The following is a 50,373-nucleotide window of genomic DNA, read 5'->3' as shown; positions in this document are numbered from 1 at the left end:
GGATCTAAAAAAGATGACTCCTGTTCAATACAGAAATCATCTTCTTAATGTAGCATAGGCTTTTTTAAATTGTCCTTGACAAAGGGTACATTTTATTATTTTATAGGAATATATAATATATATTCAGTTCTGTTTCTTTTGATACTACATCCTTACTAAATATTTTTATCCCTCAATAATGATTTCATTTAAATACTATCACTGCCTCTTTAAAATTTATTTGCACACATCAATCCATGTACCATTCGTTACTTCTTCTAATTTTTCAACAGTTATTTTTACAGCTGAATTAGGTGAGCCTCCCGCGGGGTAAACATGATCAAATGAATCTAGTGTTTTATCAAGATATATTTCTAGTTTATTTTTTAATCCAAAGGGACAAACCCCTCCTACTGGATGCCCAGTAATCTCTAATACCTCATGGGCCTTTAACATTTTTACCTTTGTTTTAAAATAATCTTTATATTTTCTATTGTCAATCCTAGCAGTTCCCTTTGAAATCACTAAAATATCTTTATCTGCTAATCTAAATGCCATCGTCTTTGCGATTCTATCGGGCTCTACCCCAATTGCATTCGCCGCAAGTGCTACTGTTGCACTGCTTTCATCTAATTCAGTAATTACTAAGTCTAAATTTTGTTCTTTGAATTGTCTTTTTACACTTTCAATACTCACTTTGAATCTCCCCTTGCTAACGATCTCTAGTTTTATGATTATTCGCCTAAAAACTTACAAATAAAACCTTTTACTTTTTTTCTCGAATTTTTGGGAAATATTTATATATGTAAATATTACTATATCATTCTTATTATGTAAAGTTTTAGAAGCAAGCTTCAATCACTTCTTAATATTTTATGGATGCGTAGATATATAAAAACATACCTATAAAGGTACGCTTTTACATATGCACGATTCTATGATCTTTTTTACTTTCTTAATTCAATACATCCTTTTTTCCATAATACATTTTTAATGAATCTTTTTAGATTTATTATATTCCTCCACATTTCTTAACGCTTCTCCAAACCGCTTAAAATGTACAATTTCTCTTTCTAGTAAAAATTTTAACGAATCTTTTAACAATGGATCATCTGTTAATTTCAACAAATTCTCATAGACAGCCTTTGCTTTCTTTTCAGCAGCCATATCGTTGTATAGATCTGCAACAGGATCTCCGGTTGATGAAATATAGCTTGCAGTCCAAGGGTTGCCTGTACTATCAGCAGGATATACAGCGGTATCTCTTATTGCATAGTAAGGCCCCATATCCGCCTCTTTTATTTCTTCTATACTTGCATCTTTCGTTAATTTCACAATCATAGTTTGAATCATTTCTACATGTGCTAATTCTTCTGTCCCTATATCTGTAAGAAGTGCCTTCGCCTTTTGTGTCGGCATTTTGTATCTTTGATTTAAATAAGTTAAAGCTGCCGATAATTCTCCATCAGGCCCTCCTAATTGTGTCATAACATATTGCGCCATTCTAGGATCTTTACAGCTTATTTTTACTGGATATTGTATTTTTTTTTCATAAATCCACATATATTTTCCCCCTCTAGTATTCTATTTCCCAAGGCCAAGGATCTTCTATCCATCTAAAAGGATATTGGCTCTGTGCATCTCCAAAGTTACTAAGTGGTCCATACATACACCCATACTGTTTTTTTAATTCCATCAGTTGGAAAGCCTGTGTATTGTATTGCATCAAAGCGTTTTGATCTGTAGGATACATATCAAGATATAGATTTAAATCTATACAAGAACACTCTAATTCCATAATCTTTCGTAACATATTTAATCTATCTTTATTCATATACGTTCCTCCTAATCAATAAACTTACTCAATATCATAATATACTTTGTTTTTTAAATATGTTCCAAAAACAAAAAAAAAGACACTTTTGTGTCTATTTTAATAAATCCTTTCGATTTTGTATATCTTCATAAGTCCTTCTTGATTCCTTTGTATATTCATTAAGTCTTCTTAAATTAATGATCCATAGATAAATAACAAAGGGAATAAAGAAAATCATCAATGTGGGGATTTTTGCCATTAAAATAAAATCAAATATACCATGCAGCATTACTGGTACAATCAATGCTCTTTTTAAATAACTTCTGCGCATTTTTTCATCATCTGCAAACTTTGATAAGGACAAATAATAACCCATTGTCACTCCAAATAACATATGGGCAGGTACAGATAAGATCCCTCTGTATAAACCTATATAAGGATTTGCTGCAAATCGAAATACCACATACATGACATTTTCTACAGTAGCAAAACCCAGCGCTGAAAAAACAGCATAAACAATGCCATCTAGCTTTTCATCAAAAGCACTATGCCTATAAGCCGTTTTCAGTACAACAGCTCTTTTAAAAAATTCTTCTGTGAATCCAGCAACAATAAAAGCTGTATAGGCTGCAGCTAACACGCCCCCAAATATATTAAAAGACACCAACATTCTTTCTACAAAAGCCGTCGGAATAACAGCTAATGCGCCTAAAAGGAATACCTTAATCAATAAGTCTACAGGTTCTCTGTCATATCGATCTGTCAAATAAATACCTAAGGCTAATGCGAGTCCTGGTGAAATAGCAATCACAAATAATCTTGTACTCATACGATACATCCTTTCTTCTCTTTATACACCTAAGAGATCATCGAAAATATTTTGTTCTTATCTCTTAGTATTTGTATAAATCTAAGTTTTTAGAAAGGATAATTTTTACAAAAAACAGCTTCATGCTAGGTTTTTTTCCCATTCTCTTTTTAATATAGCCATTTTTATAGTATCTGTAAATGCGCCATTGCTATAATAATCTTCTTTCAATACACCTTCTACCTTAAATCCACATTTTTCATAACATCTTATGGCTTTTTTATTATATGCTCTTACCTCTAGTTCTATTTTATTGAGTCCTAAACGATAAAATCCATATTGAAGTAGCAATTTTAATGCTTCTGTTCCATACCCTTTACTTTGATTTTCATCTCTTCCTACAATGATCCCTATTAAAGCTTTTCGATTTTTCCAATCTATTTTGACCATGTCTGTTTGCCCTATATATGTTTCTGTATCTTTAAGCGCAATAACAAAACCACATAGTTCTAAATCATCTGATTCTAGCATCATGTTTAAAAATTTTTCTGTTTTCTTTTTCGTATGCGGAAACATAAAAATATTTGAAAGCATATCTGTAATCTGTTCATTATTTACCCATTCTTGTATATAGGTTAAATCTTCTTCTCTATATTCCCTTAACATAATCCTTTCCCCATAAATCCTTGGCATCATTGATCACCCCCCATAGATATCTTTACTTGCTTTCATCAATTGCTTCTGCTAACTCATTTAAATAAGTCCACCGTTCTAGCTTTTCTTCCAATTCCTTTTCTAATTTTTCTTGAAGATCTACTAATTCCTGTAACGCTTCAAAATTACTTCCTGCTTGATTGATTTCTTCATTTGTTGTCTCAAGTTTTTCTTCGATCTGTGCAATCTGTTCATCAATTTGTTCATATTCTCTTTGTTCTTTAAATGTAAATTTTAGTTTCTTGTCTTTTTTCTTTTCACTTTTATGCTTTTTTTCGTCACGCTTCTTATGAACAGGTTGTTCTTGATTTTTTATATACTTCTGACGAAATTCCTGATAATCTGCATAATTTCCTACATACGTTATAATCTTTCCATTTCCTTCAAAAGCAAATATTTTCTCCGCCATTTTATCAAGAAAATAACGATCATGTGAAATAGCAATCACGGCACCCATAAACCCTTCAAGATATTCTTCCAAAATAGTTAAGGTTTGAATATCTAAATCATTAGTTGGCTCATCTAAAAATAATACATTTGGCATACCCATCAGTACACTGAGTAGATACAGTCTTCTTTTTTCTCCCCCTGAAAGCCTACCAATCTGTGTCCACTGCATGGTAGGTGAAAACAAAAATCTCTCTAACATCTGAGATGCACTTATTTTACTCCCATCAGCTGTGGTTATGAATTCTGCTTTATTTTTTATATACTCAATCACTTTTAGATTTCCATCCATTTCTATATTCTCTTGTAGAAAACACCCAATTTTCACGGTTTCTCCTTTTTCTATATGCCCATTGTCCATATCCAATCTACCTGTCATAATATTTAAAAGCGTAGATTTTCCAATGCCATTAGATCCAATAATACCAATTCGATCATTTTTGAGCACCGTGTAACTAAAATCATCAATACATTTATTTTTCCCAAAACTTTTATAGATATTTCTAAGTTCAATCACTTTTTTCCCTAAACGTCGACTTCCTACAGATATTTCTATTTTTTCTGAAGAAAGTTCTAACTTTTCTTCATCTAATTTTTCAAATCTTTCAATTCTAGCTTTTTGTTTTGTTGTTCTTGCCTTTGCACCTCTTTTAATCCATGCAAGCTCCCTACGAAATAGATTTTGTCTTTTCTGTTCAGATGCGTATCTTCGTTCTTCACGTTCTGACTTTTGTTCTAAAAACCGACTATAGTTTCCTGTATATTTGTAAAGTTCCCCTCCATCTAACTCTATAATCCGATTGGTTACCCGATCTAAAAAATAGCGATCATGGGTAATCATAAGTAGTGCCCCTTTACGTTTATTTAAATATTCTTCTAACCACCCAATGGTTTCATTGTCAATATGGTTTGTAGGTTCATCAAGAACCAATAAATCTGCAGTTTGGATCAATGCACTTGCTAGCGCAATTCTTTTTCTTTGCCCTCCTGAGAGAGTTTTGATTTTTGCATCAAAATTAGAAATACCTAGTTTTGTGAGTATCGTTTTTGCTTCACTTTCTAGCTGCCACACGCCCATCTCATCCATTTTCTGATTTAACATAATTAATTTTTCTTGTAAAGCATTGTTATTTAGATTATATTTCACTTGCTCTAGCATATGCTCATATTCTCTTAAAACTTCCATCTCAGGTGCATTTCCTTTAAACACTTGTTGGAGTACGGTTGCATCATAATCAAAATAAGGATTCTGTGATAAATATTCTATCTTCACATGATTTCCCGTAGTAACATTACCTGTATCTGGATATTCTGCCCCTACAAGTATTTTGAGGAGGGTTGATTTTCCTGTTCCATTGACACCAATAATCCCAATCTTATCTCCTTCTCCTATACCAAATGCACCAATATCAAATAATATTCTATCTCCATAACTTTTTGTAATATTTTCAACCGTTATTAAGTTCATTATGCTTCATTCCTTTTCTTTATTCTCTAAACTATTATATCTCAAATTCTATCTTCATACAGCTATTGATTATCCATAAATTAAAAAACCCCTCTTTTTAAGTTAAAAGTGGTTTTGCTTTTACTTTTATAAAACAAACCTAGCGCCTATAATAGATAAGCGCTAGGTCATTGAATCCTTTTAAATCATTTTATATTTTTTAATTATGCTACCTTGTCAGTATTCTTAGGATTTTTTGATGCAGCTTTCATTAAAGTTGCAGAAGTGTAGAAAATAACTACGATTACTAACCATTTTAATATGTTAAGTGGTAATGACTTAACAATATATGCTGCTATCAAAACGCCAACAATCCCACCAATGATAATTCCCATTGAAGCCTTTCTATCATAAGCACCTTCTTTAACAAATTTTGCTGATGCAACTGGCATTAAGAATGCACATGAACCCATCATGATTGGGAATGCTACTATTGGAGACATACCAAGTAAATATACTAAAGCCATACAAGGCGCATAAAGACCAATACCTGCACACATTAAAGCTCCTAGTATAAAGTTAATGATTACACCAATTATCAACTTGCTACCGCTTATTCCAATTGGAACACCTAGCATAGTACCCTCAACATCCATTGTTTTATAGATCAATCCATTTTTCACGCCATCAAAAGCTTCGCTAAGCGGCGCACCTCCACCTGGCATCCATTTCATTTGACCCGCAAGCATTAGTAGTGCAGTAATAAACAATGCGATACCCATTACAGACTGAACCTTCTTTTCTGGAAGCTTAGAAACAACTCCAGCACCTACCCATGCACCTATTGTTGCAGCGGCAAGAAGAGAGACTAGTGTTGTGATATCCACTTGCACAACTGTTATAAATATGAATGCTTCCAAAATAACTGGCAATGTACATGATACATTTAATGTACCTGGTAATACTCTATCACTAACCTGTTTTGTTGCTCTTAATGCTGCTGTTAGTGGCGCAAATGAACCAATTCCTAAAGTATCAAAGAAATTTGTAAAGAATCCGATAATTCCTACTTTTGACCATGAGTTATCTTCTAGATTGTCCTTATGTTTCATAAAATCCATACCAAATACTGCTGCAAACCACAGTCCAAAACCACCCAATGCCGCTAATATACCTGTTACCATCTTTTTTCCCCCTTATATTTTTATTTTTTTATAAAAACACAAATTATTTCGTCCAGAATATTTTTATAATTGCTTGTAGTTGTTTCATTAGCTTAGTTTTCACCCACTCAAACTAAGAGCTTTATTTTATTCCTACTAATATCATACTCTATTTTATTGAATTTTCAAACAATTATTTTATGTTTAAAGTTTACTTAGTGGGTTCTCCCATAAATTGTTTAGCAATTTCAGGGCCTGTTTGTTCAGTGAAAACTTTAACGTCTCCACCACCACCCATAAATCCAAGGTTTACACGAGCAATGCTCCATGAGATACCATTAAGTCACCACTTTTATCTTCTAATCTTTCTTCTTATGCACCACATTCACAAGCACTCGCCCCAACCTTTCTTTACTTCATCACTCTTTAAATGATTACCCAATAATAATTTTCATGATGTGTCTTAAAAAGTCCATCTTATAGGGGTTTTAAGCATGGATTTTACAAAATAAAATATCAATAATTTGACATTTGTCAAATTATTGACATTTTATTTTATGCTGTTCAATTTTATAATATAACGTAGCTCTTGGTATATTTAATAATTTTGCTGCTTTCGCTTTCTTCCCATTCGCTAATTTTAAAGCTCGCTCAATCATATCTACTTCAAATTCTACAATAGACTTATTTAAATCAAGGGGATCTTCTCCTTTACGCTTTGTTTTTTTAATTTCTTCCAATATGTAATTAGGAATTAAATCTGTTGTAATCATATTTCCTTTGCATAAAACAATTAAGTACTCAATCGTATTTTTTAATTCCCTAATATTTCCTTTCCAATTATAATTTTGTAATATTTCTATGCTCCTTTGATCTATTTGTACAACCTCTTTATTGTTTTGCTTAGATAATTCCTTTAGAAAATAATCAATTAACAAAACAATATCTCTGCCTCTTTCTCTAAGGGGGGGCAGTTCTATTTGCACGACATCTAATCGATAATATAAATCCTCTCTAAATATACCTTCTTCTACCATTTTCTTTAAATCTTTATTGGTAGCTGAGAGAATTCTCACATTGATATTTGTATATTTCTCTCCTCCAACTCTTCTAACTACCTTATCTTGGAGTACTCTTAATAATTTTGCCTGCATGAACATAGGCAAATCTCCAATTTCATCTAAAAAGATCGTTCCATCATTGGCCATTTCAAATAATCCCATTTTTCCTTTTTTATTAGCACCTGTAAAAGCCCCTTGTTCATATCCAAATAATTCGCTTTCAAATAGTTCACTTGGAATCGCACTGCAATTAATAGGAACAAACAGCCCCTTCTGATCACTTGAATCATGTATGGCCCTTGCAAAAACTTCTTTTCCTGTTCCACTTTCTCCTGTAATTAGTATATTTACTTTGGCTTTAGCAACTTGTTTCGCAAGTTCAATTTTTTTTAATAATTTCATATTTTTCCCAATGACTTTTCCAAACCCATCGTTCGAAAATTTTTCTACTTCTCTTCTTAAAAATTCGACTGTGTCATTTGCTCTTTCTAATTCATTGGTTAACTTTTTAAATTCACTTACATCCCAATCCGTACTCACCACGCCTAAGAATTCACCATTTCCAAATATAGGTGCAGCACTAATGACAATATAACAATTTTCCTTTGGAGAATGATAAACATTTTCTACAGGTTTTTTTGTTTTAAAAACTTTTACATCCATTGCATCTGGAAAAAAATCTTCTAATGGTTTCCCTAATATATCTGATGCAGAAACATCATATAATTTTTCTGCACTCTTATTCCAAATAACCGTTCTTCCTTCTTCATCAATGACGCAAACTGCTTCATGAAGAGAATCTACTACATGATTTAATTTCATATCTGCCTTTTCTAATGCCATATAAAAAGAACTAATAATTTCTTCTTTTCTTATTACCCCAATGACCCTATCGTTTTGTAATACAGGTAATATGCCGATTTTATTTTGTTGCATAATATTTCTACATTCTAATAAACATGCGTTTTCTTTAACAGTTATTAAATTTTTTATCATACATTCTCTTAATAGTATTTCTTCATTTTTCTTTTTTTGCATGAGTCTTGATATGTCAGTTAATGTTATGATTCCTGTCAAATTATTTTCTTTGTCTGTAATAATTGCTTCTTGCATATTATTTTTTAACAATATTTTAATAGCATGCCCTAGTTTACAATCCTCTTTCAATATACTATATTCCTTACACGCTACATCCCTTGCTAAAACCTTTTCATAATCATAAAACACCCTTTTCCCCCCTCAACACCATGCATGATATTTTTTTATAATTCTTAGATGTATCCTAAAATAATGTCTCTCCTTATATTCCCTATTATATACAAATAATCACTTTACTTTCAATGTATTCTGTCAAAAACTGAAATATTTTGAATATTAGTTACGTAACATTAAAAAGAACAAGTGGAAAATATTTCTTTTGTTCTCCGCTTGCTCTTTTGGTTAAATTTTTATATAAGTTCATTTTGATATCCTTTGTTAAACACTGGCCTTTAAAAACTTTTCAATTTGTGTAGTAAGCATATTTAGTAATTCTTCATATGCTTTTACTTTATTTAATATTTTTATATTTTCTTCTTTTAATTTTTTGTTTTCTTCTAAAATTGTTTTATTCCATATCTCGGTTGTATCCTCATCCGTCACCAATGATCGTATTTTATCAAGTATTTTTAGTATATTTTCTCCATAATTATTACCTGGCACAGCCCATTTTCCATTTAAATCTGTCACATATTTACACGAACCTAACATGCTACTATTTGCTAATATTTCATATCTAGGATCTACAATTGGATTGATTAAAGGTTCTTTGCTTGCATATCCTTTTAGATGCTGAATATGTGCCTTCACCCCTATTTTGGGACTTGGAAAAGTTGCTGCTCTACCATTTTTCGTCGTATTTGTAGCCCCTAACCCTGCATAATTATTCTGATTAGAAAGCACAATACCACCAAATTTGAAAAAACCTGTCTCAAGTAATGCTTGTGCAAAAGCAATATCTCCCCTCACACCTTCTATCGCTCCTTCATTCAAGTAATAGGCTACAATTTCGTCTGGTGTACATTGAATCTTGGGCAATGGATTTATGATTAATAAATATCGTTTCATTTGTTCTTTTGTTGCCACAGACTTCCCTAAAAGGTTTACTTTATTTTCTATTTTTTCAAGAAACAACGCTTTATTTAAAGACGTACCTGGACAAGTTTTGTTTGAATACTCTCTATGAAATACTAGCCGTTCTGTATGGAATAGATCAAACAGCCCTTTTATAAGCTTTTTTACTGCATTTAATTGTACGCCATCTAATTTTTCTTGTTCTTTGTCGAAATTTCCAATCATCTCAATCGCAAAAGCATTCTTATTCTGTCCTGAAATACTTGCAGGTATAGTATTTAAATCTCTTCCATCCCAAATAAGTCCATCTGGCGAAACGGTAACATGCTGTCCAATATCTTTCCAATTAAGTGTTTTTGTATGATACCTCCACATACCATAAATGACTTTTTCTTTATCCGTTGCCAATGCATAAGTCTTTTTTGTTGGCTTCCAAGTGTGATGCAGATGTATATCTGTAATATTTCTAGTAAAATGAAATGTTTTTAAATATCCCAAATAGCTTTCTATTGTATAACTATGAAATCTTCTCATTTTTTCACCTCCTGCTAAATAGATATGCAAAAATTGAAAAAATGATTTATCTTTTTACTATTTTTTCCGTTTATTCTCTCCATGTCTTATATGCATTTTTGCATTTTCATGATTCATTGATTGCTTTAATTGTATTTTTGCTAACTCCATTTCCTTTTCTAATTCTTCCCTACAAGTAGGGCAATATTTATGATGGGCTGAAAGAAGCAAGCATCCACACCTTTTACATTCAAAATTTAAATATTCATTTGGCATCTCAATCAGTCTTCCATCTCTGACAAAATTATTAATAATATGATATGGCACACCTGTTTCTTGCTCAATCTCAAAAGCAGTAGCCCCTGGGTATTCTTTCAAATAGCTTTCGATTTTTTCAAAAACCTCCTCAATCTTTTTGAAGCATTCAGGACAATAGTCATATAATGATTTTTCATCAATTATTTTTTTGCATTTCTTGCAAGTTCTTGCCAATAGGCCTTTGTTTTTTACCATATTCCACCTCTACCTTATAATTTATTTCTCGTCTTTAATATATATGATCTTTTCACAACCACCACATTTCTCTTATCATATGTTTATACTTTCATATTTCCAAGGAAATGGTTTCTTGATTAATCTAAAATTTTTAAAGGTTTGAAATCTAAATAATCACAAGATGTCAGATAGTAATCTATCCCTTTGTATGCTCCCTTTACCCCCCCATCAAAGGAAGCTTTTCCATGAAGATGTCCATAAACGACTTTCTTTACATTATATTTTTCATATATTTCTGTAAATCCAGAAGGTTCTAATTGATCATTTGTAGGTGGATAGTGCATCATAACAATATGCTCTTTATAACCGTCTTTCATTGCATGATTTAATGATAATTGTAATCGATGCAACTCTCGTTCATAGATTTTTTGATCCTGCTGTGTAAATTTAGTTTCATTTGGACAAATCCATCCTCTTGTTCCACATATTGCAAAATTTTTATATGCAAAATAATTATTCTGCAAAAATTTCATTTTTTCAAAAAATGTATTCATTTTTGTTACTGAACTCCACCAATAATCATGGTTTCCCCTTAACAATATTTTTTTTCCTGCTAATTCATTGATCCACTCCAAATCGATCATTGCTTCGTTTATATTCATAGCCCAGGAAATATCGCCAGCAATCAATACTGTATCATCATTTTTAATAGATGTTATCCACTCTTTCTTAATTTTTTCATGGTGATTGATCCATTGTTCTCCAAACATATCCATTGGCTTATCTACGCCAAGGCTAAGATGCAAATCACTAATTACAAATAATCCCATTTATTCACCTGCTTTACTCGTATCTTATGTAAATATTATACCCTAAATCATAAATTATTTCTTCTTCCTTTTGAATTGAAGTAGCAATGGATATCATATATAATAGCAAATATAGTTTTAAAATATAAGGAGGTTTATCTATTGCATAATTTAGATTTTATCTACAAAAGACAAAGTGTAAGAAAGTTTGAAGACCAAGCAGTTCCTGTAGCAGATATAAAAAAAATTGTTAAAGCTGCTACCCATGCCCCTTCAGGTAAGAATGTTCAAAATTGGCATTTCGTAGCAGTTACAAACAAAGAAAAGATTGAAGCCATTGCAAAGATCGTAGAAAAAAAAAATGCTAAGCTTGCAAGCTTAATTGAAAGCGAAGAACTAAAAAAAGGATTTACAAAGTTTTTAAGATTTGGCACATTTTTTAGGAATGCACCTGCATTGATTCTTGTATATACAGAAGATTCTTATAAACCTACTGGTATTAATATATTAGAAGAAATAGGTGCTTCTACTGAAGAAATACATAATCTCTTAAGAACCAATCCTGCGATTCAAAACATCGGCGCTGCCATAGAAAACTTAATACTTGCTGCAACAAATATGGGATATGGTACTTGCTGGATGACAAGTTCAAACTATGCAGCAAAAGAAATCTCCGATTTTATTGGCTTCCAAAAGGATGAATATTTCCTTTCAGCAATGCTTCCGCTTGGTGTTCCTAGTGGAGAAATAAAAAGTCCTCCTAGAAAATCAGTAGAAGAAGTACTCACCATTATAGAATAAATCTAGAGATATTAACGTGTCTCCCTATTTTTTAAATATGATTAGGAGTGATTGTATTGGGGAAAAAAACTTGGAAACCAGGTACAATGGTCTATCCAATCCCTGCTGTTTTGGTAACTTGTGGGGATCATGAAGAAAATTATAATATTATCACTATCGCATGGACTGGCACCATTTGTAGTGATCCTGCTATGACTTATGTATCTATAAAACCAGAAAGACATTCTTATGATCTTATCAAAAGAACCAAAGAATTTGTAATCAATCTAACCACAGAAGATTTAGCAAAAGCCACAGATTTTTGTGGTGTTCGTTCGGGTAGAGATATCAATAAATTCAAAGACATGCATCTCACCCCACAGAAAGCTACCCAAGTAAAAGCGCCGCTTATCGCTGAAAGTCCTGTAAATATAGAATGCAAGGTAGAAAAAATTGTTGAACTGGGTTCTCATGACATGTTTATGGCAAAAGTTTTAGCTGTAAATATAGACGATGCCTTTTTAGATCAAAACAATAAATTTGATTTAGAGAAATCAAAACCTATCTGCTACAGTCATGGTCACTACTACGGACTCAAAAAATCTTTAGGCCATTTTGGTTTTTCTGTAGCCAAAAAGAAAAGAAAAAAACGCATCTCTAGCAATAAGAATAATGAAGGTACGAAATAACGAAACAATTCCTAACAATAAAAATGGTGTAAATAACTTAGTATACAAACTAGGTATTTACACCAAAATTTCAATAAAATTGTTCCTTCTACTTCTCATCTTTTGATTCTTTTTCTTCTACCCGATCTAAGAGCATATTATATCCATCTGCTCCATACGTTAGACATCGATTGATTCTACTAATGGTTGCTGTACTTGCTCCTGTTATCTCCTCAATTTCATGATAGGTTTTCTTCTCTCTTAAAAACTTTGCAACCTTAAGACGCTGGGATAAGGCTTGAATTTCTTTGATAGTACATATATCTTCGAAAAAACGATAACATTCTTCCTTGTTTTCTAACAACAAAATGATTTCAAAAAGTTCATCTGTAAAAACATTTTTTAATTTGGATTCATAACTCATTCTATCACCTCTGAATCGATCTTATGCTTGCCACGCACAAGATCATAAATTATCCAATCTCGCTTGTTATTTTAACCATTTTTTTCTTTGCCTAATCACGCTTATCCCTCTATAAAAACCTGTTTAAAAAATAGTAATTCCTTTATCTTGTGCGCTACTTATTTTTTCTTGTCTATATTAGGTATATTCTATATTTACTTCATATATCCTTTTTATCAAAATATTTTTTTCAAAAAAGTATTGACATTATTCTAAAAAATCATTATACTCAGTATTAATTAAATGAAAACTAAATAAACGGATATCTCTTATCCAGAGTGGTGGAGGGACTAGGCCCTATGATACCCGGCAACCCGCTTATATATAAGCAACGGTGCCAATTCCTGCGATACTTTTGTATCGACAGATGAGAGAAAAGCGGATGTTTTTTAACCCTCTTTCTCTATGAAAGAGGGTTTATTTCATGGCCTAATAAGTTTATTACTATACAGTTATAAAGGGGTGAAGTTATGATAAAAATAAAAAATCTATCAAAGGTATATACCAAAGGAAGAAACCAAGTAACCGCACTTGAAAGTATAACCCTAGACATTCATAAAGGAGATATTTACGGAATTATTGGACTTAGTGGTGCAGGAAAATCCTCACTTATTCGCTGCATTAACAGACTTGAAGAACCTACAAGTGGAGACATTTGGATAAATGGTGTGAATCTTGTCACCTTAAAAAGTGCCGAACTTCGAAATGCAAGAAAAAAGATGGGAATGATCTTTCAAAATTTCAATCTCTTACATAGTAAGACAGTTTTTGAAAATATCGCCTTTCCTCTTCGTCTTTTGAAAACATCTGAAAAAACAATTACAGAAAAAGTAAAAAAGCTTTTAGATCTTGTAGAATTATCTGACAAAGCTCATGTGTACCCGTCTCAATTAAGTGGTGGGCAAAAGCAAAGAGTAGGCATTGCGAGAGCCTTAGCAAATGAACCTGATGTACTTCTCTGTGATGAAGCAACCTCAGCCCTTGATCCTAAAACGACAAAACAAATTTTAGATCTCCTTAAAAACATAAACAAAGAGCTTGGGTTGACCATTGTAGTCATTACCCACGAAATGGAGGTTATTAAAGAAATTTGTAGTCATGTTGCCATATTAGAAGGTGGTTATATTGTAGAAGAAGGACACACCATAGATATTTTTTCAAAGCCTGGTAATGCTGTGACAAAGCACTTCGTAGAACAAATGCAGCACTTACCTGAGCAGTATCTAGAAGGGAAAGTATTAAACTTATCCTTTACAGAAGGCAGTGCAGGTACACCGATTATTTCAAGATTAACCAAAGTATTTGATATAGATGTAAATATATTATCTGGAAAAATTGAATATATCCAAGAAAAACCGATTGGAAAGCTTACCGTTCAAATGCATGTAGATTGTCATAAGTTATTAGATATCATTACTTATTTTGAAGAAAATCATGTGAAAGTAGAGGTGTTAAAGCAATGAATCACTGGATCGAACTCCTTACGCCCTCTTTATTAGAAACCTTATATATGGTATTTGCATCTGTATTTTTTACAATCCTCTTTGGGTTGCCACTAGGAATTATTTTAGTTGTAACAGACCCGAATCATATATTGCCAAACACTCGGCTAAATGGTGTGCTCTCATATATTATTAATATAACAAGATCACTACCCTTTATTATACTAATGATTTTCATTTTTCCATTTACGCGACTTGTTGTTGGAACAACTATTGGTACAACAGCCGCAATTGTTCCATTAATCATTGCAACAACCCCCTTCTTTGCTAGGATTGTAGAAACGAGTATAAAGGAAGTAGATTGGGGTGTAGTAGAAGCTTCTATTTCAATGGGTGCCACACCCTTCCAAATTATCATGAAGGTTTTGATTCCCGAATCAATGTCATCTTTAATTCTGGGCGTTACTATTACGATTATAAATGTTTTAGGCTATTCTGCTATGGCAGGCACCGTTGGTGCAGGTGGACTTGGAGACTTGGCTATACGATATGGTTATCATCGTTTCCAGACAGATGTAATGATTGCTACAATCATTCTACTGATTATATTAGTTCAGATTATTCAAAGCACAGGCAACAAAATTGCACAAATTATTAATAAAAAATAGGAGGAATAAAAAATGAAAAAAAATATTGTTACTTTACTTGTAAGCTTGTTGGTATTATCTTTGGTTTTTACTGGGTGTACAAAAAAAGAAGAGGTTGCTACATCTAGCGATGCAAAAGGGAACGAATCTGTAACGCTTATTATTGGTGCAACACCCGTACCCCATACTGAGATACTAGAATTTATCAAGCCAAAACTTGAAGAAGAAGGCATTAACTTAGAAATTAAATCATTTACGGATTATGTAACTCCAAACATTGCTTTATCAGAAAAAGAAATTGATGCAAATTTCTTCCAGCACTTGCCTTACTTAGAAGCTTTTAATAAGGAACGTGGACTTGATCTTGTAAGTGCAGCAAAAGTACATGTTGAGCCCCTTGGTTTATATTCTAAAAAAATAAAGTCTGTTGATGATTTAAAAGATGGCGCTACTATTACAATTCCAAATGATCCAACAAATGAAGGAAGATCGTTAATTCTTTTAGATGCTAATGGCATTATTAGGTTAAAAAAAGATGCAGGGTTAGAAGCTACAGAAAAAGATATTGTAGAAAATCCTAAAAATCTAGTATTCAAACCGATTGATGCAGCACAGCTTCCTAGAACATTAGACGATGTTGATGTAAGTATTATTAACACAAACTATGCATTAGAAGGAAATTTGAATCCTAAAAAGGATGCGTTAATTATTGAAGGAAGCGAATCACCTTATGCAAATATTATTACCATTCGACCAGAAGATCAAGATAGTGAAAAAATCAAAAAATTAGTAACTGTATTACAATCAGAAGAAGTAAAGAAATTTATTGAAGAGAAATACAATGGTGCAATTGTTCCTGCTTTCTAATAAATTTTTCATATCTTTCTCTATTCGTGAAATACTAATAGAGAGGAGGAGATCGATGTGAAAAATAAGAATGGAACAAACTTTAGTGCAAATGATGCTGAGAATATGATTGATGCTACCTATAATAAAGATGATTATCCAATCATTGAAAAAACACAAAATGCGTATGTAATGCCACTAGATATGCAAAGAGATGTAGATGAGATTGATCCATCTAAATTTTATGAAGATACAGCAGCTACTAATCATTCTTTAGTGAAAGACTTTTCTACAAGTCATCAAAATAAAAAGAAAAATAAAAAATAAGGTGATGATATTTTCATCACCTTATTTTTATTATTTTGACATCTCAATAGATTTATTCGTGCAGCTTTTCATTGCAGATATAACAGCTGCTCTAAATCCTGTTTTTTCAAGTGTTGTTACTGCTTCAATCGTTGTTCCACTAGGAGAGCATACCATGTCTTTGAGTGCCCCTGGATGCATGCCCGTATCCAATACCATTTTAGCAGATCCAAGTACTGCCTGCGCTGCCATTCTATAAGCTTGATCTCTTGGAATTCCATCTAAAACTGCACCATCTGCCATCGCTTCGATAAACATAAATACGTATGCTGGTGATGATCCACTTACTGATGTAACAGCATTCATTAATTTTTCATTTACGATTTCAACTTTCCCAAAGCTTTTTAGAATTTTGACAACTTCATCTATTTCTTCATTTGATAACTTCTCATTAGGAGAAATAGATGTCATTCCTTCCCCTACAAGAGCTGGTGTATTTGGCATAGCTCTAACAACTTTTAATTTCCTTCCAAAGCCTTTTTCAGTACCACTTATATCTTTTCCAGCTGCAATCGTAATAATGATTACATCTTCCTTTACAATATCTTTTATTTCTTCTATAACAGGCGCGTATATATTCGGTTTTACTGATAATATTAAAACATCTGCATTTTTCGCTACTTCCTTATTATCTGTGTTCACTTTTATCCCATATTCCTTAGAAACAACTTTCAATCTTTCTTCACTACGATCCGCCATCATGACTTGTTGTGGCTGAAGTAATTTGGATTTTACTATCCCCCCCACCATTGCCTGTCCCATATTTCCTGCACCTATAAACCCGATTATTTTTTTCAAATAAATTCCTCCTTTTAGCCATTATCTATTATTAAAAATATTTTTACCTATTTTCTATCGATTATCTTCCAAATAATTTTTTTAAATCGAACGCATCTATCCCTTAAAATTCTTGCTCTGTTCTTTCAATAATTTCATCTTGAAGCGCTTTACTTAAATTATGAAAATGATCACTATATCCAGCAACACGCACGATCAAATCTTTATATTCTTCAGGTTTATTTTGCGCATCGATTAAAGTCTGTCTATCAATTACATTAAATTGGATATGATGTCCATCCATATTGAAATAAGAACGAATGAGTGACGCTAAATTTTCAATTCCTTCATCTCCTGCAAGTACAGAAGGTGTAAATTTTTGATTAAGAAGTGTTCCACCTGTTCTTAGATGATCCATCTTTGCTGCTGATCTCACTACAGCAGTAGGGCCATTTCTATCTGCCCCCTTCGCTGGAGAAATTCCTTCAGAAACTGGTTTGTGCGCAAGTCTTCCATCTGCACTCGCTCCCATAACCTCTCCAAAGTAAACATGGCAAGTCGTTGGAAGCATATCAATTCTATAGCATCCACCCTTCATATTTGGTCTACCATTTACAGCATTATAGAATAGATTAAAAGCATCGATCATTAAATCATCTGCATAATCATCATCATTTCCATATTTAGCCGTTTTGTTGCATATAATATTATGAATATTTTCATGCCCCTCAAAATTATCCTCTAATGCCTTTAGTAATTCATCCATACTAAATCTTTTCTTATCAAATACATTATATTTGATAGAAGCTAAGCAGTCCGTAATGGTTCCTATCCCCACACCTTGAATATAGTTTGTATTATATCTAGCGCCTCCTGCATTATAATCCATTCCCTTAGATATACAATCACTCGTGATAACAGATAAGAATGGAGATGGCATATGGGTGGCATAGATTTTTTCGATTATATTACTTCCTTTTATTTTAATATCTACAAAATAATTTAATTGTTTATTGAATGCCTCAAACAATTCTTCATAAGTCTCAAAACCTCTTGGATCTCCTGTTTTTAGTCCTAGTTGTTTTCCTGAAACCTTATCTAATCCATTATTAAGTGTTATTTCAAATATTTTAGGAATATTCATATATCCTGTTAAAATATATGCTTCTTTTCCATAAGCCCCAGTTTCTACACAACCACTAGCACCCCCTTCTCTAGCATCTGTTATGTCTTTTCCTGCACGAAGCATTTCTTGAATCATTGCATCTATATTGTAAAATGCAGGCTGCCCCCAACCCTTTCTTGAAACTTCGCAAGCTTTTTTTAAGAAGTGTTGAGGTGTTTTTCGACTAATTTGTACATTTGAACTAGGCTGTAATTGCTTCATTTCATCCATTACCTCTAAAATTAAATAACTTACATCGTTTACACCATCTGCTCCATCTGATGTAACTCCACCTGTATTAATGTTTGCAAAGTCTGTATAAGTAGCACTTTCCTTTAATGTAATACCTACCTTAGGAGGTGCTGGTTGGTTATTGAATTTTACCCATAAGCATTCTAATAATTCTTTTGCCTCATCTCTTGTTAATGTACCTTCCTCTATTTCTTTTTTATAGAAAGGATATAGATGCTGATCTAATCTACCAGGGCTATAAGCATCCCAATTGTTTAGTTCATTTGTAACACCAACATGTACAAACCAATACATTTGTATTGCCTGATGGAATGTTTTTGGTGCGTGTGCAGGAACAACTTCACAGTTTTGGACAATTTTTAGAAGATCCGCTTTTCTTCTTTCATCTGTTTCATTTTCTGCTAACGCTCGAGCATACTGCTCATATCTTTTCCCAAAAGCAATAATCCCATCACAGCAAATGGCCATCGCTTGAAGCTGTGTTTTCTTTTCATATACTTGTGGGTCATCGAAATAGTCAAGTTTTGAAATTGAATCTTCAATGTTTTTTTTAAATCCAAGGAAACCTTTTTTATACATTTTCCCATCTGCTACTGTATGACCCGGGCTTCTTTGTTCCATAAATTCAGTATAGATCCCATTTTCATAGCAATCTACCCATTCTGGTTTCATATGATCAAAAATGTTCTTTCTTATAGAACGATTTTCCCAATAAGGAATAATGGTTTCTACTTGAACCTTTCGTACTTCTTCACTGGTTTTAAAAGAAATATATTCTCTATCATTCATAATTTCAAAATCTTTTAATGTATGACAGCAAAGTTCTGGAAAAGTAGGGGTCGATTGTGGTCCTTCCCCCTTTTCTCCTACAATTAGTTCATCTTCATTCATACAAAGTTTTTTGTTTTCCATAATATGTTTAAATGTCAAAGCTCTAAGAATAGGTTTCTCTACGGTACCTGCATATTTTTGATAGGCTTCATTTACGAGTACTGCCCTTTCTATAGAAATGTGAGGTTCTGTCGTTATACTTTGCTTTCTTAATTTTTGAATTCTTTCATTCATTCCTCTTCCCATAATTTTACCCCCCAATTTTCACCTCGAATTTAGATTCTTTAAACATGGCTTTAATTTCCTCTAATCTTTGGTCTGTTGGTCGCACCATTCCCCCTTTTTTGTAATCCATATTTAATCTTTTATACTTATCACTACCTATTTCATGATAAGGTAACAAATTTACCTTTGAAATCTTTAAATCTGAAGCAAACTTTATGATGCCTTCTATATTTTCACCATCTGTGTTGATTCCTTCTATTAGAGGAATTCTCAGATGAATATTCGCACCTTTTTCTGATAATTTTTTCATATTATCGAGTATCAATTCATTCGGCTTCCCTGTATATTTTTCATGTCTTTTAGAATCAATCAACTTAATATCATACAAGAAAATGTCTGTATTATCTAAAATTCTCTCAAAACTATAAAAAGGAACATATCCACAAGTATCTATTGCAACATGCATTCCATTTTCTTTACAACGTCTTACAAGTTCTTCTACAAATGTGATTTGGGTCATCACTTCTCCACCTGATAATGTAACACCTCCACCTGATTCTTGATAAAACATTTGATCTTTTTTTATTTCCTTCATCAGTTCACTTATTGTATATTCTTTTCCTATCATTTCTCTCGCGTTGTTGATGCAAAAATCAATACAATTTTCACAAAATACACATTTCGTTGGATCATAAAAAATATTCTCCGTTAATTTGATCCCTTTCCCTTCACATCTTTTTTCGCATTCTCCACACATGGTACATTTTTCATGGTTATACATCATCTCTTTTTCAAATTTTTGACTTTCAGGGTTATGACACCACCAGCAATTCAGTGGACATCCCTTAAAAAATACAGTTGTTCGAATCCCCGGCCCATCATGTACACAATACTTCTGAATATTTATGATTCTCCCCTTTTTCAAAAAATCACCTTCTTATTCATTTTCATTCATAAATCTTATCATGATTTACCCTTTTATTTTATAATAATAAAACCAATTTCATATATATGAATATCATTTACATCATACACGCTACGCCTTCTTTAAGAAATTAGGTGTATGCACGGTTAACAACTTGACCTTCTTGTTTGTATAATTCGCCCAATTATGCACCCTATTTGAATCAATATGGGCACTATCTCCTGGGTAGAGCGCATACTGTTCATTATCGATGATCATTGTAAGGATTCCTTCTAAAACATAGATAAATTCTTCTCCTTCATGCTGATAAGTTATGATTTTTTCCTCCATCATACTTGGGAGTATTTCAATCAATCTTGGAAGAAGATTTTTACTCTCTACATCATTTGTTAAATGGTAATAGATAAACTGAGAATTAATGATTTCGAATACTTCTTTTTCATGATTCCGAAGTACAGCTTTTTTACTATTTTTATGTTCTCTAAAAAAACAAGCGATATCTGTATCCAACACTTTGGCAATGTTCTCTAAAGAATCAATGGCGATGGTGGTAAGTCCTCTTTCTAACTGAGATAGATAACCTATAGATAGATTAGTTTTTTCACTCAAATCCTTTAATGTTAAATTTTTATTTGTCCTTAGTTCCTTAATCTTTTTTCCTATATCAGCTGCCACAAGTCTTTCCCTCACTTTTTTATGGTTATATAATATAAATTTGCTGTTTTGTTAAAATATTCCTTTACTTTTATTCATTATACTATATGGTCCATTTGAAGTCTATGGCTCTTGTTAAATATTTTCGTGACTATGAAACAAATTTCATATATATAACTTATATGATTAAATTTCTGTTTTTTATTATTTATATAAAATATTTTGAATATAGTGTTTCGCTGATACAATTGTTCAGAATCTATATACGGAAATTATAAAAAATTTCTTTTGATAAATTTGCTATTTTGAGATATACTGTTGTTAAGCATTAGTTTATAAAATAAGCATAAGTTGGTGATAGTGATGACCTTACGCGAAAAAGAAATTTTATCATTGATTAGAAAGAATCCTTATATATCGCAGCAAGAGTTAGCAGATACATTAGGGATTACCCGTTCCTCTGTCGCTGTTCATATTACAAATTTGATGAAAAAGGGCTATATTATGGGGAAAGGGTACATTGTACGAGAAGAAGATTATATTGTTGCAATCGGTGGAACCAATATTGATATTCAAGGTTTTACAAGTAATCCATTGATTTTAAATGATTCAAATCCAGGTAAGGTAAAAATTTCGTTAGGTGGTGTTGGAAGAAACATCGCAGAAAATCTAGTAAAGCTTGGAATCAACACGAGACTTATTTCTGCTATAGGAGATGACTTATATGGCAATAAAATTTTAGAGGAATGTAAAATTTCTGGAATCGATATGCAGCACACTTTCATACTAAAAGATGCCTCATCCTCTACCTATCTTTCTGTTTTAGATGAAAATAGAGATATGAAAGTCGCCATTTCAGATATGGATATTTTAGATAAAATCAATATTAATTTTATCAGAAAAAAAAACCATATCCTAAAAAATGCTCAATTAGTGGTTGTAGATACAAATATTCCTCAAGAAGTTTTACATTATTTAGTAACCAATTTAAAAGGAGTTCATTTTTTTCTTGATCCTGTATCTACTACGAAAGCAAAAAAAGTAAAAGATTTTATCGGTTCCTTTCATACAATTAAGCCCAATAAATTAGAAGCTGAAATATTAACTGATATAAAAATTAATACAAGAGATGATTTACAAAAAGCTTCACATTATTTTTTAGGAAAAGGTGTAAAAAAAATATTTATCAGTCTCGGAAAAGAAGGTGTATATTATGCAGATGAAAATACTTCTAACTTTCTACCTGCTAAACTAGTAAAAGCAGTCAATGCTACAGGAGCTGGAGATGCTTTTATGGCAGGAATCGTTTATAGCCATTTAAATAACTATACTTTAGAAAATAGTGCAAAGTTTGCTATGGCTTCATCCATTTTAGCACTGATGCATGAAAATACAATTAACCCTACGATGTCATTAAAATATATCCAAAAAATTTCAAAGGAGATGAATTTATGTATAGAAAATATTTAGATATCCATCCAGAGGTAAAAAAAGCTTTAGACGCGGGACGCGCTGTTGTTGCATTAGAGTCTACAATCATATCCCACGGTATGCCCTATCCTCAAAACGTTGAAACAGCTAGAAAAGTTGAATCCATCATAAGAGAAAATGATGCCATACCTGCGACAATAGCTATCATAGGCGGAAGATTGAAAGTAGGTCTTACAGAAGATGAACTAGAATATATGGGAAAAGGAACAGATATCTTCAAAGCAAGTAGAAGGGATTTACCCTTTATTATTGCAAAAGAATTAAATGGTGCAACCACTGTAGCATCCACTATGATTATTGCGAATTTAGCTGGAATTAAAGTTTTTGTTACAGGAGGAATCGGTGGGGTTCACAGAGATGCCCAAGAAACTTTTGATATCTCTGCAGATCTAACAGAACTTAGCAATACCAATGTAGCTGTGATTTGTGCAGGCGCAAAATCAATCCTAGATATTGGACTTACTTTAGAATACTTAGAAACGCATGGCGTTCCTGTAGTAGGTTTTAAAACAGAAGATTTCCCAGCATTCTTTACAAGAAAAAGTGGATTTAAAGTAGACTATCGTGTTGATTCTGAAGTAGAGCTTGCAAAAGCATTAAAAGCAAAATGGGATTTGAATTTAAATGGAGGGATAGTTGTAGGCAACCCAATTCCAACAGAATATGAAATGGATTTTGATACCATCAATGATGCAATAGAAAATGCAGTAACAGAAGCAAAAGAAAAAGGCATCAAAGGAAAAGAAGCAACCCCTTTCCTTCTTTCTAGAATCAAATCTATTACTGCTGGAAAAAGTTTAGCATCAAATATCGAATTGGTATATAACAATGCAATAGTTGGTACTAAATTAGCAGTAGAATTTTCTAAATTATAGTTTCTTACTTCTTTATATACTTATATCCTATATGCATTCTCCAATCAAACCCTGTTTTCATTGTATTTTAAGAAAACAGGGTTTTGTTGTTTTAAGCTTTATTATATCTTTAGGTATGCTACCTTAAATATTTATTTTTCCAGAAATGCAATGATCTTCTCATGTATACATTTTACTTCTGGCCCTGATGTACACACATGCTTTGAACGCTTTAACCAAAGAATTTCTTTTTCTTTGGAAGATATTTTATCATAGATCATCTGTGCACTCATTGGCTTTACCGTTTGATCCATATGGGATTGGACAATCAAAGTTGGACATGTAATCTTAGATAAATTTTTTTTTGCTTGTTTCATCAATTTTAAGAGACTTGGCACAGCTCCGATTGGAATAGATGCATAGGCAATGCTATTTTTCGTATCATTTTGTCCCTGTGTTGGTTCTGATTTCCATTTTTTATAGGGCATAAAATATTTTACAATAGGCGCTAATAGTGCAAATCGATCATAGATCAAAACAGGTGTCGCAATAGATACGATTCTTTCAACTGGATACTTTTCTGCCAATAATAAGGATAAAACCCCTCCCATAGATAAACCTAGCACATATACTTTACTGCACTTTTTTCGTAATCTTTCATATCCATCTACTGCATCCTGCATCCAATCTTTCCAATTACACTCATTCATATCCTCTACACAAGTTCCATGACCCTTTAGTAAAATTCCATTTACTGTATATCCTTCCTTATTTAAGGCTTTCCCTAATAATTGCATATGCGCAGGGGTACCTGTAAAACCATGGATCAATAAACAGCCTTCATCATTTCCTTCATGAAAAAATGGCTTTGTGTAGTGATGTAAATCACTCATTTTTCTCCCCCATCTCTTTATTATTTTAAAACATGATTGATTACTTTTTTAATTATATCGTAATCATATCCTCGATAAGCTAAATATCTTCCTAACTTTTCATAAACTTTTTTTCTATCTGTATCTTTTATTGTACGCATTTTCTTTTCTGCTAAACTCAAGGCATTTTCATACTCTATTTTTAGATCTAATTCTTCTATAATTGTGTTTTCTATAAGCTCCTTGTCTATTCCTTTTCTATATAGCTCTTGCTTAATTCTATTTTTCCCATATTTTTCTCCATTTGCTTTACTTTTCACCATATGTTTTGTAAATTTCTCATCATCAATAAATTCATATTCTTTTAAAAAAGTCAGGACGCGATCAATGGTTTGTTCTTCATATTCATGCTTTGCTAATTTTTCTCTCATTTCTTTTTCTGTACGTGAAGCAAAATGCAATAATTTTAAAGCCTTACTTTTTGCTTTTAGATATATTTCTTCTCCTATAATAGATTCTAATTTTTTTGTTTCAACTTCCTGACCTTTCTTCAATCCCAATGTATAAATAATTTCTTGATCTACCCCTAGAAAAAATGTATCATCCACATATATATTGACTCTATTTTTATTTTTTTGTTGTTCTAGATTTGTAATACACGGCATTTTTTTCATCCTTTCTATCCACATATATAATAAATAAAAGTCGAGAAAATTTCCCGACTTTTATTTTCATTCTCTCTCTCCAAGAGATTCATCTTAACCTCAGGTTGAGCATCCTGCCTGTACTGGTAAAGAACCCTTCATCCATCCATTGATCATACCACCACTAAGAGAATATGCATCATATCCTAAAACCTTAAGTAGAGATACCACTTGTCCTGATGTTTGTCCTGTATAGCAGATTACAATAATTTTTTCATCCATTGGTAGAACATCAATAAATTCTCCCACTTCACTCCAATAAATATTGATAGATCCATTAATCTGATTTTTCGCAAAATCTTCAGGTCTTCTAATGTCTAACATAAATAACTTTTCTTTTTTTTGTATGGCTTCGTATAAATCTTTACTAGCAATAAGATTACTGCATCCTTTTTTACAATCATCAAAGTACTTCATAACTGCTTCATCGATTGTATTCATCTTTCTTTCCTCCATTAAATAAAATATATTATACTTGCAGAAGTTGTATAAGAAATCTACACACACCTGTTGTACACTTCTTAAGCTCAATATTTTTATTATTTCTTTTGTTGGTTCATCTCTTTGTTTTCACACCAAGGTCTTCTGCAAGCTTTCATACAGCATCTTCCTTTATCCATACATACAACTTCCTCAGAATTGCATACAGGACAAACATGCACTTCTTTTTCGTATGCTTCATTAAATTCATGATCACAGTTTTTACATTGATATTTACAAATATTCAAAGTATAATTTCCGCCTTGGATATTGATAGCTTTGCCTTCTGTTAGTGCTTCAGCAACCTTTTTTCTGGCTTTGTCAATAATCAATTGGAAAGTCTGTCTAGATACATGCATTTTTTCTGCACATTCCTCTTGAGAAAGTTTTTCAATGTCTTTTAATCGCATTGCTTCTACTTCTTCAAGCTTTAATTGGATTTCTTCAAGATGGCATTTGGGTTTACCTACAGGGATAAAATATCTATTTTCTGGCATAAAAGCAATTTTTCGTGGTTTCATAGGTCTAGCCAAAATTTCACCCCCTACACTTATGACATACACCATTCATAATCATTTTTATATCTTCTACCCTTACATTATACTCTTGTTCAGCAAAATTTCTTAATTGGATCAAATCCAAAATCATTTCTGTTTTGTCATAATCGTAGATTTGATTACACCTGCTACATTTAAAATGAATGTGCAACCGCTTTTCACTAAATAACTTTAACTCATAATATCTATCTTTTTCGATCGTAGTTTCTTCTATTATACCATGTATTTTTAATATTTCTATGGTTCGATATACTGTTGCTAGCCCAATTTTTTTACCTTTTACTAAATCATACACTTCTTCTGGCTTAAAATGTGCATCTTGATTTACAAAAACTTCTATAATTGCTTTTCTTTGGTTCGTACACTTAATATTCTTTTCTTTTAAAATCTTTTCGATGATTTCTATTTTACTTTCCATTCGTACCACCCAATTCTTATATTATATAAAAAAATTCGCATTATACTATCTTATATTTTCATTTCGTCAACGAAATTTCAAAGAATTCCTTTTGAAATTTTCTTTGCTCAAATTTCTTAGAAATTATTTGATACACTAGTTATTCATATTCTGATAAATTTTTTATTTATTACTCAATGAAAAAGGCAGAATAAAATTATTCTGCCAAATTCTTAATGATGATGATGTTCTTCACATGCACTTACTGTAGATTTCAATTCACCACTTAAGTATTGTTTAATCACATCATCTAGATCTCCTTGTGCACCAATAACTACAGCAATACCCCTTTCTTTAAAAAGTTCTACTGCAGCACCACCCATTCCACCAGCAATAATGACATTCACACCTTTATCAGCAAGAAATGGTGGTAAAATTCCTGGCTGATGTTCTGGACTTGGAATAAATACTCTTTCTACAATTTTTCCATTTTCCACTTCAAATGTTTCAAACCCTTCACAATGACCAAAATGTCCTGATACAGTATTTCCATTCTTCGCTATCGCTATTTTCATTTTTAAAACGCCTCCTTATATTTTGTTTATTTGATTCCATATTTTTATGATTTCTTTTGAAGCTTTACTTTCCTCATAGCATACAATAGGCTTTAAGTGATTGACAGCTTCTTTGACCATTGGATCAAATGGAATTTTCCCTAATAAATCAATATCTTCTTCCTTACAAAAGCTTTCTATTTTTAAAGTCATCTCTTCATTGATATCGTATTTATTAATGCATACAAATGTCTTCACTCCGAAAAATTTCGTTAGGGAAAGCACTCTTTCAAAATCATTTAATCCTGATTGGGTTGGTTCTACAACAATCAGTGCAGCATCACAACCTGTAATAGAAGCCATCACGGCACATCCTATGCCAGGGGTTCCATCTAATATAAGCATCTCATCATTTTTTCTATGTTTCATCGCATTTTTTCTTACTTGGGTGACAAGTTTTCCAGACCCTTCTGCACCTATCACCATTTCTGCCCTTGATAAAATCCCTTGCTTCGTTCGGGTTGTAATGGTTTTTCCTGTTATTTCATCCTCTAATATAATCGCTTCTTGAGAGCATACCACCGTACATGCTGCACATCCTTCGCATTTTAATGGCTCTATAACATAATCATGTATCGCACCAAATCTACAAACTTTTTCACAAGCACCACATTTTATACATTTATCAAGATCTATATGCGCCATTTTTGCCCCAATAAAATTTTCTTCTTCAATATCTTCTCCACCAAGAAGAATATGAAGATTTGAAGCATCTACATCACAATCTACTTTTATACTTTTTTCATTAAGGTAAGCAAATGCAGCTGCAACAGTTGTCTTTCCTGTTCCACCTTTTCCACTTATAACAACGAGTTGCATGCCTTCACCCCCAAAATTTTCCGTCCTAATTCTTCAAATTCTTTTCTATATGCTTTATCTTCTACTAAAAGTTTTCCATTTGAATATAAAACAGCTACTTTTCTATCAAAAGGAATTCTTCCTAAAAGATTTATTTCTTCTTCTTTACAATATCTGACAATCAAATCATTTTCTTCATCTGCACGATTAATAATGATCCCAAATGGTATCTTCATTGTTTTAACAAGTTCTACAGCAATTTTCAAATCATGCAAACCAAATTCCGTAGGCTCTGTTACCAAAACAGCATAATCTGTTCCTTCAATAGCTGCTACAACAGAACAAGAACTTCCTGGTGAACAATCAATAACCGTTGGTTTTTCATCTATCAACTTCTTTAATTCTTTGATAATGGGGGGTGCCATCGGTTCTCCTACATCTAACAATCCTCGTATACAAGAAATATTCTCGCTTTTTCCTATATCAATCTTTCCAATAACTCTTCCCTCTTCTTTAATGGCATCAACTGGACATACAAGGGTACATGCACCACAACCATGACATAATTTTTCAAAGAAAATAATCCCTGTATTTGTTCCTGCCAATGCATTAAATTGACAAATTTGGGCACATTTATTACAGTTTATACACTTCTCTTCATCAATTATCGGAACAGGTATAGTTACTTCTCTTGTTTCTATTATCTTAGGGTTTAGGAATATAAATCCGTTAGGTTCTTCTACATCACAGTCTATATATTGCCATCCCATAGCTTTTGCAAGATTTGTAGAAACAGTTGTTTTTCCTGTCCCACCCTTGCCACTTAAGACTGCAATCTTCATAGGATCAGTCCTTTCTTTATTTGTGCCCCATTCCAGAATGTGCAGGTCCAGCACTTTCCAATCTTTCTAGTTTTCCTTCTTGAAATAAATTTATCACTTCTTCAATACTTCCACCTTGGCATGTATATGTTTCTATATTTCCACCATGTAATACACGCATTGCATTCGGTCCTAAACTTCCTGTAATAACCACTCCTACTTTTTCATCAATCACTTGTTGTCCAGCTGCAATTCCTGCTCCTTGATTCGCCGTAACTCCTGCATTTTCAAGAAATTCAAATGCATTTGTTTCCGTATCAAAGATTGAAAAATATGGACATCTACCAAAATGTTGATCCATTTTTGCATTTTTTTCTTTGTTCAAACTTGAAACACATATTTTCATTATTCAATCCCTCCTATTTTATCTTCTAACTTATTTGCAAAGTTTTCGCAAAAACCAAAGCGCATTTTACCGAAAACTTCCACTTTGCCTTCATCACAAAGTGCTACAAACTCAGGATCAATCGGTAATTTTTCTAATACCGCTATATCCATTTCTTTCGCTATTTCTTCAATTTTGCTTTTTCCAAAGATATAGTGCTTTTTATTACAATCTGGACATTCAAAATAACTCATGTTTTCAACAATTCCATAGATCGGTATGTCCATCATTTTTGCCATGTTTACAGATTTTTTTACAATCAACTTTACTAAATCCTGTGGAGATGATACCACGACAATACCGTCTACTGGTAATGACTGCATAATTGTAAGAGGTACATCTCCTGTTCCTGGTGGTAGATCAATCAATAAAAAATCTAAATCTCCCCATGCTACATTTGTATAGAATTGTTTTACAGTTCCTGCAATGACAGGTCCTCTCCAAACAACTGGATCATCTTCTTGCTTTACTAGTAAATTTAGCGACATTGCCTTAATTCCTGTAACCGTCTCTGCTGGTTGAATGGCTTCTCCAATAGACACAGCTCTCTGATTGTTGATACCAAATACTTTTGGAATACTAGGTCCTGTTATATCTGCATCCATGATTCCTACCTTATATCCTTTATTTCTTAGTGATACTGCCATTAAAGAAGTAACTGAAGACTTCCCTACGCCCCCTTTTCCACTCATTACAGCAATGATTTTTTTAATATTTGTTCCTTCTAGTGGTTTTTCTTTTTGTATCATATGTATTCCCTCCATTATATCTATAATTGGCATTTGCTATTTATATTATACTCCAAATTTTATTATTGTCAAATGCCATTTATGAATAATTTAAAAATAATCTTCCTAATATTGTACATATTCTCCAATAATTTTCGAAACCTTTAATTTTAATTACAATAGCAAGTATGTAAACGATTAAATATAGATAAAAAGAATTTCTACTTATTATCTAGCCCTAATTTTATATCATTACTAAAATAAAGGGATGTACCTATTATACGTATATAATATGTACATCCCTTTTAAATATTATTTATTATTCTGTTTTTATTGCTTCTAATGCACTTAAATTCATAGCACGTCTTGCTGGTAGATATCCTGAGATGATACCAATAACAGTTGCAAAAGCTACCCCTCCTAATGCAAGTTCTATGGGGATAATAGACATACCTGCACTACCTGACATACCTCCCATCATCATGTCCATACCTTCCATAGAGCCTTCTCCAAATTTGTTCAGCGCAAAAGATAGCCCATAGCTTAGTGTAATCCCTAATATTCCTCCAACAAAACCAATCATTGCCGCTTCAAATAGAAATAACCTTTTTATATCCACTAAATTTGCACCAATAACCTTCATAACCCCTATTTCTCTTGTTCTTTCATAGATACTCATAATCATTGTATTCGTAATACCTATTGCAGCTACAAGTAAACTAACAGCCCCTATTCCGCCCAACATCATCTGGGATTTTTTCATCTGTTCTCTCATAGACTTTAACCACTCTGTCAAACTACTCGCATCCAATCCCATTGCTTTTATTTTTTCTTGAATTTCCTCTACTCTTTGAATATCAATTACCTTTACCTTTACTTGTTCATATTGGTCTTCATTATCTGATCGTCTTCTTTTTTCATGTCTTGCATCTTGATCTTCCTTTATGATTTTTTCAAGCGCAGTAATATTCATATAAGCATTCCAATCCTGTTCTCTACCACTTTGTGCTAAAAGTCCCACGCCTTTTACCTTATGTGGCTTTGGTGGCTTATAATCATCATCTCTTTGATTTCTTTGATTTCTTTTTTTCTCTCCATAATTATTATCTGATGATAACATAAGCTTACTACTTATTAAATTTACCTTTGGTGCATTGGGATCACGATCATATCGGTTTCTTGATCTAGGATCATAAAAACGATCAGCTACTTCTGTACCAAAAACTAATGTTTCCTTATCTGTTGATGTTAGTAATCTTCCTTCTTGCACTTTAAAATCAAACGCTTCCATTACTTCAGGTTTTATTCCTATTACATTCACATTCCCAATCATTTTTCCAGCAGCTACTTTTAGACGCATTTCTTTTATAGGCATTACTGCCTTTACCCCATCTATCTTTTCAAGCTTTTCAATCCCTTGATCATCAAGCTTTACTTGTTTTTTTGAATTTCTTGAATCCATATCGCCATATCTTCCAGAAGAATATACTTCAATAATGCTTAAATCTCCCATACTTTCAATCCACTCTTTGGTCCCTTGATCATTTGCAATTCCTATAGACATCATCACTACAATAGAACAAGTTCCAATAATTACGCCTAAAACAGTCAAAAATGTTCTTGTTTTTTTTCTCCATAGGTTGTGAAAGCCCATTTTTAACAAATCCCAATTATTCATCTATGCTCACTTCCTCGGCTTTCTTTTTGCGCTTCCTACGAACAACAAATCCAATACCGCCTACTAAAAGAACGCCCCCCCCAATCCATATCCATTTCTTTGATGAAGACCCTTTTTGACCTTCCATCTCCATTTCTGGATCCATTGGAGGCATTTCTGGTTCTTTCATTACTTCTATCTCGAAATCTTTTTCTACTTTATAAGGGTTCCCAACCGTATCTTCAAATTCAAATATAATTTTCCCAGTTCCTTTTCCTTCCTTATTTGGTATCACTGTAACATCATAATAGTCATCTTTTCCAGCATCTATGTTTCCTATATAAGTACTCCCACTGTTTACCTCAAAACCACCTTCTGTATGAATCATCATATTTCTCAATATTCCTCTGCCCAAATTATAAAAATCTATGGATAGGGAAGCATTCCCACCAACAAAAACTTCTTCTGGAATTTTCACGTCAGATGTTTTAAATTTTACTTCTTGTATGACATTTACTCCTATAATTTCCTTTGCCGTTTGTGCTTTTCCTGTACTATCTTCATACTCAATATCCGCCGTAATATTATACATTTTCTGCTCTGCATCTGATTTTGACTTCAATTTAATCGTTTTATTAACGCGATTTGATGCACCAATTTCATCTATAAAGAAGGAATTACTGCTTCCTACTGGTGCAAAAGCATCTCCTTCCGAGCTGATGCTTACCTTAATATTTTTTACTGAAGCACTTTTATTTGTATTGAAAAAAGATATATTCAGTGGAAAAGTTTCGCCTGTTTGGATATATTCTTTTCCATAGTTGTAATTATCTATAATAATTCTCGGTGTTAATTTTGAATTGTCTCCTTTTATAAATATACCAACATATTGGCTTAAAGAATTCTTCTCTTCTGATTTTGAATCCTTTAGTCCATATTCCACATTGATCTTAACAGGATAATTTTTTGATTCTATACCATCCTTAGCAAAAAGCTTAAAAGTCATAGGAATAGATTCTCCCACATTTAGACTTTTTATATTTTTAACAGATGCAGATTTTGGAAGTATCTCAGCGCCTGCATCGATACTAACCTTTAAGTTTTTTGCATCTTTGCCTGATAGATTTTTTAGATCAAAGGCAATATCAAAATCCTGACTTGTTTTTACACCATCCACAGGATATGCTAAATTTTCAAACCCAAAATCTAATTCTTGGTCTCCAGCGCCATCTACAGGAACATATATTTTTTTCTTCTTTTCATATTCATGATTATATTCATCCTTATACTTTATAGAAAGATCTAATTCATATGTACCACTCTTTAAATCTTCATTCGCATAGATTTTTAGTGGAATCTCGTGAAAATGCTTAGGTTTTATCTCTTTTATTTTGGGTACATTCATATAATTATCAAGTCTTATTGCCTCTGCCTTAAGCCCCTCAAAACTAATTTCAACATCTTTTGCCATCGTTTCGCCTTCATTTTGAATTTCTAATTTCATAACGCTACTTTGACCAGCAGAAACACTGTTGCCTTCAAATTTTACATCCATTAATTCCAAAGAAGGTTTTTGGCGATTCTCTTCAATTTTCACATAAACCGTTTCTGATGCAGTACCTCCATCATAACTAACACTTACTTTGATTGGATAAGTTTTTGCTTCTGCATTCATAGCTACCTTCAAATAAAATCCAATATCTTCATCACTTTTACCATGAATAGACGCTATTCTCTTTGTTGTAGACATTTTTTCTATTTCAAAAGGAAAACTTTTTAAATCACTTGTATCTAAAGATATGGTTACATCTTTTATAGAATCTTCTCCAATATTTTCTATAGGAATGCCAAGTCTCACTTCTTCTCCTGATTCAAATACAGGCACTTCCCTATTTCTTCCTATAATTAAATTCGTATCCGCATATGAAGTGAAAGTATCCATATTACAAATACTAAAAGCCATCATCAATACAATGGATAAAGTAAGTATCCTTCGTTTCATCTTTTTTCCCCCTTAATTCTCCTTATTTTTCTTCAATTTTTTCAATGTTTCCATCTAAAATATAGACAACCTTATCTGCATACTCAGCAATACTTCTATCATGGGTTACAATAATAATTGTCTGATTGTTCTCTTTTGCAATTTCTAACATCAAGTTCATAACTTCTTTGGTTGTCTTCGAATCTAAATTTCCTGTTGGCTCATCTGCAAAAATAATAGGTGGCTTACTCACAAAGGCTCTTGCAATCCCTACTCTTTGCTGCTGCCCTCCACTCATTTGATTAGGTTTATGGGTGATATATTTTTTAAGCCCCACAGCATCTAATATTTCAGCAGAAATTTTCTCTCGTTGCTTTTTTTTCATCCCTCTAAAAGTGAGTGGCATACTAACATTTTCAAGAGCTGTGAGTGCAGCTAACAGGTTGTATGACTGGAAAACAAAACCAATATGCTTTTGTCGAAACTTTGCAAGTTGTTTTTCATTCATTTTTTCAACATTTTTTTCATTAATTTTAATAATGCCTCTTGTAGGTTTCTCAAGTCCCGCCATCATATTTAAAAGAGTAGATTTTCCTGATCCTGAAGTTCCTAAAAAGCAACATATCTCTCCTGTCTTTATTTCCAAGGAAACATCGTTTAATGCAACGATCTTTTCATCTCCTACTCTATATACCTTTCTAACATTTTTTATTTCAATTGCATTTTTAATCGTTCTCCCCCCCTTTGTATCATTCTATTCTATACAATTTTTGCATCCATAGCCATATTTTCGCCTTACAAAATCTCTTTTTAATCTTATATTTTTGTCATATACCAATCTTTTACCAATTTATAGTATACAACAAAATCCCATAAAAATCTTTACAAAAATATTACAATCACCAAAATTTTTATTTTCTACCTAATATTTGTATATAAATAATACCGAGTAATTTAAAATTACCCGGTATTATTTATTCTTTTATAAACTTAACTGCTGTTCCATAAACGATTACTTCAGCAGCCCCTTGCATGATTGCACTCGTTGCATATCTTATGTTAATTATACCATCTGCACCTAAGTTTTGTGCTTCCATAACCATTCTCTTTGTCGCAATGGCTCTTGCTTCATCCATCATTTCTTTATACGCTTCTATTTCTCCCCCTACTAATGTCTTCAAACCACTTAAAATGTCTTTTCCAACATGCTTTGATTGTACGGTTGCACCCTTTACAATTGAAAGTGTTTCTAATTTTTTTCCACTAATATAATCAGTATTTACTAAGATCATCCTTATCCTCCTCCCTTATTTCTTTAACTCTCTTAACCATATTATAAATTAATGCAAATATGATTCCTAACAAAGCGATACACACAATCCCCATGAGTAAAAATGGGCCATTTGTTTCTAGCATCGCAAACAATATACCAAAAGCATAAAGCAATGCAATAATCCCTACAATTATGGTTATGATAATTGTTATAATGATATTCTTCATGATAATCACCTTTCACATACTATGAATTTCATCTTATTATATACATAATTTAGTTCTTATACATTTTTATTATATAATAATATCCATATTTTAGCTATAGAAATCGCTATATAATAAAACCTGGATTAATCTTACATTGATTAATCCAGGTTTTATTTACTTTTAAATTTATTCATCCATCATCTCGTCTACAAAATCTAATACATTATCCATAATTTTCATTGCATCCCTAAGCTCATCCTTTTTTATAATCAACGGTGGCGCTACAATTATTATATTCTCATGACTGTAGTTCCAAAATCCTTTTTCTCTAAGCATCCCGAGTATTTTTTTCATAATTCCATCCGGGTCTTTTCCATAAGGTACCAATGGTTCTTTGCTATTTCTATCTTTCACCAATTCAATAGCAGAGAAAAGACCTATATATCGAACATCTCCAACACTTGCATGTTTTTCTTTCATTTCTTCTAATATTTCACCTAATACAACGCCCATTTCTTTGGATTTTTGAATTAAATTTTCTTCTTTATAAACATCAATCGTAGCACAAGCGGCAGCACAACCCATTGGATGCGCACTATAAGTTAATCCGCAGATAAGTGTATTCTTATTAAAGTGATCAGCAATTTTTCCATTTACTAATACACCACCTAGTGGTATATAGCCACAAGTTGAACCTTTAGCAAAGGTAATCATATCAGGTTGTACATTCCAATTATTTACTGCAAACCATTCACCAGTTCTTCCCCAACCAGCCATAACTTCATCACAAACCATCATAATGCCAAACTCGTCGCAAAGATCTCTTACGCCTTGCATCCATCCTTTTGGTGGAATGAGAATACCATTCGTTCCAACTACAGATTCTTGAAAAATAGCAGCAATTGTTTCAGAGCCTTCATACTCTATTTGTTCTCTTAAAAGAGTAAGATAATATTTTGAAGCTTCTTCTTCGTTTTTAAACTCAATAGGACCTCTATATGCATAAGGACCAACAAATTTAACAAATCCAGCGATTCCTGGTTCGCTTGCAAATCTTCTTGGTTCACCTGTTAAGTTCGCAGCACCATAAGTTGCACCATGATAAGCGCGATACGCTGAGAACATTTTGTATCTGCCAGTATACATCCGAGCCATCTTAATCGCATTTTCATTTGCTTCAGCACCACTATTTGTGAAAAATACTTTTTTCATGTTAGCAGGAGCTACTTCAACAACTTTCTTGGCAGCTTCAGCGCGCACATCTAAAGCAAAAGCAGGCCCAATAAAAGGTAATTTGTCAGCTTGATCTTTAATTGCTTGAATCACTTTTTTGTTCCCATGACCAATATTCATATTAACCAGCTGTGAAGACATATCGTAAAATCTTTCTCCCTCTTCATTCCAAAAATATATTCCTTCCGCTTTTGTAATAACATGCGGATTTAATCCAGCTTGAGCACTCCATGAATGTAAATTATATTTTAAATCCATTTCTTGAATAACAGATGTTTTATTCATTCGAAACTCCCCCTTTTATATTTTTATCAATAAAAAACATCTAACTTCTACATTTTAAATTTTAATGATCATTCATAACACTACCAAATAGTTCTTCATCCGTTGGAACAACAGGTTCAAAATATCTTGATACCCATGTAACATTAATTAAATGTTTCCAAGTAATATTTTCAGAAGCTACATTTCCACCCCAAGTTCCACAGCCAAGACTTGTTGTAAATGGCATACCATTAAACCAATTTCCAGTATTTGCAAGAGCTTGCCCTTGTCTAATATTCATACGGCTTACCTTTGTCTTAAGCGCCAGTTCCATAATGTGTTCTTCGTTGAACGAATGAATGCCACAAGAATGACCCATTCCTTGATATTTAGTAATTTCATTTACTTTATTCACAGCTTCTTTAAATTGATCATATTTGTAAAGTGTTACAACTACTGAAAGTTTTTCTCCAGAGAATGGATAATCTGCACCGATCCTTGATTCTTCAACCATCATAAATTTTCTATCTTCAGAAAGTTCAACACCTGCTATATCTGCTATTGTTTGAGGAGATTGTGCAACGATTTTTGAATTCAAGTGCCCATCAACCCATAAAGTTTTTTGAAGTTTTTCCTTTTCTTCAGCCTTGGTTAAATAACCTCCTTCAGCCTTAAGTGCTTCAATAAAATCATCATACACATCTTTCTGAATAACCAATGCGTTCTCTGCAGAACAGCTTGTAGCAAAGTCAAATGTTTTGCTAAGCATTATTTTATGAGCAGCATCCTTTAGATCCGCAGTTTCATCTACAACAACTACAGCGTTACCAGCACCTACGCCATAAGCTGGCGTACCAGATGAATAAGCAGATTTAACCAATCCTGCTCCACCTGTAGCTAAAATCAAATCACATTGTTTCATAAGCTCATTACTGATATCCATAGTAGGCTCTTCAATTGCTATTACTAAATCTTCAGGTGCACCATATCTTTTTAATGTTTCTCTCATAATATTTACAATAAATGTGTTTGTTTTCTTCGTACGTGGATGTGGAGATAATATAATAGCATTTTTTCCTTTTAATGCATGTGCTACTTTTACAGTAGGTGTTGCTTCAGGATTTGTACAAGGAACAAGGGCTCCTATAATACCCACGGGTTTAGCTATTTTCATAATTTTCTTTTCTTCATCTATTTCTATTACACCTACAGATTTTTTGCCTATCATATCACGAATAACACCTTTCGATTTTGCCATAAGCTTGTTATATTTTCCTTCATAATTACCCATTCTAGATTCTTCTACAGCCATTTTTGATATTTCTTGTGCAGGACCATCTTTCACGATGTTCCACACAACAGCAGTAAGTAATTTATCCACTTGCTCTTGTGTATAATCTGCAATAGCAATTTGTGCTTTTCTAGATCTTTCAATAAGTGTAGCTACATATTCTTTAGGATTTATATCCATTTTAGTTCCCCCTAGTATAATATTTTATATATGTATTAAACGCATTGTAGATTGGCTTTATTTCACTTTTTTAAATCTAGATAGTCCTATATAATCATTGGAGATTCTCTCATAATAAATTCTCCATACCCTTTTTCTCCAACAAATTGTCCATTTTCTACAATTACTTTACCTCTAACCATTGTAGTCTCTGGATATCCCTTTAATTTAAAGCCTTCAAAAGGTGTATAATCAACATTTTCATGAAGTATTTCTTGTTTTACTGTCTTTTCTACATTTGTATCAAAAATAACTATATCTGCATCACTACCCACAGCAATAGTACCTTTTTTAGGATACATGCCAAATATTTTAGCAGCATTCGTAGATGTAACTTGAACAAATCTTTGTAAATCAAATTTCTTTTCTACTACTCCATATGTATACATCAACGCCATTCTTAACTCTATTCCTGGCGCTCCATTCGGAATCTTTCCAAAGAAATCTTTCCCCATTTCTTTTTGTTTCATGAAGAATGGACAGTGATCTGTTGCTACTAATTGAAGCGTATCATCCGCCAACGATTCCCACATATACGGCCAATTACTCTTATCTCTTAACGGTGGTGACATCACATATTTAGCTCCATTAAATCCTGGTTCTTCATAATTGTCATATGATAGTAGTAAGTACTGTGGACAGGTTTCGCCCATTATTGGATATCCCTCTTCTCTTGCACGCTTTACTTCTGAAGTAGATGCTTCACAGCTGTTATGTACTATATAAAGAGGTGCACCCACTAATTTAGCTAATTTTATAGCTCTACCAGCAGCCTCACCCTCAACCAAATCTGGACGAGATAACGCATGGTATTTAGGTTCTATCTTTCCTTCTTCTTTGAATTTATCTGTAAAGTATTTTATAGCATAATAGTTTTCAGCATGAACACCTGTTAATCCACCATTTTCACTAACAACGATTAACGTATTCATAAGCACATCATCTGTAACTCTCAGACCATCATATGTCATAAATAACTTAAAACTAGAATACCCTTCTTTAATTCTAAAGGGAATTTCTTTTATAACATCCTCATTCATATCTGTTACAGCCAAATGAAGTCCATAATCTATTACAGCCTTACCTTCCGCTTTTTTCCTCCAAGTATTAGCAGCTTCCTCTAATGTTTTACCTTTAGATTGTATTGCAAAATCCACGATTGTTGTCGTTCCTCCACATGCTGCTGCAATGGTTCCTGTATTAAAATCATCACTAGAATACGTTCCGCCAAATGGCATATCCAAGTGAGTATGAGGATCTATACCTCCTGGAATAACATACTTATGTTCTGCATTAATGATCTTTTCTGCATCGTCTTTTAAATCTGATTCTATTTGATAAACCTTTCCATCTTTAATACCTATATCACCTTTAAAGGAATCCATATCTGTTATAATTGTTCCTCCTTTAATAATCGTGTCAAATTTTTTCATTCAAAGTTCTCCTTTCATAAGTATTTTAATTTTTATATATTGTTTTTTATTTTTTAATTCTAAAAGATATGCTTAAAAATTTTATTTAATTCTTTATAATACAAGATAGATGCCAATTTATATTTTTATAAAACATATTCAAGATACGAATAAATAAATGGCTAAATTTCAGTATTTTTAATAAATATTTTTTTTTGATATTCAAAAAATATATTTTACCTCCCCTAAAACATGAAATTTTGATTTGTTTTTGCATCATTCGTCTATAAAATATGCATCACACAAATTTGTATATGCTATAACTTTAATTTCCCTACATTTTTTCTCATAAAAGAAATTATAATCTTCCTAAACCCGTTGATTTTTTCATTCCACTGATGTTTTTTTCCATCGTACTTTTCTTAGTCATAATTTTATTTTTTTTTCATTATAAATTTTCTATCATTTTTCACTTAAAAAAAAAAGTAAAAATTAATAGAATCATTCACAAAATAAAAGAGGAATATAAGTATACACTAACAATCCCATTCAATAAATAAGATATGCAAGTATTGAAATTTAGATATTTTTCCCATATAAAGTTCTAAATAAACTTAGATCTTGGCATATATATTGCTTTATATATTCCTGAACTTAGTTCATTAGTAAGTGTTATGAGACTTACTACAATTATCAAATATAACTGTTAGTAAGCAAATAGCCCAATAATTAAAAATGTAATTATCAATGAAAGGAATGTTTACAGTGAGTAAATTCTGCGAGATAAAGGATTGGTGTTGCGTTATTATATTTTATTAGAGCAGAAGAAGTTTTAGCAAGTATAATTTTCTAAATATTCATGAAATAGATTTAGTTACATAAAAAAAATTAGAAAGGAGTATTTAATAATGAATACAAAATTTTGTAGTATGGAAAGAATGGAAGATAAGCTCAAAACTTTTGCAACTTATGGTGATACCGGACATGGAGGAGTTACTAGATACTCATTATCACAAGAAGCTATTCAAGCTAGAGAAGAATTCACAAAGAGAATGGAAGCTATCGGTGCCGAAATAACTGTTGATGATATGGCAAATATGTATGCTACTATTCCAGGTTCAGATCCTAATGCAAAACGAATTGTTATAGCATCTCATGTTGACTCCGTAAAAAATGGAGGCAACTATGATGGAATATTAGGCGTTATAACCGCTATGGAAGTTTTAGAAACGATTGTAGTTCAAAAAATTCCTCATAAACATCCACTTACGGCTATGATTTGGACAAATGAGGAAGGTTCCTTATATCCACCAGCAATGATGTCATCCGGCGTAATTTGTGGCAAATTTGATAAGGATACAATACTTTCATCAAAAAGCGTATTAGATAGAAAAACTACTTTTGGTGAAGCTTTAGTAGCCAGCGGTTATGCTGGCTCATTATCGAATAGGTTAAATTCTAATGATTATAAATGCATGCTTGAACTCCACATTGAGCAGGGTCCAATCCTTGAATCTGCTAATACTGATATCGGTGTTGTCACTTGTGTCCTTGGTATGATTAACTACAGAATAAGAACTTATGGTCAAGCAGATCACGCTGGCACTACGCCAATGAAATATAGACAGGATGCTCTTTATGCAGCCGCTCAGGTTCTTACTTATCTGCATAATGAGTTAGACAAACTTGATCCAGATCTTGTTTACACAACTGGTGAAATTAAATGTCATCCTTGTATACATACAGTAATTCCTGATTTTGTTGACTTTTCAATTGATTCAAGACATGAAGACCCTAAGGTACTTGAGCAAGTTCTTGATATTATTAAAAACATGCCTAAAGAAGTTGCTAAGTGTAAGGTTGATTATACGAAAGCTTGGGCACGTGATACAGTATACTTCGATAAAGAATTAGTAGCATTTGTTAAGGCAAGTGCTGATGAAGCAGGTATTTCTAATCAATACATTAATAGTGGAGCAGGCCATGATGCCCAGTATGTATCAGATATGATGCCTACTACTATGATTTTTGTTCCTTCAAAGGACGGTCATAGCCACTGCGAGCCTGAGTTCACATCTGTTGAGCAGTGTACAAATGGAGCAAGCGTAATGCTTAATACCGTCCTTAAGATAGATGCAAAATAGCATCAACAAAAACATAGGCTAATGATATTTCTTCAATCATTAGCCTATGAAAATTATTTTATATATTATATTCTTTTAATTTTCTTACAACTGTTGACTGGTTTATTTTAAGAACTGTAGCTATTTTTCTCGTTGTTTTATATTCTTGTTTCGCCTTTATTAACAATTGTCTTTCTAATTCTTTTGTTGCTTCTTTTAGTGGGATCACAGTATTTGCCTCAATATAATTTACATTTTTATTATTTTCAAGATGTATGATCTCTAATACTTGTTTTGAAGTTATAATATCTTCTCCACATGTAATTACTAGCCGCTCAATTATATTCTCTAATTCTCTTATATTGCCAAGCCATTTATATGATATCAACAGTTTATAAGCATCTTGCGTTAATGATTTCTCAAAAAAGTATTTTTCATTATTCTTCTTTAAAAAAACATTAATCAGTATAGGTATATCTTCAATCCGTTCTCTTAGTGAAGGTATATTAATAGGTATTATATTTAACCTATAATAAAGATCTTGACGAAATTCACCATTTGTTATTGCCTTTTTTAAATCTTTATTCGTAGCTGCAATGATTCTAGCTTTTATTTCATATGGTCTTAATGCACCTATTCTAGAGGCTTTTCTATCTTGCAATACACTTAATAATTTAACTTGCAGCTTCATTGATAGTTCTCCAATTTCATCAAGAAATACAATGCCATCTTTTGCTTCTTCAAATAAACCTTTTTTACCTTTTTTATTGGCTCCTGTGAAAGCCCCTTCTTCATATCCAAATAATTCGGATTCAAGCAAATTTTCCGGAATTGCTCCACAATTAATAGTAACAAATGGTTTATTTTTTCTATTACTCATCTCATGTATAGTTTTAGCTAAAAAACCCTTTCCTACACCCGTTTCTCCTAACAGAAGTACGGTACTATCTACATCTGCTGTTCTTTTGATTAACTCCATAATCTTTTGCATCGTACTATTTTTAGTTATAATTTTTTTTTCTTGTATCACCTTCCTTTTTAACAATTCTTTTCGGAACCATTCCATCATTTCTCCTGTATTCTCTATTTGATTTTTCAGTTGTTCAATACTCGTAATATCCTTTGATATATTGATTACTTTAACAATCTCTTTTTTTTCATTAAATATTGGGATACCTGTAACCAACAATTTTTTATTACTAGCCGTTTTTTGTATGATAGTAACTTTTTCTCTTTTTTCAAATACCTCTGCTGTAATAGATTTATCAAAAATCCCCTTTTTTACTAGATTATTAGCATCTTCCCCTATGATCTCACTTTGTGATATGCCAAAACTTTCTTCACATAGATCCCCTACACATAAAATTTTTGCATTTCTATCTACAATCGTAATCTGATCAAATGTTGTATCTATTGCTATCTTTATTTCATTATATAATTGTTCATAATCTTTTAACTCTTCTTTTAACACATTATAATCAATTAAGGTTTCCAATTTTATCCCCCCTCGTTCTCTAATCTAAAAAATAACATTTAACGCATATTCAGCTACACCTATTGCAAATCATCAATAATTTAAAATTATTATTTTTTTATGTAATCAATTTTATATTAATAAATAATATTCCATAAAAAAAGGTTAAGAACCTTCTTATTTTCAAATTTTTAAGAATATTTTTTATTTTCTGTCATAACGAGATATCGAGTAGCTAGAAAATAGGCACTAACCTGTTACAATGAAATAAAATTCCCCCTGTAAAATCTTCAGGGAGAATTCATAATCAATCCATATAACAAAATCAAGCTTTTTCATGTAACATTACTTTTTCCGTAATGGCTGCTTCTTCTTCTTCACTAAGAAGAGAATCATGCTCGTTCTTCATAATCGCTGGATAAATGACTATAGCAAGTAAAAATCCAATAATCCAACCACTATCCGCTAAGAAACTTAGTCCATCTACAACTTTACCTAATATTGGTAAAGTACAAGCGAGAATCCAAGTATAAACTGCTTTTTCATTAAACCCATTTTTATACCAATAACGGCTTTCTTCCCCTTTAAACAAATCATGTAAATCTAATCTTTTTTTACGATAGATATAATAATCAGCAATATACATCCCTGCTAGAGGTCCTAATAAAATACCGTATGTCCCTAACCATCCAAATATATATGCATCTGCAGTTGAAAGTAGTTTCCAAGGCATGATTGCAATACCAGCAATACCCGTGATTAGTGCACCTGTACTATAAGAGATTTTTTGTGGATTTAAGTTAGAAATACCATTTGCAGGTGCAACCACATTCGCAGCAATATTTGTTGTTAAAGTTGCAACTGCTATACCAATTGCACCAAGTAATGCAGCTACTGGACTACCTATATGTTGAACAACAGCTACTGGATCCCAAATAAATTGACCAAATATGATACTTGTTGCACCCGTAACAAAAACACCTACGAAAGCAAATGCTGCCATTGTTGTAGGTAAACCAAGCAATTGACCTCTAAACTGATCTTTCTGACTTTTTGCATATCGACTAAAATCAGGAATATTCAATGCAAGTGTAGACCAAAAAGCAATATTTGCTGTTAAACCCGCTAAGAATATTTTCCAGAATTGACCTTCTTTATATGTTGCAGGCAGATTTAAAATATCACTAACATTTTTACCCGCTGAATGTACACTTGTTAATGCCCAAGCTATAAACCCTAGGGAAAGAACTCCTAGAATAGGCGCGCCCCAAGCTTCCATGAACTTAATAGCTTCTGAGCCCTTGTAAGCAATCCAAACATTCAAAGCCCAAAATATAAAGAAAGCTACCCAAATACCTCCTGCCCAAGAAGCCCACGAAGGCATCATAACACCCATAACCGCATTAAGTGCTCCTCCACCAATCCAACATTGAATTCCAAACCAACCAGCCGCAATAAGTGCACGAGCAATTGAAGCAATATGGGAACCTTTAATACCAAAAGCCAAACGTGCAAAAACAGGATAAGGAATACCATATTTTGTACCAGAATGTGAATTTAACTGCATTGGAATAAGAACGATTAAGTTTCCTAAACAAATGTTAATAATTGCTTGCCACCAAGAAAGACCCGCTGCCATTAATCCAGATGCCATCATATAAGTAGGAATACAAACAGACATTCCAACCCATAATGCTGCAATGTGGTATGTTCCCCAAGTTCTTTCAGACAATTTCGTCGGTGCTAAATCGTCATTATAATATGCATTATTTTTTAATACTACTCGCGAACTTTCACTTAATTCATAAAGACCATTAACTTCTTTTTGTGATACTTTTTTCTCATTCATCCATTTACACCTCCAATTTTGTAATGTAAATCAAAATAACAATACGATACTATCCATGTAACTCTATATTTATTCTTCATCTCTCACCTCCCTTCATTTTAAATTCGATTGCTGAATACCTATTTTCAAAAGATCACAAATTTTGATATTAAACTGTTTCAAATATAGTTACCCAGCAATATATTTTTAAATTCTAAATATTCTGAATATTTAAGGTGAAATTCTAGTATCCTTATAGAACAAAAGGCACTTAATGAATTCTTGTGCCTTTTGTGTCTTATTAAATAACTACCGCTCTCTCTTTTGCGTTTTCTTTAAATTCGATTTCTCCTTTAGTAATACATTGTACAGGACAAACGTGCCCACACAGATGACATCCTACACAGTTCTCTTTTATAAGTTCAGGACGTCGATCTTCTTCATTCCATTTAATCGCTTGATGTCCTCCATCAAAACATGATATGTAGCATCTTCCACATCCTACACATTTTTCATCGTCAAATTTAGGATATACCACATAATCTCTATCAAGATCTTCAGCAGGAATAATATTCTTAACTGCTATTCCTACCATGTCTTCAAGTTTATCAAATCCTTTTTCCTCCATGAAATGAGAAACCCCACTGATCATATCCTCTACAATTCTATAACCATACTGCATTATGGCTGTTGTAACCTGTAAGTTACTTGACCCAAGCATAATGAATTCAATACAGTCTTCCCAAGTTTCAATTCCACCGATACCACTAATTGAAACCCCTTTAAGTTTTGAACAATTTGCAAGTTCATGGATAAATCTCAACGCAATTGGTTTTACCGCTTTTCCAGAATAACCAGATACAGATGATTTACCATTTATAACAGGTAATGCTGTACATCTATCAAAATCTACAGCTGTAATAGATTTTATCGTATTTATTGTTGATATACCATCTGCACCACCTTCTATAGAAGCTACTGCTGGATCCGCCATATTTCCAATGTTTGGTGTCATTTTTGCGAGTACAGGAAGTTTTGTTCCTCTTTTTACTGCTTCACAGTATTTTTTAACAAGCGCAGGGTTTTGCCCAACATCAGAACCCATCTCATGACTTGTCATTTGAGGACAAGAGAAATTACATTCTATTATATCTGCTCCTGCTTCTGTAACAAGCTGCGCAAGTTTCGTCCATTCTTCTTCATTTTCACCCATGATAGAAGCAATTAAAACTTTATTTGGATAATTCTGTTTTAATTTTCTTAATGCTTCAAGATTTTCTTCAAGTGAATGCGTTGAAATCTGCTCCATGTTTTTAAATCCTATAAAGGATGTTGCTTCTTTTGTTGTATTATCAAAACGTGGTGAAACTTCATTTGGAATATAAAACCCAATCGTTTTAAATACAATTCCACCCCAACCAGTTTCTAACGCTTTTGCACACATTTCATAACAAGCTCCTACTGGAGATGAAGATAAGAAAAAGGGATTTTCACATTTAACTCCACAAAAATTTATTGAAAGATCTTTCGTTTTCATTATTATCTATCTCCTTTCACATTTGCCATTTCATTTAAATAATTAGCAATTTCTATGGCAGCATCTTTACCATGTTTAACCGCATATACTACAGTCTTATCCCCTTCAACTATATCTCCAGCCGCAAATACACCTTCAATATTTGTTTGATAATCACAAATGCTGATTATTTGTTTATCATTCACATCCACATCGGCAATATTTTTGATTGGGTCTGCCTCTTGACCTATAGCAAATATAATTCGATCTGCTACAAGTTCTAATGATGCATCATCAAACATTCCCACAGCTTTAAATCTGTTAACACTTCCATCTTTTCCTATTATTTCTTCTGGCTTAAATCCTGTGTATATTGGAATATTTAAAGACTGGAGATGTTTAATTTCTTCTATATCTGCTGGCATTTTATCAATTGTTCTTCTGTAAACAATCTTAACATCTTCACACCCTAAAAGTTTGGTTGTAACGGCACAGTCAATAGCAACATCTCCACCACCTATTACGATTACATGTTCTCCTATATCAATATCTCCATCCGTTGATTTTGCTTCTGATAAATACTCGGTTCCTTTCAAAACACCATTCAGTTCCATTCCTTTTATATTTATCATTTTACTATTTTGCATTCCTACTGCAATAAGTATCGCTTTAAATCCTTGTTGTTTTAAATCATCTATATTTATATTTTGTCCAATTTTGCAATTTGTTTTAAATTCTACACCTAAATCTTTAATGTATCTAATTTCATCATCTATTACTGATTGTGGTAATCTTTCAGTAGGAATTCCATAAGAAAGCCATCCACCGAGTTTATTCTTTTGCTCAAATACTGTTACTTTATATCCATCCCTTACCAAACTTGCAGCTGCAGAAAGACCACTTGGACCCGATCCAATGATTGCTATTTTTTCTTTTACCGCTTCAACTGGTTCTAAAACCGTCATCCCTGTTGCTTTTTCATACGCTGTTAAATAACGTTGTAATTTTCTGATTTCAATGGGTTTATCGATACCGCAACGACTACAGGCATCTTCACAGTATTTACTTGTTGGACATACTCTTGCACAAATTCCTCCAAGCACATTATTTTCTCTTATGGTTTCTGCAGCACCCTTAATATTTCTGAAACGAAGTGATCGAATAAACTTTGCTGGGTCCGTTGCACTAGGACACGCCTTTGAACAGGGTGCATCATGGCATAATAAACATCTTGAAGCTTCTTCAATAGCCAACAATGGTGTTAATAACTTTTCTCTTTCATTTAGATACGTATTTTTTTTATCCATTTTAAATTCCCCCCTATGTAATTATGTTCTAAATTTATAAACTAAATATGATTAAATATATAACTGATGAAATGCACCATTCTCTTTGAAAAATGTTTTCTTTTACATGCCATCCTATTTCTTTTTAATTTTTTTATTTATGATTCTTTTTAACACGCCACTTTCATTATATTTTGATTCTTATATTGTTTTGTCTCATATCTTAATAATGCACTATATATGCCAATTTATATTCTTCTAAAATATTTTTAAAACAAAAATATAAAACGTCTATTTTTCAACGTTTTTATAGGATTATTTTTTTCATTTTTTAAAATATATCATGTAAGTTCCCGCTAAAATATAAATATATGATTTATTTTTGCATCATGAATCTATAAAATATGCATCACCCTAAAGGGCATATTCCTTTCCTTTAATTTTTATATATTTTTTCATGAAATTGATGTTTTTTTGTTTCTTCTTATTGCCTTTACCGTTTTAATATATAAAGCAATCCCCCCTGCTAGATACACTAAGCAGAGGGGAAATATTATTTTCATTATCTATTTTTCGTTTTTATAACTTTATTGATGATCTATCAGCGTACCAATATCCTTTCTATAATAACTCTTATCAAAAGAAATTTTTCTAGCATTTGTATACGCTTTTTTTCTCGCTTCATCTATGGTATCTCCCCAAGCAGTAACCCCTAATACTCTGCCTCCATTGGTCAAAGTTTTTCCATCTACCACTTTTGTTCCTGCGTGAAACACAAACGCATCCTCATCTATATCCGCAAGACCATGAATTTCTTTTCCTTTTTCATAAGTATCTGGATATCCACCAGAAGCCATAACAACACAAACAGTCTTTTTATCACTCCAAATAATTTTTTGTGTCTTTAATCTTCCATCTAAAATGCTTTCCATAATCTCTACTAAATCTGTTTCAAGTCTTGTTAGTATCGTTTGTGTTTCAGGATCACCAAACCTTACATTAAATTCTAAAACCTTTGGAATATTTTCTTCAATCATAAGTCCTATAAAAAGAATTCCTTTGAAATCTAGTCCATCTTTTTTAAATCCATCAATAATAGGAAGGAGTATATTTTGTTTCACTTCTTCTTTAAGACAATCATCGTAAATGTAGCTCGGAGAATAGGTTCCCATACCACCTGTATTCGGCCCTTTATCTCCATCAAATATTTTTTTATAATCCTGTGCACTCACCATAGGTACAATACTCTCTCCATCTACAAAACACAATATAGAAGTTTCGATGCCTGTCAAGTACTCTTCTATAATGATTTTTTCTCCAGCTTCACCGAATTTTTTAGAAAGCATCATGTAGTCTAAAGTTTCTAAAGCTTCATCTTCATTTTCTGCAATCACAACCCCTTTTCCAGCAGCTAGTCCATCTGCCTTAATCACCATAGGGTATCCATAAATGCCAACGGCTTCTTTTGCTTCTTCTAAACTTGTAAATTCTTTATATTTGCCTGTAGGAATATTATGTTTCACTAAAAATTCCTTTGTAAAAGCCTTACTTCCTTCTAACTGTGCACATTTTTTATTGGGTCCAAAAACTTTTAACCCTTCTTCTTCAAACCGATCAACAACACCCATCACCAGTGGCACTTCAGGCCCTACAACCGTTAAATCTATTTTATTTTCCTTTGCAAAATCACATAATCCTTCAATATCTTCTACCTTTATATCTATATTCTGTGCCATTTTACCAATACCTGCATTTCCAGGAGCACAATAAATCTTACGAACTTTTGGACTTTTACTTAGCTTCCATACAATCGTATGCTCTCGCCCACCATTGCCTACTACTAATATTTTCATATGAGACACTCTCCTTTCATCAACTTTAACTATCTAATAAGCATTGAAAGATCTTTATTGTTTAATGCTTAAAATGTCTCATTCCTGTAAACACCATTGCAATGCCGTATTTGTTTGCCATCTCTATAGATTCTTCATCTCTTATAGAACCACCGGGTTGAATAACAGCTGTAATCCCTGCTTTTGCAGCTGCTTCTATAGAATCTGAGAATGGAAAATAGGCATCTGACGCCATCACACTGCCCTTTACTGAAGTTTTTGCTTGCTTGATTGCATTTTCCACAGCCCAAATTCGATTTACTTGTCCTGGTCCAACGCCAATCGTCTGTCCATCTTTTCCTAAAACAATCCCATTTGATTTAATATGCTTTACAACCTTCCAAGAAAAAAGTAAATCTTCCATTTCTTTCTTTGTAGGAATTCTTCGTGTAACCACCTTTAATTCCTCTTCAATCAATTCATTATCAATCCCTTGAATTAATAAACCACCATTTACTTTCTTCATATCTACTGCATCTTTTCCTTGCTTCTTAGATATATTCGAAAGTTTTAATATTCTTATATTCTTTTTAGATTTTAATACTTCTA

General features: G+C 32.5%; 49 protein-coding genes and 1 riboswitch (1 of these 50 cut by a window edge). Of the genes, 9 read left to right on the top strand and 40 right to left on the bottom strand.

Features of this window, described 5'->3' with window-relative positions; translation table 11 throughout:
* Positions 1-216: 216 nt before the first annotated feature.
* The 11 genes from EV214_RS09705 to EV214_RS09655 form a co-directional block, all read right to left on the bottom strand.
* Positions 217-675: a YbaK/EbsC family protein gene (locus tag EV214_RS09705; protein ID WP_132245190.1), complete on the bottom strand. Its 459-nt coding sequence runs from the start codon at positions 673-675 to the stop codon at positions 217-219.
* A gap of 294 nt (positions 676-969) precedes the next feature.
* Positions 970-1,542, bottom strand: coding sequence for a manganese catalase family protein (locus EV214_RS09700; RefSeq protein ID WP_132245188.1), 573 nt, complete (start codon positions 1,540-1,542; stop codon positions 970-972).
* Positions 1,543-1,555: 13 nt separating this feature from the next.
* Positions 1,556-1,813 (bottom strand): spore coat protein CotJB, encoded by a 258-nt coding sequence (locus EV214_RS09695; RefSeq protein WP_132245186.1) that lies wholly within the window; start codon positions 1,811-1,813, stop codon positions 1,556-1,558.
* 94 nt (positions 1,814-1,907) lie between these two features.
* A complete protein-coding gene (locus EV214_RS09690; protein ID WP_132245184.1) occupies positions 1,908-2,624 on the bottom strand; it encodes a PrsW family intramembrane metalloprotease in 717 nt (238 codons plus the stop codon).
* Positions 2,625-2,744: 120 nt separating this feature from the next.
* Positions 2,745-3,299 carry a GNAT family N-acetyltransferase gene (locus EV214_RS09685; protein WP_243116611.1) on the bottom strand — a complete coding sequence of 185 codons (555 nt, stop codon included), beginning with the start codon at positions 3,297-3,299 and terminating at the stop codon, positions 2,745-2,747.
* 22 nt (positions 3,300-3,321) lie between these two features.
* The gene (locus tag EV214_RS09680; RefSeq protein WP_132245182.1) at positions 3,322-5,232 is read right to left on the bottom strand and encodes an ABC-F family ATP-binding cassette domain-containing protein; all 1,911 of its coding nucleotides are present in this window, start codon (positions 5,230-5,232) and stop codon (positions 3,322-3,324) included.
* 203 nt (positions 5,233-5,435) lie between these two features.
* Entirely contained in the window at positions 5,436-6,395 is a 960-nt protein-coding gene (locus EV214_RS09675; protein ID WP_132245180.1) for a sulfite exporter TauE/SafE family protein, read from the bottom strand.
* 518 nt (positions 6,396-6,913) lie between these two features.
* A complete protein-coding gene (prdR, locus tag EV214_RS09670) occupies positions 6,914-8,662 on the bottom strand; it encodes a sigma-54 dependent transcriptional regulator PrdR (RefSeq protein WP_243116610.1) in 1,749 nt (582 codons plus the stop codon).
* Between the two features lie 249 nt (positions 8,663-8,911).
* Positions 8,912-10,081: a glucosaminidase domain-containing protein gene (locus EV214_RS09665; protein WP_132245178.1), complete on the bottom strand. Its 1,170-nt coding sequence runs from the start codon at positions 10,079-10,081 to the stop codon at positions 8,912-8,914.
* 57 nt (positions 10,082-10,138) lie between these two features.
* Complete coding sequence (locus tag EV214_RS09660) at positions 10,139-10,573, bottom strand: hypothetical protein (RefSeq protein ID WP_132245176.1); 435 nt, start codon at positions 10,571-10,573, stop codon at positions 10,139-10,141.
* Positions 10,574-10,692: 119 nt separating this feature from the next.
* On the bottom strand, positions 10,693-11,385 hold the full coding sequence (locus EV214_RS09655) for a metallophosphoesterase (protein ID WP_132245174.1): 693 nt from the start codon (positions 11,383-11,385) through the stop codon (positions 10,693-10,695).
* Between the two features lie 141 nt (positions 11,386-11,526).
* On the opposite strand from EV214_RS09655, the gene EV214_RS09650 reads away from it, so the two are divergent.
* Both EV214_RS09650 and EV214_RS09645 read left to right on the top strand, forming a co-directional pair.
* On the top strand, positions 11,527-12,165 hold the full coding sequence (locus EV214_RS09650; RefSeq protein WP_132245172.1) for a nitroreductase family protein: 639 nt from the start codon (positions 11,527-11,529) through the stop codon (positions 12,163-12,165).
* 56 nt (positions 12,166-12,221) lie between these two features.
* Positions 12,222-12,833 carry a flavin reductase family protein gene (locus tag EV214_RS09645; RefSeq protein WP_207669666.1) on the top strand — a complete coding sequence of 204 codons (612 nt, stop codon included), beginning with the start codon at positions 12,222-12,224 and terminating at the stop codon, positions 12,831-12,833.
* An 88-nt stretch (positions 12,834-12,921) separates the two neighbouring features.
* Here EV214_RS09645 and EV214_RS09640 read toward each other — a convergent pair whose 3' ends face one another.
* Entirely contained in the window at positions 12,922-13,236 is a 315-nt protein-coding gene (locus EV214_RS09640) for a YerC/YecD family TrpR-related protein (RefSeq protein WP_132245170.1), read from the bottom strand.
* 305 nt (positions 13,237-13,541) lie between these two features.
* Positions 13,542-13,649, top strand: a riboswitch (SAM riboswitch).
* Between the two features lie 96 nt (positions 13,650-13,745).
* On the opposite strand from EV214_RS09640, the gene EV214_RS09635 reads away from it, so the two are divergent.
* Genes EV214_RS09635 through EV214_RS09620 form a run of 4 tightly spaced genes read left to right on the top strand, consistent with a single transcriptional unit; the run spans position 13,746 to position 16,537 of the window.
* Positions 13,746-14,738 carry a methionine ABC transporter ATP-binding protein gene (locus EV214_RS09635; RefSeq protein ID WP_132245168.1) on the top strand — a complete coding sequence of 331 codons (993 nt, stop codon included), beginning with the start codon at positions 13,746-13,748 and terminating at the stop codon, positions 14,736-14,738.
* A complete protein-coding gene (locus tag EV214_RS09630; RefSeq protein ID WP_132245166.1) occupies positions 14,735-15,385 on the top strand; it encodes a methionine ABC transporter permease in 651 nt (216 codons plus the stop codon). Before EV214_RS09635 ends, EV214_RS09630 begins: the two co-directional genes overlap by 4 nt.
* Before the next feature lie 12 nt (positions 15,386-15,397).
* Positions 15,398-16,231 carry a MetQ/NlpA family ABC transporter substrate-binding protein gene (locus EV214_RS09625; RefSeq protein WP_132245164.1) on the top strand — a complete coding sequence of 278 codons (834 nt, stop codon included), beginning with the start codon at positions 15,398-15,400 and terminating at the stop codon, positions 16,229-16,231.
* Positions 16,232-16,288: 57 nt separating this feature from the next.
* Positions 16,289-16,537: a hypothetical protein gene (locus EV214_RS09620; RefSeq protein WP_132245162.1), complete on the top strand. Its 249-nt coding sequence runs from the start codon at positions 16,289-16,291 to the stop codon at positions 16,535-16,537.
* A gap of 30 nt (positions 16,538-16,567) precedes the next feature.
* Here the strand turns inward: EV214_RS09620 and proC are convergent, their stop codons facing one another.
* The 4 genes from proC to EV214_RS09600 all read right to left on the bottom strand — a co-directional run bounded on the left by proC (position 16,568) and on the right by EV214_RS09600 (position 21,426).
* The gene (gene proC, locus EV214_RS09615) at positions 16,568-17,374 is read right to left on the bottom strand and encodes a pyrroline-5-carboxylate reductase (RefSeq protein ID WP_132245160.1); all 807 of its coding nucleotides are present in this window, start codon (positions 17,372-17,374) and stop codon (positions 16,568-16,570) included.
* Positions 17,375-17,477: 103 nt separating this feature from the next.
* Complete coding sequence (gene hypD, locus EV214_RS09610; RefSeq protein WP_132245158.1) at positions 17,478-19,847, bottom strand: trans-4-hydroxy-L-proline dehydratase; 2,370 nt, start codon at positions 19,845-19,847, stop codon at positions 17,478-17,480.
* 4 nt (positions 19,848-19,851) lie between these two features.
* Positions 19,852-20,751 carry a trans-4-hydroxy-L-proline dehydratase activase gene (locus EV214_RS09605; protein ID WP_132245156.1) on the bottom strand — a complete coding sequence of 300 codons (900 nt, stop codon included), beginning with the start codon at positions 20,749-20,751 and terminating at the stop codon, positions 19,852-19,854.
* A gap of 111 nt (positions 20,752-20,862) precedes the next feature.
* Complete coding sequence (locus EV214_RS09600) at positions 20,863-21,426, bottom strand: helix-turn-helix domain-containing protein (RefSeq protein ID WP_132245154.1); 564 nt, start codon at positions 21,424-21,426, stop codon at positions 20,863-20,865.
* A gap of 342 nt (positions 21,427-21,768) precedes the next feature.
* Between EV214_RS09600 and EV214_RS09595 the strand changes: the two genes are divergently transcribed.
* Both EV214_RS09595 and EV214_RS09590 read left to right on the top strand, forming a co-directional pair.
* The gene (locus tag EV214_RS09595; protein WP_132245152.1) at positions 21,769-22,875 is read left to right on the top strand and encodes a PfkB family carbohydrate kinase; all 1,107 of its coding nucleotides are present in this window, start codon (positions 21,769-21,771) and stop codon (positions 22,873-22,875) included.
* A complete protein-coding gene (locus EV214_RS09590) occupies positions 22,857-23,771 on the top strand; it encodes a pseudouridine-5'-phosphate glycosidase (protein WP_132245150.1) in 915 nt (304 codons plus the stop codon). The genes EV214_RS09595 and EV214_RS09590 overlap by 19 nt, the downstream gene beginning before the upstream one ends.
* A 131-nt stretch (positions 23,772-23,902) precedes the next feature.
* Here EV214_RS09590 and EV214_RS09585 read toward each other — a convergent pair whose 3' ends face one another.
* From EV214_RS09585 to hydA, 18 genes are all read right to left on the bottom strand, one after another.
* Positions 23,903-24,643 (bottom strand): alpha/beta hydrolase, encoded by a 741-nt coding sequence (locus tag EV214_RS09585; protein WP_132245148.1) that lies wholly within the window; start codon positions 24,641-24,643, stop codon positions 23,903-23,905.
* A 20-nt stretch (positions 24,644-24,663) separates the two neighbouring features.
* A complete protein-coding gene (gene recX / locus EV214_RS09580) occupies positions 24,664-25,287 on the bottom strand; it encodes a recombination regulator RecX (protein WP_132245146.1) in 624 nt (207 codons plus the stop codon).
* Positions 25,288-25,386: 99 nt separating this feature from the next.
* Entirely contained in the window at positions 25,387-25,767 is a 381-nt protein-coding gene (locus EV214_RS09575; protein WP_132245144.1) for a rhodanese-like domain-containing protein, read from the bottom strand.
* Between the two features lie 98 nt (positions 25,768-25,865).
* The gene (locus EV214_RS09570) at positions 25,866-26,339 is read right to left on the bottom strand and encodes a DUF134 domain-containing protein (protein WP_132245142.1); all 474 of its coding nucleotides are present in this window, start codon (positions 26,337-26,339) and stop codon (positions 25,866-25,868) included.
* A 4-nt stretch (positions 26,340-26,343) separates the two neighbouring features.
* Positions 26,344-26,781, bottom strand: a complete 438-nt coding sequence (locus EV214_RS09565) for a Fur family transcriptional regulator (RefSeq protein ID WP_132245140.1) — start codon at positions 26,779-26,781, stop codon at positions 26,344-26,346.
* 212 nt (positions 26,782-26,993) lie between these two features.
* The gene (locus tag EV214_RS09560; protein ID WP_132245138.1) at positions 26,994-27,335 is read right to left on the bottom strand and encodes a NifB/NifX family molybdenum-iron cluster-binding protein; all 342 of its coding nucleotides are present in this window, start codon (positions 27,333-27,335) and stop codon (positions 26,994-26,996) included.
* A gap of 15 nt (positions 27,336-27,350) precedes the next feature.
* Positions 27,351-28,193, bottom strand: coding sequence for an ATP-binding protein (locus EV214_RS09555; RefSeq protein ID WP_132245136.1), 843 nt, complete (start codon positions 28,191-28,193; stop codon positions 27,351-27,353).
* Positions 28,175-29,014 carry an ATP-binding protein gene (locus EV214_RS09550; protein WP_132245134.1) on the bottom strand — a complete coding sequence of 280 codons (840 nt, stop codon included), beginning with the start codon at positions 29,012-29,014 and terminating at the stop codon, positions 28,175-28,177. Before EV214_RS09550 ends, EV214_RS09555 begins: the two co-directional genes overlap by 19 nt.
* Positions 29,015-29,030: 16 nt before the next feature.
* Positions 29,031-29,399, bottom strand: coding sequence for a NifB/NifX family molybdenum-iron cluster-binding protein (locus EV214_RS09545; RefSeq protein ID WP_132245132.1), 369 nt, complete (start codon positions 29,397-29,399; stop codon positions 29,031-29,033).
* On the bottom strand, positions 29,399-30,187 hold the full coding sequence (locus EV214_RS09540; RefSeq protein ID WP_243116609.1) for an Mrp/NBP35 family ATP-binding protein: 789 nt from the start codon (positions 30,185-30,187) through the stop codon (positions 29,399-29,401). Before EV214_RS09540 ends, EV214_RS09545 begins: the two co-directional genes overlap by 1 nt.
* A 298-nt stretch (positions 30,188-30,485) precedes the next feature.
* On the bottom strand, positions 30,486-31,844 hold the full coding sequence (locus EV214_RS09535; RefSeq protein WP_132245128.1) for an ABC transporter permease: 1,359 nt from the start codon (positions 31,842-31,844) through the stop codon (positions 30,486-30,488).
* Complete coding sequence (locus EV214_RS09530; RefSeq protein ID WP_132245126.1) at positions 31,837-33,825, bottom strand: COG1361 S-layer family protein; 1,989 nt, start codon at positions 33,823-33,825, stop codon at positions 31,837-31,839. Before EV214_RS09530 ends, EV214_RS09535 begins: the two co-directional genes overlap by 8 nt.
* A 22-nt stretch (positions 33,826-33,847) precedes the next feature.
* On the bottom strand, positions 33,848-34,516 hold the full coding sequence (locus EV214_RS09525) for an ABC transporter ATP-binding protein (RefSeq protein WP_334295684.1): 669 nt from the start codon (positions 34,514-34,516) through the stop codon (positions 33,848-33,850).
* Positions 34,517-34,778: 262 nt separating this feature from the next.
* A complete protein-coding gene (locus EV214_RS09520; protein ID WP_132245122.1) occupies positions 34,779-35,096 on the bottom strand; it encodes a YbjQ family protein in 318 nt (105 codons plus the stop codon).
* Entirely contained in the window at positions 35,077-35,304 is a 228-nt protein-coding gene (locus tag EV214_RS09515; RefSeq protein WP_132245120.1) for a hypothetical protein, read from the bottom strand. The genes EV214_RS09520 and EV214_RS09515 overlap by 20 nt, the downstream gene beginning before the upstream one ends.
* A gap of 168 nt (positions 35,305-35,472) precedes the next feature.
* Complete coding sequence (locus EV214_RS09510; RefSeq protein ID WP_132245118.1) at positions 35,473-36,804, bottom strand: aminotransferase class III-fold pyridoxal phosphate-dependent enzyme; 1,332 nt, start codon at positions 36,802-36,804, stop codon at positions 35,473-35,475.
* 61 nt (positions 36,805-36,865) lie between these two features.
* Positions 36,866-38,254 carry an aldehyde dehydrogenase family protein gene (locus EV214_RS09505; RefSeq protein ID WP_132245116.1) on the bottom strand — a complete coding sequence of 463 codons (1,389 nt, stop codon included), beginning with the start codon at positions 38,252-38,254 and terminating at the stop codon, positions 36,866-36,868.
* A gap of 86 nt (positions 38,255-38,340) precedes the next feature.
* The gene (hydA, locus tag EV214_RS09500; RefSeq protein ID WP_132245114.1) at positions 38,341-39,726 is read right to left on the bottom strand and encodes a dihydropyrimidinase; all 1,386 of its coding nucleotides are present in this window, start codon (positions 39,724-39,726) and stop codon (positions 38,341-38,343) included.
* 887 nt (positions 39,727-40,613) lie between these two features.
* On the opposite strand from hydA, the gene EV214_RS09495 reads away from it, so the two are divergent.
* Positions 40,614-41,849 (top strand): Zn-dependent hydrolase, encoded by a 1,236-nt coding sequence (locus EV214_RS09495; RefSeq protein ID WP_279233120.1) that lies wholly within the window; start codon positions 40,614-40,616, stop codon positions 41,847-41,849.
* A gap of 58 nt (positions 41,850-41,907) precedes the next feature.
* Here EV214_RS09495 and EV214_RS09490 read toward each other — a convergent pair whose 3' ends face one another.
* From EV214_RS09490 to purH, 6 genes are all read right to left on the bottom strand, one after another.
* On the bottom strand, positions 41,908-43,323 hold the full coding sequence (locus EV214_RS09490) for a sigma-54 interaction domain-containing protein (protein WP_207669665.1): 1,416 nt from the start codon (positions 43,321-43,323) through the stop codon (positions 41,908-41,910).
* Positions 43,324-43,627: 304 nt separating this feature from the next.
* Positions 43,628-45,151 carry an NCS1 family nucleobase:cation symporter-1 gene (locus EV214_RS09485; protein WP_132245112.1) on the bottom strand — a complete coding sequence of 508 codons (1,524 nt, stop codon included), beginning with the start codon at positions 45,149-45,151 and terminating at the stop codon, positions 43,628-43,630.
* 280 nt (positions 45,152-45,431) lie between these two features.
* The gene (preA, locus tag EV214_RS09480; protein ID WP_132245110.1) at positions 45,432-46,667 is read right to left on the bottom strand and encodes an NAD-dependent dihydropyrimidine dehydrogenase subunit PreA; all 1,236 of its coding nucleotides are present in this window, start codon (positions 46,665-46,667) and stop codon (positions 45,432-45,434) included.
* A gap of 2 nt (positions 46,668-46,669) precedes the next feature.
* A complete protein-coding gene (locus EV214_RS09475) occupies positions 46,670-47,953 on the bottom strand; it encodes an NAD(P)-dependent oxidoreductase (RefSeq protein WP_132245108.1) in 1,284 nt (427 codons plus the stop codon).
* A 566-nt stretch (positions 47,954-48,519) separates the two neighbouring features.
* Entirely contained in the window at positions 48,520-49,785 is a 1,266-nt protein-coding gene (gene purD, locus EV214_RS09470) for a phosphoribosylamine--glycine ligase (RefSeq protein WP_132245106.1), read from the bottom strand.
* A gap of 61 nt (positions 49,786-49,846) precedes the next feature.
* Positions 49,847-50,373, bottom strand: the 3' portion of a protein-coding gene (purH, locus tag EV214_RS09465; protein ID WP_334295683.1) for a bifunctional phosphoribosylaminoimidazolecarboxamide formyltransferase/IMP cyclohydrolase. It continues 1,048 nt past the right edge of the window; 527 of the gene's 1,575 nt are visible here — the last part of the coding sequence; its start codon lies off the right edge, out of view; it ends in the stop codon at positions 49,847-49,849.

Source organism: Marinisporobacter balticus (genome assembly GCF_004345705.1).
GTDB lineage: Bacteria > Bacillota > Clostridia > Peptostreptococcales > Thermotaleaceae > Marinisporobacter > Marinisporobacter balticus.
Note: the sequence above shows the minus strand (reverse complement) of the source record. Positions and strands in the feature narration are given on the sequence as shown.

Excerpts from the sequence above, each read along its gene's own strand:
- EV214_RS09515 (WP_132245120.1), bottom strand. The coding sequence starts at position 35,304 with ATGAAGAATATCATTATAACAATTATCATAACCATAATTGTAGGGATT.
- EV214_RS09630 (WP_132245166.1), top strand. The coding sequence starts at position 14,735 with ATGAATCACTGGATCGAACTCCTTACGCCCTCTTTATTAGAAACCTTA.
- EV214_RS09540 (WP_243116609.1), bottom strand. The coding sequence starts at position 30,187 with ATGATACAAAAAGAAAAACCACTAGAAGGAACAAATATTAAAAAAATC.
- preA (WP_132245110.1), bottom strand. The coding sequence starts at position 46,667 with ATGAAAACGAAAGATCTTTCAATAAATTTTTGTGGAGTTAAATGTGAA.
- EV214_RS09695 (WP_132245186.1), bottom strand. The coding sequence starts at position 1,813 with ATGAATAAAGATAGATTAAATATGTTACGAAAGATTATGGAATTAGAG.
- EV214_RS09675 (WP_132245180.1), bottom strand. The coding sequence starts at position 6,395 with ATGGTAACAGGTATATTAGCGGCATTGGGTGGTTTTGGACTGTGGTTT.
- EV214_RS09575 (WP_132245144.1), bottom strand. The coding sequence starts at position 25,767 with ATGAATACAATCGATGAAGCAGTTATGAAGTACTTTGATGATTGTAAA.
- EV214_RS09550 (WP_132245134.1), bottom strand. The coding sequence starts at position 29,014 with ATGAAGATTGCAGTCTTAAGTGGCAAGGGTGGGACAGGAAAAACAACT.
- EV214_RS09510 (WP_132245118.1), bottom strand. The coding sequence starts at position 36,804 with ATGAATAAAACATCTGTTATTCAAGAAATGGATTTAAAATATAATTTA.
- EV214_RS09495 (WP_279233120.1), top strand. The coding sequence starts at position 40,614 with ATGAATACAAAATTTTGTAGTATGGAAAGAATGGAAGATAAGCTCAAA.
- EV214_RS09660 (WP_132245176.1), bottom strand. The coding sequence starts at position 10,573 with ATGGTAAAAAACAAAGGCCTATTGGCAAGAACTTGCAAGAAATGCAAA.
- hypD (WP_132245158.1), bottom strand. The coding sequence starts at position 19,847 with ATGGGAAGAGGAATGAATGAAAGAATTCAAAAATTAAGAAAGCAAAGT.
- EV214_RS09475 (WP_132245108.1), bottom strand. The coding sequence starts at position 47,953 with ATGGATAAAAAAAATACGTATCTAAATGAAAGAGAAAAGTTATTAACA.
- EV214_RS09520 (WP_132245122.1), bottom strand. The coding sequence starts at position 35,096 with ATGATCTTAGTAAATACTGATTATATTAGTGGAAAAAAATTAGAAACA.
- EV214_RS09690 (WP_132245184.1), bottom strand. The coding sequence starts at position 2,624 with ATGAGTACAAGATTATTTGTGATTGCTATTTCACCAGGACTCGCATTA.
- EV214_RS09545 (WP_132245132.1), bottom strand. The coding sequence starts at position 29,399 with ATGAAAATATGTGTTTCAAGTTTGAACAAAGAAAAAAATGCAAAAATG.
- hydA (WP_132245114.1), bottom strand. The coding sequence starts at position 39,726 with ATGAAAAAATTTGACACGATTATTAAAGGAGGAACAATTATAACAGAT.
- EV214_RS09595 (WP_132245152.1), top strand. The coding sequence starts at position 21,769 with ATGACCTTACGCGAAAAAGAAATTTTATCATTGATTAGAAAGAATCCT.
- EV214_RS09560 (WP_132245138.1), bottom strand. The coding sequence starts at position 27,335 with ATGAAAATAGCGATAGCGAAGAATGGAAATACTGTATCAGGACATTTT.
- EV214_RS09505 (WP_132245116.1), bottom strand. The coding sequence starts at position 38,254 with ATGGATATAAATCCTAAAGAATATGTAGCTACACTTATTGAAAGATCT.
- EV214_RS09585 (WP_132245148.1), bottom strand. The coding sequence starts at position 24,643 with ATGAGTGATTTACATCACTACACAAAGCCATTTTTTCATGAAGGAAAT.
- purD (WP_132245106.1), bottom strand. The coding sequence starts at position 49,785 with ATGAAAATATTAGTAGTAGGCAATGGTGGGCGAGAGCATACGATTGTA.
- EV214_RS09590 (WP_132245150.1), top strand. The coding sequence starts at position 22,857 with ATGTATAGAAAATATTTAGATATCCATCCAGAGGTAAAAAAAGCTTTA.
- EV214_RS09685 (WP_243116611.1), bottom strand. The coding sequence starts at position 3,299 with ATGATGCCAAGGATTTATGGGGAAAGGATTATGTTAAGGGAATATAGA.
- EV214_RS09665 (WP_132245178.1), bottom strand. The coding sequence starts at position 10,081 with ATGAGAAGATTTCATAGTTATACAATAGAAAGCTATTTGGGATATTTA.
- EV214_RS09625 (WP_132245164.1), top strand. The coding sequence starts at position 15,398 with ATGAAAAAAAATATTGTTACTTTACTTGTAAGCTTGTTGGTATTATCT.
- EV214_RS09700 (WP_132245188.1), bottom strand. The coding sequence starts at position 1,542 with ATGTGGATTTATGAAAAAAAAATACAATATCCAGTAAAAATAAGCTGT.
- EV214_RS09555 (WP_132245136.1), bottom strand. The coding sequence starts at position 28,193 with ATGCAACTCGTTGTTATAAGTGGAAAAGGTGGAACAGGAAAGACAACT.
- EV214_RS09530 (WP_132245126.1), bottom strand. The coding sequence starts at position 33,825 with ATGAAACGAAGGATACTTACTTTATCCATTGTATTGATGATGGCTTTT.
- EV214_RS09485 (WP_132245112.1), bottom strand. The coding sequence starts at position 45,151 with ATGAATGAGAAAAAAGTATCACAAAAAGAAGTTAATGGTCTTTATGAA.
- EV214_RS09655 (WP_132245174.1), bottom strand. The coding sequence starts at position 11,385 with ATGGGATTATTTGTAATTAGTGATTTGCATCTTAGCCTTGGCGTAGAT.
- recX (WP_132245146.1), bottom strand. The coding sequence starts at position 25,287 with ATGCCGTGTATTACAAATCTAGAACAACAAAAAAATAAAAATAGAGTC.
- EV214_RS09635 (WP_132245168.1), top strand. The coding sequence starts at position 13,746 with ATGATAAAAATAAAAAATCTATCAAAGGTATATACCAAAGGAAGAAAC.
- EV214_RS09565 (WP_132245140.1), bottom strand. The coding sequence starts at position 26,781 with ATGGAAAGTAAAATAGAAATCATCGAAAAGATTTTAAAAGAAAAGAAT.
- EV214_RS09640 (WP_132245170.1), bottom strand. The coding sequence starts at position 13,236 with ATGAGTTATGAATCCAAATTAAAAAATGTTTTTACAGATGAACTTTTT.
- EV214_RS09680 (WP_132245182.1), bottom strand. The coding sequence starts at position 5,232 with ATGAACTTAATAACGGTTGAAAATATTACAAAAAGTTATGGAGATAGA.
- EV214_RS09535 (WP_132245128.1), bottom strand. The coding sequence starts at position 31,844 with ATGAATAATTGGGATTTGTTAAAAATGGGCTTTCACAACCTATGGAGA.